The sequence below is a fragment of the Lysinibacillus sp. NPDC093216 genome (assembly GCF_050280325.1).
Lineage (GTDB): Bacteria > Bacillota > Bacilli > Bacillales_A > Planococcaceae > Lysinibacillus.
On sequence record NZ_JBNNVB010000008.1, the window covers coordinates 57,672 to 111,751 of the forward strand.

General features: G+C 36.5%; 82 protein-coding genes and 1 riboswitch (2 of these 83 cut by a window edge). Of the genes, 72 read left to right on the forward strand and 10 right to left on the reverse strand.

Features of this window, described 5'->3' with window-relative positions:
* From ACQKOG_RS11290 to ACQKOG_RS11425, 28 genes are all read left to right on the forward strand, one after another.
* Positions 1-543, forward strand: partial view of a hypothetical protein gene (locus ACQKOG_RS11290; protein ID WP_427446444.1) — the final stretch only. It extends 1,488 nt beyond the left edge of the window; 543 of the gene's 2,031 nt are visible here — the last part of the coding sequence; the start codon falls outside the window, past its left edge; it ends in the stop codon at positions 541-543.
* Between the two features lie 2 nt (positions 544-545).
* On the forward strand, positions 546-773 hold the full coding sequence (locus ACQKOG_RS11295; protein WP_427446446.1) for a hypothetical protein: 228 nt from the start codon (positions 546-548) through the stop codon (positions 771-773).
* 2 nt (positions 774-775) lie between these two features.
* Complete coding sequence (locus ACQKOG_RS11300) at positions 776-1,732, forward strand: recombinase RecT (RefSeq protein WP_427446448.1); 957 nt, start codon at positions 776-778, stop codon at positions 1,730-1,732.
* Positions 1,732-2,433 (forward strand): MBL fold metallo-hydrolase, encoded by a 702-nt coding sequence (locus tag ACQKOG_RS11305; protein ID WP_427446450.1) that lies wholly within the window; start codon positions 1,732-1,734, stop codon positions 2,431-2,433. Before ACQKOG_RS11300 ends, ACQKOG_RS11305 begins: the two co-directional genes overlap by 1 nt.
* 20 nt (positions 2,434-2,453) lie before the next feature.
* A complete protein-coding gene (locus ACQKOG_RS11310) occupies positions 2,454-2,810 on the forward strand; it encodes a hypothetical protein (RefSeq protein WP_427446452.1) in 357 nt (118 codons plus the stop codon).
* A gap of 239 nt (positions 2,811-3,049) precedes the next feature.
* Positions 3,050-3,910, forward strand: coding sequence for a phage replisome organizer N-terminal domain-containing protein (locus ACQKOG_RS11315; protein WP_427446454.1), 861 nt, complete (start codon positions 3,050-3,052; stop codon positions 3,908-3,910).
* Positions 3,852-4,703, forward strand: a complete 852-nt coding sequence (locus ACQKOG_RS11320) for an ATP-binding protein (protein WP_427446456.1) — start codon at positions 3,852-3,854, stop codon at positions 4,701-4,703. The genes ACQKOG_RS11315 and ACQKOG_RS11320 overlap by 59 nt, the downstream gene beginning before the upstream one ends.
* Positions 4,704-4,744: 41 nt before the next feature.
* A complete protein-coding gene (locus ACQKOG_RS11325) occupies positions 4,745-4,960 on the forward strand; it encodes a hypothetical protein (RefSeq protein WP_427446458.1) in 216 nt (71 codons plus the stop codon).
* Positions 4,957-5,163, forward strand: a complete 207-nt coding sequence (locus ACQKOG_RS11330) for a hypothetical protein (RefSeq protein WP_427446460.1) — start codon at positions 4,957-4,959, stop codon at positions 5,161-5,163. Before ACQKOG_RS11325 ends, ACQKOG_RS11330 begins: the two co-directional genes overlap by 4 nt.
* A complete protein-coding gene (locus ACQKOG_RS11335; RefSeq protein ID WP_427446462.1) occupies positions 5,156-5,530 on the forward strand; it encodes a hypothetical protein in 375 nt (124 codons plus the stop codon). The genes ACQKOG_RS11330 and ACQKOG_RS11335 overlap by 8 nt, the downstream gene beginning before the upstream one ends.
* On the forward strand, positions 5,527-5,976 hold the full coding sequence (locus ACQKOG_RS11340; protein ID WP_427446464.1) for a hypothetical protein: 450 nt from the start codon (positions 5,527-5,529) through the stop codon (positions 5,974-5,976). Before ACQKOG_RS11335 ends, ACQKOG_RS11340 begins: the two co-directional genes overlap by 4 nt.
* Positions 5,969-6,430 (forward strand): hypothetical protein, encoded by a 462-nt coding sequence (locus ACQKOG_RS11345; RefSeq protein ID WP_427446466.1) that lies wholly within the window; start codon positions 5,969-5,971, stop codon positions 6,428-6,430. The genes ACQKOG_RS11340 and ACQKOG_RS11345 overlap by 8 nt, the downstream gene beginning before the upstream one ends.
* Positions 6,423-6,611 (forward strand): hypothetical protein, encoded by a 189-nt coding sequence (locus ACQKOG_RS11350; RefSeq protein ID WP_427446468.1) that lies wholly within the window; start codon positions 6,423-6,425, stop codon positions 6,609-6,611. Before ACQKOG_RS11345 ends, ACQKOG_RS11350 begins: the two co-directional genes overlap by 8 nt.
* Complete coding sequence (locus ACQKOG_RS11355; protein WP_427446469.1) at positions 6,608-6,847, forward strand: hypothetical protein; 240 nt, start codon at positions 6,608-6,610, stop codon at positions 6,845-6,847. Before ACQKOG_RS11350 ends, ACQKOG_RS11355 begins: the two co-directional genes overlap by 4 nt.
* Complete coding sequence (locus ACQKOG_RS11360; protein ID WP_427446471.1) at positions 6,844-7,275, forward strand: YopX family protein; 432 nt, start codon at positions 6,844-6,846, stop codon at positions 7,273-7,275. The genes ACQKOG_RS11355 and ACQKOG_RS11360 overlap by 4 nt, the downstream gene beginning before the upstream one ends.
* On the forward strand, positions 7,272-7,547 hold the full coding sequence (locus ACQKOG_RS11365) for a hypothetical protein (protein ID WP_427446473.1): 276 nt from the start codon (positions 7,272-7,274) through the stop codon (positions 7,545-7,547). Before ACQKOG_RS11360 ends, ACQKOG_RS11365 begins: the two co-directional genes overlap by 4 nt.
* Entirely contained in the window at positions 7,544-8,038 is a 495-nt protein-coding gene (gene ssb / locus ACQKOG_RS11370) for a single-stranded DNA-binding protein (RefSeq protein WP_427446475.1), read from the forward strand. The genes ACQKOG_RS11365 and ssb overlap by 4 nt, the downstream gene beginning before the upstream one ends.
* 235 nt (positions 8,039-8,273) lie before the next feature.
* Entirely contained in the window at positions 8,274-8,531 is a 258-nt protein-coding gene (locus tag ACQKOG_RS11375) for a hypothetical protein (protein ID WP_427446477.1), read from the forward strand.
* Complete coding sequence (locus ACQKOG_RS11380) at positions 8,531-8,695, forward strand: DUF6011 domain-containing protein (RefSeq protein WP_427446479.1); 165 nt, start codon at positions 8,531-8,533, stop codon at positions 8,693-8,695. The genes ACQKOG_RS11375 and ACQKOG_RS11380 overlap by 1 nt, the downstream gene beginning before the upstream one ends.
* 75 nt (positions 8,696-8,770) lie before the next feature.
* Positions 8,771-9,322: a hypothetical protein gene (locus tag ACQKOG_RS11385; RefSeq protein WP_427446481.1), complete on the forward strand. Its 552-nt coding sequence runs from the start codon at positions 8,771-8,773 to the stop codon at positions 9,320-9,322.
* A 10-nt stretch (positions 9,323-9,332) separates the two neighbouring features.
* The gene (locus tag ACQKOG_RS11390; protein ID WP_427446483.1) at positions 9,333-9,740 is read left to right on the forward strand and encodes a RusA family crossover junction endodeoxyribonuclease; all 408 of its coding nucleotides are present in this window, start codon (positions 9,333-9,335) and stop codon (positions 9,738-9,740) included.
* A 433-nt stretch (positions 9,741-10,173) separates the two neighbouring features.
* Positions 10,174-10,569: a hypothetical protein gene (locus tag ACQKOG_RS11395; protein WP_427446485.1), complete on the forward strand. Its 396-nt coding sequence runs from the start codon at positions 10,174-10,176 to the stop codon at positions 10,567-10,569.
* Positions 10,570-10,645: 76 nt separating this feature from the next.
* Positions 10,646-10,870: a hypothetical protein gene (locus ACQKOG_RS11400; RefSeq protein ID WP_427446487.1), complete on the forward strand. Its 225-nt coding sequence runs from the start codon at positions 10,646-10,648 to the stop codon at positions 10,868-10,870.
* A 36-nt stretch (positions 10,871-10,906) separates the two neighbouring features.
* Positions 10,907-11,302 carry a hypothetical protein gene (locus tag ACQKOG_RS11405; protein ID WP_427446489.1) on the forward strand — a complete coding sequence of 132 codons (396 nt, stop codon included), beginning with the start codon at positions 10,907-10,909 and terminating at the stop codon, positions 11,300-11,302.
* A 33-nt stretch (positions 11,303-11,335) separates the two neighbouring features.
* A complete protein-coding gene (locus ACQKOG_RS11410) occupies positions 11,336-11,647 on the forward strand; it encodes a hypothetical protein (protein ID WP_427446491.1) in 312 nt (103 codons plus the stop codon).
* A gap of 30 nt (positions 11,648-11,677) precedes the next feature.
* A complete protein-coding gene (locus tag ACQKOG_RS11415) occupies positions 11,678-11,803 on the forward strand; it encodes a hypothetical protein (RefSeq protein ID WP_427446493.1) in 126 nt (41 codons plus the stop codon).
* A gap of 56 nt (positions 11,804-11,859) precedes the next feature.
* Positions 11,860-12,045, forward strand: coding sequence for a hypothetical protein (locus ACQKOG_RS11420; RefSeq protein WP_427446495.1), 186 nt, complete (start codon positions 11,860-11,862; stop codon positions 12,043-12,045).
* 37 nt (positions 12,046-12,082) lie between these two features.
* Positions 12,083-12,274, forward strand: a complete 192-nt coding sequence (locus ACQKOG_RS11425; RefSeq protein WP_427446497.1) for a hypothetical protein — start codon at positions 12,083-12,085, stop codon at positions 12,272-12,274.
* A gap of 21 nt (positions 12,275-12,295) precedes the next feature.
* Here the strand turns inward: ACQKOG_RS11425 and ACQKOG_RS11430 are convergent, their stop codons facing one another.
* Positions 12,296-12,583: a transposase gene (locus tag ACQKOG_RS11430; RefSeq protein ID WP_427446499.1), complete on the reverse strand. Its 288-nt coding sequence runs from the start codon at positions 12,581-12,583 to the stop codon at positions 12,296-12,298.
* 152 nt (positions 12,584-12,735) lie between these two features.
* On the opposite strand from ACQKOG_RS11430, the gene ACQKOG_RS11435 reads away from it, so the two are divergent.
* The 32 genes from ACQKOG_RS11435 (at position 12,736) to ACQKOG_RS11590 (ending at position 36,217) form a co-directional block, all read left to right on the forward strand.
* Positions 12,736-13,188: a hypothetical protein gene (locus tag ACQKOG_RS11435; protein WP_427446501.1), complete on the forward strand. Its 453-nt coding sequence runs from the start codon at positions 12,736-12,738 to the stop codon at positions 13,186-13,188.
* A gap of 470 nt (positions 13,189-13,658) precedes the next feature.
* Entirely contained in the window at positions 13,659-13,931 is a 273-nt protein-coding gene (locus ACQKOG_RS11440) for a DUF2829 domain-containing protein (protein ID WP_427446503.1), read from the forward strand.
* A gap of 237 nt (positions 13,932-14,168) precedes the next feature.
* A complete protein-coding gene (locus tag ACQKOG_RS11445) occupies positions 14,169-14,657 on the forward strand; it encodes a hypothetical protein (RefSeq protein WP_427446505.1) in 489 nt (162 codons plus the stop codon).
* Between the two features lie 126 nt (positions 14,658-14,783).
* Positions 14,784-15,590 carry a phage terminase small subunit gene (terS, locus tag ACQKOG_RS11450; protein ID WP_427446507.1) on the forward strand — a complete coding sequence of 269 codons (807 nt, stop codon included), beginning with the start codon at positions 14,784-14,786 and terminating at the stop codon, positions 15,588-15,590.
* On the forward strand, positions 15,583-16,905 hold the full coding sequence (locus ACQKOG_RS11455; protein ID WP_427446509.1) for a PBSX family phage terminase large subunit: 1,323 nt from the start codon (positions 15,583-15,585) through the stop codon (positions 16,903-16,905). The genes terS and ACQKOG_RS11455 overlap by 8 nt, the downstream gene beginning before the upstream one ends.
* A gap of 12 nt (positions 16,906-16,917) precedes the next feature.
* Positions 16,918-18,414: a phage portal protein gene (locus ACQKOG_RS11460; protein WP_427446511.1), complete on the forward strand. Its 1,497-nt coding sequence runs from the start codon at positions 16,918-16,920 to the stop codon at positions 18,412-18,414.
* Positions 18,415-18,420: 6 nt separating this feature from the next.
* Positions 18,421-18,588, forward strand: a complete 168-nt coding sequence (locus ACQKOG_RS11465) for a hypothetical protein (RefSeq protein ID WP_427446513.1) — start codon at positions 18,421-18,423, stop codon at positions 18,586-18,588.
* 10 nt (positions 18,589-18,598) lie between these two features.
* Positions 18,599-19,723, forward strand: a complete 1,125-nt coding sequence (locus ACQKOG_RS11470; RefSeq protein WP_427446515.1) for a phage minor capsid protein — start codon at positions 18,599-18,601, stop codon at positions 19,721-19,723.
* Complete coding sequence (locus ACQKOG_RS11475; protein ID WP_427446517.1) at positions 19,720-19,998, forward strand: hypothetical protein; 279 nt, start codon at positions 19,720-19,722, stop codon at positions 19,996-19,998. The genes ACQKOG_RS11470 and ACQKOG_RS11475 overlap by 4 nt, the downstream gene beginning before the upstream one ends.
* A complete protein-coding gene (locus tag ACQKOG_RS11480) occupies positions 19,995-20,462 on the forward strand; it encodes a hypothetical protein (protein ID WP_427446519.1) in 468 nt (155 codons plus the stop codon). Before ACQKOG_RS11475 ends, ACQKOG_RS11480 begins: the two co-directional genes overlap by 4 nt.
* 71 nt (positions 20,463-20,533) lie before the next feature.
* A complete protein-coding gene (locus ACQKOG_RS11485; RefSeq protein ID WP_427446521.1) occupies positions 20,534-20,764 on the forward strand; it encodes a hypothetical protein in 231 nt (76 codons plus the stop codon).
* A gap of 186 nt (positions 20,765-20,950) precedes the next feature.
* Positions 20,951-21,610, forward strand: a complete 660-nt coding sequence (locus ACQKOG_RS11490) for a hypothetical protein (RefSeq protein ID WP_427446523.1) — start codon at positions 20,951-20,953, stop codon at positions 21,608-21,610.
* 98 nt (positions 21,611-21,708) lie between these two features.
* Entirely contained in the window at positions 21,709-22,608 is a 900-nt protein-coding gene (locus ACQKOG_RS11495; protein ID WP_427446600.1) for a capsid protein, read from the forward strand.
* Between the two features lie 59 nt (positions 22,609-22,667).
* Positions 22,668-22,991, forward strand: a complete 324-nt coding sequence (locus ACQKOG_RS11500; protein WP_427446525.1) for a hypothetical protein — start codon at positions 22,668-22,670, stop codon at positions 22,989-22,991.
* 8 nt (positions 22,992-22,999) lie between these two features.
* Positions 23,000-23,395: a hypothetical protein gene (locus tag ACQKOG_RS11505; RefSeq protein ID WP_427446527.1), complete on the forward strand. Its 396-nt coding sequence runs from the start codon at positions 23,000-23,002 to the stop codon at positions 23,393-23,395.
* Complete coding sequence (locus ACQKOG_RS11510) at positions 23,395-23,739, forward strand: putative minor capsid protein (protein ID WP_427446529.1); 345 nt, start codon at positions 23,395-23,397, stop codon at positions 23,737-23,739. The genes ACQKOG_RS11505 and ACQKOG_RS11510 overlap by 1 nt, the downstream gene beginning before the upstream one ends.
* Positions 23,739-24,062: a minor capsid protein gene (locus ACQKOG_RS11515; RefSeq protein ID WP_427446531.1), complete on the forward strand. Its 324-nt coding sequence runs from the start codon at positions 23,739-23,741 to the stop codon at positions 24,060-24,062. Before ACQKOG_RS11510 ends, ACQKOG_RS11515 begins: the two co-directional genes overlap by 1 nt.
* Entirely contained in the window at positions 24,059-24,463 is a 405-nt protein-coding gene (locus ACQKOG_RS11520; RefSeq protein WP_427446533.1) for a phage tail terminator protein, read from the forward strand. The genes ACQKOG_RS11515 and ACQKOG_RS11520 overlap by 4 nt, the downstream gene beginning before the upstream one ends.
* Complete coding sequence (locus ACQKOG_RS11525; protein ID WP_427446535.1) at positions 24,464-24,898, forward strand: phage tail tube protein; 435 nt, start codon at positions 24,464-24,466, stop codon at positions 24,896-24,898. It abuts the gene before it with no gap.
* Positions 24,899-25,003: 105 nt separating this feature from the next.
* On the forward strand, positions 25,004-25,393 hold the full coding sequence (locus ACQKOG_RS11530) for a hypothetical protein (RefSeq protein ID WP_427446537.1): 390 nt from the start codon (positions 25,004-25,006) through the stop codon (positions 25,391-25,393).
* A 9-nt stretch (positions 25,394-25,402) separates the two neighbouring features.
* The gene (locus tag ACQKOG_RS11535) at positions 25,403-25,972 is read left to right on the forward strand and encodes a Gp15 family bacteriophage protein (RefSeq protein ID WP_427446539.1); all 570 of its coding nucleotides are present in this window, start codon (positions 25,403-25,405) and stop codon (positions 25,970-25,972) included.
* Between the two features lie 45 nt (positions 25,973-26,017).
* Complete coding sequence (locus tag ACQKOG_RS11540) at positions 26,018-26,116, forward strand: zinc finger domain-containing protein (protein WP_427446602.1); 99 nt, start codon at positions 26,018-26,020, stop codon at positions 26,114-26,116.
* Positions 26,117-26,173: 57 nt separating this feature from the next.
* On the forward strand, positions 26,174-30,934 hold the full coding sequence (locus tag ACQKOG_RS11545; RefSeq protein WP_427446541.1) for a tape measure protein: 4,761 nt from the start codon (positions 26,174-26,176) through the stop codon (positions 30,932-30,934).
* 5 nt (positions 30,935-30,939) lie between these two features.
* Positions 30,940-31,827 (forward strand): phage tail family protein, encoded by an 888-nt coding sequence (locus ACQKOG_RS11550; RefSeq protein ID WP_427446543.1) that lies wholly within the window; start codon positions 30,940-30,942, stop codon positions 31,825-31,827.
* Between the two features lie 2 nt (positions 31,828-31,829).
* On the forward strand, positions 31,830-32,942 hold the full coding sequence (locus tag ACQKOG_RS11555) for a siphovirus ReqiPepy6 Gp37-like family protein (protein WP_427446545.1): 1,113 nt from the start codon (positions 31,830-31,832) through the stop codon (positions 32,940-32,942).
* Entirely contained in the window at positions 32,942-33,808 is an 867-nt protein-coding gene (locus ACQKOG_RS11560; RefSeq protein ID WP_427446547.1) for a hypothetical protein, read from the forward strand. Before ACQKOG_RS11555 ends, ACQKOG_RS11560 begins: the two co-directional genes overlap by 1 nt.
* Positions 33,808-34,362 carry a hypothetical protein gene (locus tag ACQKOG_RS11565; protein ID WP_427446548.1) on the forward strand — a complete coding sequence of 185 codons (555 nt, stop codon included), beginning with the start codon at positions 33,808-33,810 and terminating at the stop codon, positions 34,360-34,362. Before ACQKOG_RS11560 ends, ACQKOG_RS11565 begins: the two co-directional genes overlap by 1 nt.
* Positions 34,363-34,380: 18 nt before the next feature.
* Entirely contained in the window at positions 34,381-34,566 is a 186-nt protein-coding gene (locus ACQKOG_RS11570; protein WP_427446550.1) for a hypothetical protein, read from the forward strand.
* 53 nt (positions 34,567-34,619) lie between these two features.
* Positions 34,620-34,808 carry a hypothetical protein gene (locus tag ACQKOG_RS11575; protein WP_427446552.1) on the forward strand — a complete coding sequence of 63 codons (189 nt, stop codon included), beginning with the start codon at positions 34,620-34,622 and terminating at the stop codon, positions 34,806-34,808.
* 121 nt (positions 34,809-34,929) lie between these two features.
* On the forward strand, positions 34,930-35,238 hold the full coding sequence (locus ACQKOG_RS11580) for a hypothetical protein (protein WP_427446554.1): 309 nt from the start codon (positions 34,930-34,932) through the stop codon (positions 35,236-35,238).
* A 2-nt stretch (positions 35,239-35,240) separates the two neighbouring features.
* On the forward strand, positions 35,241-35,498 hold the full coding sequence (locus tag ACQKOG_RS11585; RefSeq protein WP_427446556.1) for a phage holin: 258 nt from the start codon (positions 35,241-35,243) through the stop codon (positions 35,496-35,498).
* Complete coding sequence (locus tag ACQKOG_RS11590) at positions 35,498-36,217, forward strand: peptidoglycan recognition protein family protein (protein WP_427446558.1); 720 nt, start codon at positions 35,498-35,500, stop codon at positions 36,215-36,217. The genes ACQKOG_RS11585 and ACQKOG_RS11590 overlap by 1 nt, the downstream gene beginning before the upstream one ends.
* A 46-nt stretch (positions 36,218-36,263) precedes the next feature.
* Here the strand turns inward: ACQKOG_RS11590 and ACQKOG_RS11595 are convergent, their stop codons facing one another.
* Together ACQKOG_RS11595 and ACQKOG_RS11600 are read right to left on the reverse strand one after the other, a co-directional pair.
* Entirely contained in the window at positions 36,264-36,920 is a 657-nt protein-coding gene (locus ACQKOG_RS11595) for a hypothetical protein (RefSeq protein ID WP_427446560.1), read from the reverse strand.
* Between the two features lie 5 nt (positions 36,921-36,925).
* The gene (locus ACQKOG_RS11600; RefSeq protein WP_427446562.1) at positions 36,926-37,324 is read right to left on the reverse strand and encodes a hypothetical protein; all 399 of its coding nucleotides are present in this window, start codon (positions 37,322-37,324) and stop codon (positions 36,926-36,928) included.
* A 225-nt stretch (positions 37,325-37,549) separates the two neighbouring features.
* On the opposite strand from ACQKOG_RS11600, the gene ACQKOG_RS11605 reads away from it, so the two are divergent.
* The 4 genes from ACQKOG_RS11605 to ACQKOG_RS11620 are packed head-to-tail and all read left to right on the forward strand — an operon-like array spanning position 37,550 to position 38,827.
* A complete protein-coding gene (locus ACQKOG_RS11605) occupies positions 37,550-37,825 on the forward strand; it encodes a YolD-like family protein (RefSeq protein ID WP_427446564.1) in 276 nt (91 codons plus the stop codon).
* 15 nt (positions 37,826-37,840) lie between these two features.
* Complete coding sequence (locus tag ACQKOG_RS11610) at positions 37,841-38,179, forward strand: YolD-like family protein (protein WP_427446566.1); 339 nt, start codon at positions 37,841-37,843, stop codon at positions 38,177-38,179.
* Positions 38,166-38,519, forward strand: a complete 354-nt coding sequence (locus ACQKOG_RS11615) for an aconitate hydratase (protein ID WP_427446568.1) — start codon at positions 38,166-38,168, stop codon at positions 38,517-38,519. Before ACQKOG_RS11610 ends, ACQKOG_RS11615 begins: the two co-directional genes overlap by 14 nt.
* Positions 38,519-38,827, forward strand: a complete 309-nt coding sequence (locus ACQKOG_RS11620; RefSeq protein WP_427446570.1) for a hypothetical protein — start codon at positions 38,519-38,521, stop codon at positions 38,825-38,827. Before ACQKOG_RS11615 ends, ACQKOG_RS11620 begins: the two co-directional genes overlap by 1 nt.
* A 55-nt stretch (positions 38,828-38,882) precedes the next feature.
* Here the strand turns inward: ACQKOG_RS11620 and ACQKOG_RS11625 are convergent, their stop codons facing one another.
* On the reverse strand, positions 38,883-39,443 hold the full coding sequence (locus tag ACQKOG_RS11625; RefSeq protein ID WP_427446572.1) for a DUF5067 domain-containing protein: 561 nt from the start codon (positions 39,441-39,443) through the stop codon (positions 38,883-38,885).
* Positions 39,444-39,994: 551 nt separating this feature from the next.
* On the opposite strand from ACQKOG_RS11625, the gene ACQKOG_RS11630 reads away from it, so the two are divergent.
* Positions 39,995-40,246 carry a hypothetical protein gene (locus ACQKOG_RS11630; protein ID WP_427446574.1) on the forward strand — a complete coding sequence of 84 codons (252 nt, stop codon included), beginning with the start codon at positions 39,995-39,997 and terminating at the stop codon, positions 40,244-40,246.
* Positions 40,247-40,511: 265 nt separating this feature from the next.
* Here ACQKOG_RS11630 and rpsD read toward each other — a convergent pair whose 3' ends face one another.
* Entirely contained in the window at positions 40,512-41,114 is a 603-nt protein-coding gene (gene rpsD / locus ACQKOG_RS11635; protein WP_370075739.1) for a 30S ribosomal protein S4, read from the reverse strand.
* A gap of 462 nt (positions 41,115-41,576) precedes the next feature.
* Here rpsD and ACQKOG_RS11640 point away from each other — a divergent pair, with 462 nt between their 5' ends.
* Positions 41,577-43,457, forward strand: a complete 1,881-nt coding sequence (locus ACQKOG_RS11640) for a sensor domain-containing diguanylate cyclase (RefSeq protein WP_402868350.1) — start codon at positions 41,577-41,579, stop codon at positions 43,455-43,457.
* A gap of 90 nt (positions 43,458-43,547) precedes the next feature.
* On the opposite strand, the gene ACQKOG_RS11645 is transcribed toward ACQKOG_RS11640, so the two are convergent.
* Both ACQKOG_RS11645 and hisJ read right to left on the reverse strand, forming a co-directional pair.
* Entirely contained in the window at positions 43,548-44,027 is a 480-nt protein-coding gene (locus ACQKOG_RS11645) for a GAF domain-containing protein (protein WP_427446577.1), read from the reverse strand.
* A 24-nt stretch (positions 44,028-44,051) separates the two neighbouring features.
* Positions 44,052-44,846 (reverse strand): histidinol-phosphatase HisJ, encoded by a 795-nt coding sequence (hisJ, locus tag ACQKOG_RS11650; protein WP_370075733.1) that lies wholly within the window; start codon positions 44,844-44,846, stop codon positions 44,052-44,054.
* A 190-nt stretch (positions 44,847-45,036) separates the two neighbouring features.
* On the opposite strand from hisJ, the gene ezrA reads away from it, so the two are divergent.
* From ezrA to ACQKOG_RS11675, 5 genes are all read left to right on the forward strand, one after another.
* Entirely contained in the window at positions 45,037-46,728 is a 1,692-nt protein-coding gene (gene ezrA / locus ACQKOG_RS11655; RefSeq protein WP_370075731.1) for a septation ring formation regulator EzrA, read from the forward strand.
* 226 nt (positions 46,729-46,954) lie between these two features.
* A complete protein-coding gene (locus ACQKOG_RS11660) occupies positions 46,955-47,419 on the forward strand; it encodes a GNAT family N-acetyltransferase (RefSeq protein ID WP_370075729.1) in 465 nt (154 codons plus the stop codon).
* A gap of 671 nt (positions 47,420-48,090) precedes the next feature.
* Positions 48,091-49,245 (forward strand): cysteine desulfurase family protein, encoded by a 1,155-nt coding sequence (locus ACQKOG_RS11665; RefSeq protein WP_370075727.1) that lies wholly within the window; start codon positions 48,091-48,093, stop codon positions 49,243-49,245.
* Between the two features lie 2 nt (positions 49,246-49,247).
* Complete coding sequence (thiI, locus tag ACQKOG_RS11670; protein ID WP_370075725.1) at positions 49,248-50,456, forward strand: tRNA uracil 4-sulfurtransferase ThiI; 1,209 nt, start codon at positions 49,248-49,250, stop codon at positions 50,454-50,456.
* 155 nt (positions 50,457-50,611) lie between these two features.
* Complete coding sequence (locus ACQKOG_RS11675) at positions 50,612-50,824, forward strand: alpha/beta-type small acid-soluble spore protein (RefSeq protein WP_049667479.1); 213 nt, start codon at positions 50,612-50,614, stop codon at positions 50,822-50,824.
* A 232-nt stretch (positions 50,825-51,056) separates the two neighbouring features.
* Here the strand turns inward: ACQKOG_RS11675 and thiE are convergent, their stop codons facing one another.
* The 3 genes from thiE to thiM are packed head-to-tail and all read right to left on the reverse strand — an operon-like array spanning position 51,057 to position 53,258.
* Positions 51,057-51,689 (reverse strand): thiamine phosphate synthase, encoded by a 633-nt coding sequence (gene thiE, locus ACQKOG_RS11680; protein ID WP_402868356.1) that lies wholly within the window; start codon positions 51,687-51,689, stop codon positions 51,057-51,059.
* Positions 51,679-52,503 (reverse strand): bifunctional hydroxymethylpyrimidine kinase/phosphomethylpyrimidine kinase, encoded by an 825-nt coding sequence (thiD, locus tag ACQKOG_RS11685; RefSeq protein ID WP_427446581.1) that lies wholly within the window; start codon positions 52,501-52,503, stop codon positions 51,679-51,681. Before thiD ends, thiE begins: the two co-directional genes overlap by 11 nt.
* Positions 52,503-53,258 carry a hydroxyethylthiazole kinase gene (gene thiM / locus ACQKOG_RS11690; RefSeq protein ID WP_370075719.1) on the reverse strand — a complete coding sequence of 252 codons (756 nt, stop codon included), beginning with the start codon at positions 53,256-53,258 and terminating at the stop codon, positions 52,503-52,505. The genes thiD and thiM overlap by 1 nt, the downstream gene beginning before the upstream one ends.
* Before the next feature lie 89 nt (positions 53,259-53,347).
* Positions 53,348-53,446: riboswitch (TPP riboswitch) on the reverse strand.
* A 229-nt stretch (positions 53,447-53,675) separates the two neighbouring features.
* Here thiM and mbcS point away from each other — a divergent pair.
* Positions 53,676-54,080: the 5' portion of an acyl-CoA synthetase MbcS gene (gene mbcS, locus ACQKOG_RS11695; protein WP_402868360.1), read on the forward strand. The gene runs 1,185 nt beyond the window's last position; the window shows 405 of its 1,590 coding nt (coding positions 1-405); the start codon lies at positions 53,676-53,678; its stop codon lies beyond the right edge, outside the window.

The window sequence follows — 54,080 nt, forward strand, 5'->3', positions numbered from 1 at the left end:
GGCATCGATGAAGAAATCACAAAGTTTAATATTGAGCGTAAAGAGTGCAATAACGATATTGCACAACATGCAAACATTGAAGCAAGTAAGGAAAGAATTATTGAACTTGAAGATCAACAAGAGAAACTTGCTCAAGAGTACGAAAAGCTAGAGCAAACAACGTTTTTAATTGAAGAATTTATCCGAACAAAGGTAAACATGCTCACAGATCGCATTAACGGCAAGTTCAAATATGCTCGATTTAAGCTATTTGACACTCAAGTAAATGGTGGACTTAACGAAGTATGTGAAACAACATTCAAAGGCGTACCATACGGCACAGGCCTTAACAATGCGGCAAAAATCAATGTTGGCTTAGACATCATCAATACACTATCTGCTCATTATGGCATCCAGGCACCTATTTTCGTGGACAATGCCGAGGCTGTAACCAAGTTTATTGATGTGGATACTCAACTTGTTAGCTTAGTAGTTTCTGAGAAAGACAAGCAGTTACGTGTAGAGGTAGAAGGTCAACAACCAATGCTTAAGGAGGCGATTTAACAATGGCTAAGTATCGAAAAACTGAAATTGGTGGTTTTATAGAAAACTTTTTGGATGATAACGCTGACGATTTATCACAAAACCTTCATGACAAACTAGAAGATTTAGGTGATGAAATTGAAGAATATTTCAATACTTTATCAGATGAAAAGGAAGATAAGATTCAAGATTTAGAATCAGAAATTGAATCGTTAAAAGAGCAAATTAATGAATTAGAGGAGGAAATTTAACAATGACAAATCAAGTAGCGCAACAACAGCAACAAGTAGCTGTAAAACAAAAAAGTATCGCTGATTCTGTACAAGCGAAAGTAAAACAATTTCAAGATGCTGGGGAGCTCCACTTCCCGGCAGGATATAGCCCGGATAATGCTGTTAAATCTGCGTGGTTAATCCTTCAAAGTACTAAAACGGGCAAGGATAGTGGTTATAAACCGGCTTTGGAAGTGTGTACAAAAGATAGTGTAGCCAATGCACTCCTAGACATGGTAGTCCAAGGTCTTAACCCTATGAAAAAACAGGGATACTTCATTGTTTATGGCAAGCAACTAACTTTCCAACGCTCTTACTTCGGCACGATGGCAGTTACGAAACGTGTGACAGGTGCTAAAAATATCGATGCTGCTGTTATTTACGAAGGTGATGAAGTGGACTATGAGATGAAGAATGGTCGTATCACCAACCTTAATCACAAACAAAAATTCGGAAATATAAAAAAAGAAAATCTGATTGGTGCTTATTGCATCATTGAATTACCAAATAACGAAATTTATACAGAACTTATGACAATTGACGAACTACGAAAAGCGTGGTCAAAAGCTCAATTCTGGGGCAAAGGTGAAGAAAAAGAAAAGGCTGGTTCAACACATGATGAGTTCAAACAAGAAATGGCGAAGAAAACAGTCATTAATCGTGCATGTAAGAAATTCTTAAATTCCTCAGATGATAGCAGTTTAATTATGGATCACTTCCATGGTTCTGATAATCGAAATGAAGATGCAGCATTACAAGCTGAGATTTACGAAAATGCTAATAGTGAACCTATCGATATTACACCTGAGACAGGGTTAATCGAGGAGCAAGCGAGCTCACAAGTTACAACAGTCCAAGAAGCTGATTATGTAGAAGTACCACAACAATCAGCACAAGAACAACAGCAAGCATCATTTGCAGAGGGTCCTAATTTCTGATGATCCAAATCAAAACGCTAGCAACTGGAAGTAAGGGGAATTGCTATCACATTACAGATGGTAGCACTCCTTTACTCCTGGAGTGTGGTATCAGCTTCAAACAGATACAGCAGGGCGTCAATTTCGAGACTTCTAGTCTTGGTGGTGTACTTGTTACCCATGAGCACAAAGACCACTGCAAAGGCGTGGAATCGACGTTAAATCGAGGGCTTGATGTTTTCATGTCAAAGGGCACTCAGGAAGCGTTACAGCTTGATCATCATCGAATTAAAACAGTTGAAAGTAAGAAGCAATTTAAAGTCGGTACATGGACCATATTGCCGTTTGATGTACAGCACGATGTTAATGAGCCGTTAGGGTTTCTATTACAAAGCGACAACGGTGGAAAGCTGTTATTCGCTACAGACACCTACTATGTCAAATATCGATTTAAAGGCCTATCACACATCATGATTGAGTGTAATTACGACCAACAAACATTGGATGAAAACGTAGAGAGTGGTCGTGTGCATCCAGCAATGCGGAAAAGGGTTATGCGATCGCATTTCAGCTTAGAAAACCTATTAGAGTTCTTTAAAGCAAACGACCTAAGCAAGGTTGAAGAAATACATTTACTGCATTTATCAGATGGCAACAGCAACATGGAGCGTATCTTCAAAGCAGTAGCAAGGGCAACAGGCAAGATGATTTTTATACCGTAAATGAAAAGGGGACATTAACAATGGATAAAATATTAAGATTCGAAAAAGCACCTACTCTTAAGGATTTAGAAGGATTAAGTGTTAATGGCGGAACTTTTGAAATTGGAGACGGATTTATTCAAAAAAATACAATTGTAATGAATGTACCCGATACTTTTAGGTTTACTACAAAAATCGAAGTATATAGCTATGAAAATGGCATTTGTGATTTAATCATGTCGCAGTTTTTAACAAGAGGACCTGAATTGTGGGAAATGGGTGATGCTTTTTATCGCATTGGCTTCAATGATGAAGGAAACACAGAACAACAATTACGATACTTATGTAACGAATTAATAAATCGCGGCTTAGTGGATTGGGTTGAAAATGATGCTTGAACAACTACAACAAGCATACGAAACGGCACTGAAAAATCTAGTTTTTGTGGATTTTGTGAATAAATCCGTGATTAAAAAAATGAATATTGCGAATATGGAGGTTGGGAATGAACAATGAATTTTGGAGAGGTGTTCATCGTTGGATGAAAGAACTACCTCCAGCACCAAAATGGACAGCGTGGCATCATAAAACGTTTAATCGACCACGTAGAAAGCGTAAGTAGGAGGGGCGAGGGCAAATGGCTGAAATCACTTGGATTAAGCTACGTACTGACATGTTCGACAACACAAAAATCCGTTTGATTGAGAAGTTACCAGAGGGCGACACGATCTTAGTCATTTGGGTGAAGTTGTTGGCAGCCGCGGGCAAGGCGAATTGTAACGGATACATCATGTTAAGCGAAAATATTCCAATGAATGTAGAAGAAATGGCAGTTATTTTCGACAGGCCACTAAACACTGTCAGATTGGCTATAGAAGCGTTTAAACGGTACGGGATGATTGAGTTAGATGATAGCGAAATCGTTCGTATTAAGAACTGGGAAACACATCAAAACATTGACGGTATGGAACGTATCCGGGAACAGAATAGAATACGCAAACAAAAACAACGTGAACGGGAAAAAAATAAGGAATTACCAGCACCAAAGCAGGACAATCACGTGACAAAAAACGATGGTCACACAATGTCACGTGACAGTCACGCAACAGAGACAGACTTAGACTTAGATAAAGACTTAGATATAGATAAAGACAAAGACATACAACAGACAGTTAGTCAGTCGTCCGTTTCATCTCAAAAATTATTTACTTTCTTTACAACAAGATTGAACCGTTTCCCAAGTGAGCAATTAAGAGAGGACATTAATTTCTACTTGGATACCTATAACGATGGTGATTTAATTATCGAAGCATTTAACAGATCACTTGCAGATGGTCGTGTGAAAGCTAAAGAAAAGTACGCTTTAGGTACATTACGAAACTGGAAACATGAAGGCGTAACATCTATCCAACTATTAGAACAAAAGGAGGCGCAGAAACTTGCAGGCGATCAAGGAAACAATACAGGCAATGGGTACACGGTTGAACTGGGCTTCTGATAAGTATTGCTTTAAACATGACGAAGAGAAATTTCCTACAGGAATCAGGATGCTTGAAATGTTGAAAGGCTCTGGGAAATTTGAGTGTCCTATGTGTTTCAGAGAAGGCAACAACGCTGTTCTTGAAAAAGAGTATTCAGAAATCAAAAACGAACAAGAGCGAATGGCTAAGTTCAACACTCTTATAAAACGTAGCATCGTTCCTGATAAAACAATTCTTGATGCACGATTTAACACGTATCAGCTCAAAGAAGATGAACACGAGGCTAGAAAAAATGCTCGTCTAATGACGCAATATGCAGATGAAATCATTAGTGGACAAGTCTTTAATATCTTCCTGAATGGTACACCAGGTGTCGGTAAATCACATTTGAGTTACAGCTTATTGCACCGTGTAAATAACAACAGCGATAAAGAGAAGTCGTGCTTGTTCATCGACTTTGACCAGATGTTACGTGAAATACGAGGATCATTTAAAAATCCGGATAGCGTTTACACCGAGTTTTACTTTACGGACTTACTAAGCAAGGTTGATGTACTCGTTTTAGATGACCTTGGTGCAGAGGTTGGTAATGAGGATACAGATAAGAAAGCATCAGATTTCATAGGACGTATGCTGAGAGCTATTTCAAATGCTAGGCAGGATAAAGTAACCATCGTTACTACTAACCTATCAGGTAACAAGCTAAACGCTATTTACGACAGCAAAACTCTATCAAGGTTAAACAAGAATGCTAAGGTTGTGCTCTTTAAAGAGACTAAAGATAAACGTCGAGTGGACTTAGGATTTTAGATTATGAGGGGCGCACAGCCCCTTGATTGGAGGGTGAAGGGATGGCTAAGTGGGTGGAATTGCAATTTGTGGTTAAAAATCCTTATTGGCATATTACGAAAGACACTGTAGTTAAGGTCGAGGGAGAGCGATTTATCGTGAAACGAATCGATGGCATCGTGTTATTGGATGACGCGGTAGGGGAACCTAACTCGGTTAAAGTTTTTGCTAGAGGTGTTCGTAGCGAAGTGGCAAGTGAAGGACGGTGTACTCAATGACCAATCCTAATCCATTCTCGGGAGTCGTTGATTTCTTAGCAAAGATGGGTGAAGCCTACCGTGAGTTTGAACTGAACGAACTCATGACCGAGCTTGAGGACTTCAACAATCGAAATTACAAAGATGCTGCTATTGATGTCGCTTTAGCTACTGGCGACCGTGAGGCCTTTAACAAATTAGTGGGGAGTGAATTGAATGGCTGAAAAAGTGAAGGTTAGTCGTGAGGTTAAAGAAGCGAGAGAATCCGTGTTGAAAAAATGGACTTTAACAGAAGTCTTTAACATGTGTACTGCTGATTTTGACGTTTTTCATGAAAACATGAAGGCATTGAGAAAATGGCATTACGAAAACAACGATGAGGGCGAAGGCTTGATGAATCTGCTTTTAGGTAATTACAAAGTTGAACTTTCACCAAAAGAACAAGTCTCGGATTACTACAGTGAAATCAAAAGTCATGTAGATTTTTCGGAATCTAAAGGTGAACTAAATAAGACTGGTGAGGATGCTCTTAAGATAATCAGGGACATTACAACGATATTAGGTCACAAAATCAAAGGAGTGAATGAGTGATGAACCCAGAACAGTTGAATGCCATTAAAGAACGGGTGGCGAATGCTACACCGGGACCGTGGGAATCAGGGCAAATTGAAGGTGAAAAAAGTTATTGTGTAATAGACAACGATAGTTTTATAGGTAAAGGCATGTTGCGTAAGGACTCAGAGTTCATAGCACACGCTCAAGAAGATGTGCCAGCGCTTGTTACTGAGGTTGAACGATTAAAAGCCGATAGAGAACGATGGTTTAAACGTGAGTCTAGTTTACAAAAAGAAATTGAACGTTTACAGGCGATTGAAATTGAATCTGATAGTAAATTATGCGAACAGAAAAAGGGGATTGAGCTTCTACGTAAAGCACTAGAAAAAGTCATGGAAGTTGAAGCACCGATCATGGAAGGTTGGGAAACGTCTGTTTACGAAATTGCTCGTAAGGCATTAGGTGGTGAAGTTCATGACTAAACGTAATTTCAATGGCTTAATTGTACGTCATAGAAAATCAGCAGTGTTTTTCGAGAGAGAAACAGATTTAAATATTGAAGGTTATGTATCTCCTTACTGGAAAGATAAAACACCTGTAATTCAGCCAAGTGAGCTGGAATGCGAGTACACATTTTCCCAAGATGAATTTAAAGAGTTTTTAGCTTACATGGAGAGAATTGCAAATGAGGCTTGGAAGAACTTCACGCCGAAAGAAGCAGATAGCATGGGTGCTGATTACTACGAATATTACGACAGGGATTTTGATAACAACGGATATTTAAATATTGGTAAATACTATATCAGCGTCGACGGTCCAGCAAATCAACCGAAAACAAACAATCCAATTGTTCGATTATACAAATTCAACAAGCGTAAATTTGAATCTTTTGTTTATGACTTACACAAAGCATTGGAGGATGGAGCTCATGAATGAACAATTTCTAATCGATCAAATCATTTTGCATTCACAGCTGTATAAGAAATACCAGTACAAAGAAAACGAAATAGGGTTTTATCAAAATCTAGAGGCTTTACGAGTGCTGAAAGGTCTTGGTACTCAAGATGATGCATTGGATTATGCAATTGCATTAACAGAAGGGGTGAAGGCTGCATGAGAAAACGTAACGGCATTCCAATCGACATACCTAGTGCTCGTAAGAAGGTTTCGATTGTTAAAACTAAGCAACCTGCGGAGTACAACAAATATAAGACGTTCGCAACGATGTTCAAGAAAGAAAATGGTCAGAGAATATGGGCTACGGTACCAGTCGCACATCCGGATTTTAAATCACTGAAAAAAGAGGGATTCCAAATAGTCGAGGTGTGGAATAAGGGGGAGGCTACGGCATGATGGAGAAAAAATTTCGATATACATTCGAACATGTTCTGACAGGAAATATTGAACAGAAGATTTATACATTAAGCCAATTAGAAGAACGAACTGTAAAGGAATTATCACCATGCTTTAATGCGGAGTTTGGCTACAAATTGATTGGTAGAGATGATTTCACAGGCTTAAAGGACAAGAACGGCAAGGAGATTTATGAGGGGGATGTAGTTAAGAATAGTAGATGTGGAAGTAATCAATTGTTGCATGTTAAATGGACAGATGCTATAGAAGTAGTTTCGTCAGATGGTGTTGAATGGACGAGACAAAAGCCCGGATTTGTCTTTGAAAAAATCGGCAAGGGTATGACTTATGTATTTATAGCCAGCAAAGACTTAGAGGTCATTGGCAACATTTACGAAAACCCTGAATTATTGGAGGAAACAGCATGAGTGAGAATAAATTTCGCAAAGGCGACATCATACACAATCGTTATGCTGGCCATCCATCAGTCAAATATTTTATCTACTTAGGTGTTTCAGGTAGATACGTAAACGGTCTTGAACTACGAGAAGGTAAAGGTATCAAAAAGTGTCAGTATTACAAAAGTTCCATGAACGAAATGTTAGATGGTGAGCCAGCCTTTCAAGTTGTTGGACATACAAATGCTTTTGATGTGATGAAACAAGATTTACTGAAATTTATTGAGGAGGAAATAGCTTGAATCAAACTCAACTAATCGGGCGATTAACAAAGGATCCAGAGCTCAAGTATAGCCAGTCAGGTGTATCAGTTGCACGTTTTACCTTGGCAGTCAATCGAGAGATGAAAAGGGATGAAGCAGATTTCATTAATTGCATCGCTTTTAATAAAGTTGCTGAAAGTCTAGCGAATTATCAAAAGAAGGGCAGCAGAATAGGTGTTGTTGGACGCATTCAAACAGGTAGCTATGAAAATCAACAAGGGCAAAGAATTTTCACTACTGATGTTATAGCCAATAGCATCGAGTTCTTGGACACTCGTTCTGAAAGCACAGGAGGCGCACAGAGCACTTCAAACTACGAATCTAGTACAAATTATCATGGAGCAAATCAAAACGGTTCACAAGGGCAGAATTACGGTAATAATCAACCGAATTATTCTAGGGTTAATGAAGATCCATTTGCAAATAGTAAGGGGCCGATTGAGGTTAGCAGTGATGATCTACCATTTTGAGAAGCTTAAAGGGGTGAGGGTATGGGATACAGCTACCAACGCGGCGATAATGTACCAAAATCAACGCCATTCATGTTGCAAGTAGCGACACGAAAAAGCCGGGAATATTACAAAGGCCGGACAATTTTTATCGATAATGTCGAGCATGTGATCGCGAGCATTTCGAGGGTTGAAGTAGGCGACGACATAGTGAAAATAATCGGAAAATGTAAACCGAGAGGGAAAAGGTGAGTTTATGAGCGTAACAAAGACACCACAAGCTTTTGATATAGATGGTAAACAATTAGAACGTGGCGATGTTGTAGAAATCGCGAAACCTGAAAGCGACCATCGTTGGTTAAAGGTCGGTAATACTTTACGCGTATCCTATTGGGAAAATAGATCGTTCGGAAAAGGCGAATATATAGTCGTGTTTTTAGAGTCAAAAAAGGACGGTCGTTTGTGCCAACGTGGAGTACATGAAAAAAGTTTAAGAAAGGTAAGTGGAAATTAATGAAACAATGTGAACGTTGTAACCGCGAGCTAAAGTCACAGAAATCAATTGATGTTGGTATGGGTCCGACATGTAAGAAAAGACATGATGCTGAAATAGCTGAGGCTGAGTTCAAAAAGAATCAAATCACTATGGATGAAGTAGTGGAAAGTAAAACGGCTTAAATATACACGCTGCTGGTAGAACGGCATTAGGTTGTTTTATCAGCAGACTTCTAAGAGTGCTATTAAGGAGGAACTATGGCAAAGACTGAGATAACAGAGAAATTAGAAAAAGCTATTTCTGTAGCTACAAATAAAATAGGGGTTTTCTCGTGTTTTGAGGTCACTATAGGATTCGGCGGAAATGAACGAGTAGATTATCTAACGCTGGATACAAAAAATATTTGGCGGTGCTATGAAGTGAAGGCTTCTGTAGCTGATTTCAGAAGCAAGGCTAAGAAATCGTTTGTTGGCCACTATAACTACTTTGTAATGACACGGGAACTTTTTGAATCAGTGAAAAATGAAATCCCGAAACATATAGGAGTGTACGTCTATGGTACATGTGTAAAAAGAGCGCAAAAACAAGAACTTTTAATCGAGGATGACATATTAAAACTATCGTTGATTAGGTCTTTATCAAGAGATGCAACAAAACTCTATCAAAGTGAGAATCCGAGAGTTATAGAAAACTTCAAAAGAAACATCTCGCGATTAGAGAGCGAACGTGATCAATATAGAAACCAAGTTAGAGAGTTAATCGCGGCTGGTAGTGAACAACTAGGGCATAGATGGCATTTAAACGTTTAGGAGGGCAAACATGAACGTACTCACATTTGAAATACCAGGAGATGTGCAGGCACAACAAAGACCACGAGTAACACGAAATGGCACATTCGATCCAAAAGAATCCAAAGACTATAAATCATTCGTGAGATTGGTAGCTTCACAAATAGCACCTGATGAACTTATTACCGAGGAGATAAGACTAAGCATCGATGTCTATCGCAAGATACCGAAATCATACAGCAAGAAAAAGCATCAGCAAGCTGTAGATGGCGTTTTAAGACCAACAACTAAACCAGACATCGACAATTTAGTGAAGGGCATTAAAGATGGTTTGAGCAAGGTTTTATGGCATGACGATAGCCAAGTGACAGAGTTGGTTGCTCGTAAGTTGTATTCGGATAATCCAAGGGCTGTAGTAACGCTTGAATGGGGTGCCTGAATGAACACAGTACGCAAGGAAATCAAACAGCGTAGAGCAAGGCTAATCAATCAACAGGACCACATAGCTTTTCTTCAGTGTCGTGGATGTCCGAAACGTGGAGCTTATGATCCATCCAAAAAATGCAGAAGATGCAAGACTTATAGGCAACTACGGAGCATCGGGAAAGAGCTTGAGCAGATTAGTCGTTTGCGTAGGTGGAATAAGTAATAAATAAAAATCCTCGAGAAATGGAGTCCCGACCAGACCTTCTCGAGGAAAAAATAAATACTATTAAGGATATAAATAGTATAACTTTTCTGAAAACTTTTGTAAAGGTTATTTGTGTTAAGTAACAATAAAGATGTTTAATTAATAAGGCTAGAAGTGGCATTCTTACGTTGCAAAATGGCAGCTAACTAAAAATAAAGTTGTTTAAAAAGAAGGTTTGTTGATGAAATGTTCAATATGGCTTAAAAATTTGGAAGGGAAATTATTTGAAGTAGATAACACTTTAAATTCAGAACTTTTTATTGCTGAAAAGAAAAGTGAAACCCTATTAAATTGCAATAAAAACGATTTAATTATGTACTCTACACCTTCAAGATTATTTCAAAGTTGTTATGAAGTTATTTATAAGAGTGATAACAAAGCAGTTACCGAAGCGATTATCGATGAAATCACACGAACATTAAAAGAGAAATCACAATTACTTAAACAACGACAAGCTCTGAAGAAAATGAATGATGTTACTGTTTATAAATTCATTGAAGATATTAACAGTCAGTTAAGAAATGAGTACTTTGAGTTGGACATTGAGGATTTAATGAAAAGAATGGAGTTGAATTAAACAACTTTATTGTAAATGTAACAACTTTATTTGTAATCAACAATTTGAAAGAAATTGTGAATTGGGTGGATCTAACATGGCAAGATACCTTGTTTATCAAAGTTATATAAAACCTTCGAAAGTGAAGGGAAAATTACCAGATGTCATATACGAATATATCGCTAATGATTCTACCGTCGGATGGCATTATACATTTACGAAGAATATTGAAAACGCCTATTTCTTCGATGAATTTGAACTTGAATTAGCTAAAGAAATTGTTGAGCTTTGGAACTTAAAATTGAAAAAGTTAGATGTGTAATTGAAAGATTTTGTTCAGAGAGGAATGGGAATTTTTATGTGGAAAATTGTACTTTATGACATAAATATTTATTGGAATGATAAAAGCAAACTTGCGGTTTTGAAAGAAGTACCTAATGAGCCAAGTAAAGAATCTTTATTGGATATCGAAGGTAACAAGTTTAAATGGTGTGCAATTGACCATGAAACTAAATTATTTGCTGTAAAGCCAGTTAGCATAACTGACGAAGACGATCTTGATGAAATATATGAAACAGATGAAGAAGATTGGACATGTCCATTCTGCGGTTATGTTGACCATGATGCTTTTGAATGTCCAGATAATGAAGAAAGGAACTGTCCTGGGTGCCAGTCAGTCGTTGAACACGAAAGAGTAGTTACTTATTCATATGTCGTCACACCAGTAAAGAAGGCCAAAGTACAACAATATTAGAAAGATTTTGTGCAGATGAAAGGGGAAATGACGTTGATTATTTACAAGGCAGTTCAAACGGATATGATGGGTTTCACTGTCAAAGAAGCATTCTTTGATAGCAAAAATAAAGCTAAAAAAGCACTTCGCAAAATGATTAAGGCAATTAAACATGAACTAGTCCAAGAGGGTGAAACAACGCATTTATCTGTTCCTATTGAACATTGTAAGATACCTATTCTTTTTGATGAAAAGACTACAACTTATCAGGTAATGGCAGAGGTTTGGGTTGAATACGGTGGTGAGGAACCAGAGTGGGATCAAACTGTTTTACATTTTGGAATCGAAAAAATTATGGTTAGTTGAAAGAAAATGTATAGAAAGGTGGTAACTAAAATGAATCCAGAACACAAATACAGCACGTATTCAACGGATTACTTAAACCGAGACGACAGACGTAAAAAAGGTCAGCGTAGTGGTTTTAAAATCCCAGCTACATTACCTAAGAAGAACAAAAAATAATCTACAATCTGAAGATCAATCGAAAGAAATTGTTCAGTAAGGAGAGAAGGATTAATATGTCTGAAAATGAACTATATGATTTTATAAAAGAGCTACAAGGTAGTAGTGTAGAACTTTATAGTTTTGTAGCAGAAAACTGTGATAAAAATTTAACAGAGGATGAAATTGACGACTTGGTATCTGACCTAGAATCAGACAGTTTAAGTTTAAGAGAATTTGTAATTAGAGCATTAGAAGATTAAATTTACTGCACATTATGAGCAAATTGGAGGTGAAATTATGAGCAATCAAACTTTATGCTGTGATTATTGCGAGAGCACACACCGAGAAGTGCATATTATCGAAAAACCAAAACGATTTGCCTTGAATGCTAAAGTTTATGATTTAACACAAGCCAATACGGATGGACGAGAAGTGGATAACATTTGCTTAGAATGTTTGAAAGAGCAAATCGAAAATTATGTTATCTAATTACACAATGTGAGGAAAAGGTTATCTTTCTTCCAATGCCATAATCATTAATCTGTAAATGATGAATACCCCGAGGTAAGCGCCAGTCACCAAGAAAAAGGGATTTAAAAAGATTGCATGAATTGTAGTCATAAGCACAGCATCATCGACAATGATTTGGTAAATGGTTGTGGACGCAATACTACCGAAAATTATTGTTGATATAACAGCGACTATATTAAAAATCATTTTGAATTTATCGCTTTTATGTTGTAGATAAACCATAACCGAAGGGACAACTATGCTAGAGGTAACTAATAAGATTTTCAAAATGTCACTCCTTTTTACACATTATACCCTTAGGGATTTGCAGATAAACAGAAAAGCCGCAGCGTGTTCAGACGCTACAGCTAAGAATTGGTTTATGCCCTTTGACGGTGCTTAACAACTCTAGTATATCACACCGTAGGAGGGCAAACCTAATGGGTAAAATTGGGCAAAAACATTACAACGCTACAGAGGTATTAGAAATTATCGATCGCTACAGTCACATGAAAAGAGCTTTGGGATTTGATTTTGAGAGTCCGTATGCAAATGATATTATGGTCGCTGATTACGATAACGTTGGAATGCCAAGAGGCAAGTATAGAATCAGTGATCCGACGCCTAAGCAGGCATTCATGAACAAATGCATACTGCCAGAACGATTAGTAAATGAGTACAACGAAAAGATTGATTTTATCGACGAATACTCTACGCATTTAAGAAAAGAACGTGAGATAACTGTACTTCACTGGAAACTATCAGGTATGAAAACAAAACACATTGCTAAATTAGAAGGAATTACAGATAGACATGTACGCCGCATTCTTAATGATGTAGCACAAAAAATGTCCGAAATGTCCGTTATGTCCGAAATGTCTAATGTTTCGTGAGAGCTAAGTAAAAATTGTATACTGAAGGGGAGGTCGGACAGGTAAATGTTTCTTCCCTTGGTATTTATCAAATCCTAAATATTAGGGAAAGACAGACCGACGACCGACCTGCGCTCCACAAACTTATTCGGAGCATGACAAACTTGGCCGGCCCATATTTTTTAAGAGATTAGGTATCTTAATTAATATAAAAGGCTAAAAATTGCTGAAGGAGTGGTTTTTATGTGAACTTCGTCCACTTTCCATGATTCAGTCAAACTTACTAAAACAAACTTACTGAGCAACAAAGTGCACGGAAATGCACTATAAACAAAAACGCAATTCGCTTTACAATTATAACGTGGTGTAGCTCTACCACGGTTTCAAAAGTGAGCTAACTCGACAATTACAATTAAATATTACACCGCAGTAGACGAGCCTTACACCTAGCACGGTAAGGCTTTTTATTATGCTTTAAAGGAGGAATTAAGATGAATTTCGGTCAAGCGATTGAAGCTTTAAAATCTGGCGATAAAGTAGCTAGAGAAGGTTGGAATGGCAAAGGAATGTTCGTTGTCTATCAAAAAGGTTATCCAAACGGTATTCCTTGCAATAAACAAACTGCCGAAGCATGGGGACTTAATGAGGGAGATTTATTCAAGGTTAGACCATACCTACAATTAAGAACAGCTCAAGGCGATCATGCAATGTGGGCCCCTAGTACAAGTGATGCATTAGCAGATGATTGGGAAATCGTTAAATAAGCCTTCTAACGAGGGCTTTTTCTTTTGCTTTGAAAACTGCATCAAACAGCCAAACAAATAATAATGGACTAGTTTACGGGTGACCAAGTATCGCAGGAACATTAGATACCAAAGAGCACTGGGCATGCACTAGTAACCGATAGGGCGGAGTTTGGTGTAGTTTTGAGAGCAAAATTTGTAGAAAATTGTTCCAATTTATTACCTCTAGATTTAATATTGTTTTAGGGGGGATTGAAATTGATATATAACTTAGGTGTTGCGGAATGGGGCATAGTGATTAATTCTATACTAGCAGTACTAACTTTTTGTGCAGTGTTAGTTAGTATGTGGACAGTGATTATTAACAGTTACCCTAAAGGTAAAATGTTTTTAATAGAGGATGAAACACAAGTATTTCCTACATATGCTTTAAAACTTTATAACAAAAGAGTTGTACCAATTAACATAATACAAAGAGGTTTTTATCTAAAAAAGAAAAATTCTATTTCTATAATTCGCCAAAATGATAAGAGAGTTAAAATAGAAATGTCTGATGCATTATATTTTAAAGTTCAAATTGCTGAATTAAACCAAATTTTAATTGAAATGGATTACAAACCAGGTGACGAGTTAGTTTTATACGGTTTCTTTCAATGTGCTAATGGCAAGAGATATGAAAAACATACAAAACACGTTGTCGTAACCCCTGGAATTAAAATATCAACGAAATTACAAACATCTCGATAGAGGTGTTTTTATTTTGCCCTGAAAAGTGAGTATCGAGCAGTTTTCCCCTTTAACTGCTAGGGTAACGGTACTTACTTTTGAGAGTGAAATACATAACTGAATTGTTGGAGGTGGTGTTTATGAGATATGGCTAATTGGGATGAAATTAAACATGAGTGGGAAACCACAAAGATTACTCTTGCTGATCTTGCTGAAAAGCATGAGATAAAACTTGGCACATTGAAGAGCCGAAAGAGCCGCGAGAAATGGTCGAGGGATGCAACTAAAAAGGATGCAACCAAAACAGTGAAGGTTGCAACCAAAGAGAAACAGGTAGGAGCTCCTATAGGCAATGAGAATGCTAAGGGGAATAGAGGTAATCCTAATCCGACACCTAAGTTCGCAAAACGCAACTCAATCGCAGAGAAGCATGGTTTCTTTTCAAAGTTCCTACCAGAGGAAACACGCGAAATTATGGAAGCGATGAATGAGCGTTCCCCAGCTGATTTAATTTGGGATCAAATACAAATTCAATATGCTGCAATCATCAGGGCTCAACGAATCATGCATGTTGAATCAAAAGAGGAAATGATTAAGGAAATCAAAAAAGAGAAGTACGGCTATTCCGAAGTTGAGACAACTGACGAAGACGGTAAAACTTCATCAAAATACGAGCGTACATTGGACGAAGTAGAATACAATTTCCAATTCGCTTGGGAACGACAGGCGCAACTACTCACTGCTCAATCGAGAGCCATCGGGGAGTTGCGTTCTTCTATTCGTCAGTTTGTTGAGATGGCCGATGCTGATGATGAGCGTCGATTAAAACTAAAGAAGATGCAACTAGATGTAGACAAAACAACTGCCGAAATTGCTGTAATAAACAAATCCAACGGAACCCAAAAACGCGTTATCAATATCAATGACCCGTGGCGAGGTGATGATATTGGCTAATGAGGTTGAAATAGTTGAGTTCGATGTTACAAAAGAGGTCAATCCTCACTTTAAGGAAGTATGGGCAACTAAAAAACCGTATAACATTCTTAGGGGTGGTCGTAACTCGTTCAAATCATCCGTCATAGCGTTATTACTTGTTTATTTGATGGTGCGTATTATTGACCATGGTGAAAAAGGAAATATTGTTGTTATTCGTAAAGTCGGCAAAACGATTCGAGATTCAGTGTATTTAAAAATTCAATGGGCCATTAATAAGTTTGGTATGATGGACGAATTTGACGCAACTGTTTCCCCATTTAAAATCGTCCACAGGGATACAGGCTCCACATTTTATTTTTACGGTTCAGATGATTTTCAAAAACTCAAATCAAATGACATCGGCAATATATTGGCAGTTTGGTATGAGGAAGCCGCTGAATTTAAAGACGCTGAGGAATTTGACCAAACTAATACAACGTTTATGCGACAGAAACACGAGCTATTTAAAGCCGTGTTATTTTTTTGGTCTTATAACCCACCACGTAATCCATATCACTGGATAAATGAATGGTCATCAGCAATGGAAAATTCACCTAATCATTTGGTTCACCATTCGAGCTATTTGAATGACGAGCTCGGCTTTGTTACAGAGCAGATGTTAGAGGAAATCAACCGTATTAAAGAAAATGACCTTGATTATTATTTGTATTTGTACGAGGGCTTACCAGTAGGTCTAGGAACGAACATTTACAACATCAATCTATTTAAGCTTATCGACGATATCCCAGAAGATGAGCACATTATTTTAATTGATGTAGCAACCGATACTGGTCACCAAGTTTCAGCTACAACTCATGGTGCCTTTGCATTTACCAATAAGCATAATGTTATTTTGCTAGACACTTATTATTACAGTCCTGCAGGTAAGGTGAATAAAAAAGCGCCGAGTGAACTATCGAAGGATTATAAAGAGTGGATGGATAGCGTTAAGAAAGATTACAACAGTAATTTCGATGTACAAACTATCGATTCAGCAGAGGGTGCTTTACGTAATCAGATATATAAAGATTACGGCATTCGATTGCATCCAGTCGCTAAAGGTAAAAAGGTCGATATGATTGATTACACATACGATTTATTGGCACAAGGGCGCATGTATGTATTGCGTACTAAACGTAACGAGGTCTTCATTGATGAACATAAAAAATATCAGTGGGATCCAGATACATTAGAAAGCGCCGACCCAAAAGTAATTAAAGAGGATGATCATACTTGTGACATGTTCCAATATTACGTTAAGGACAATCTCCGTAAACTCGGACTGAAATATTAAGGTGGTGATCCAATGTTTAACAAGGCTGTCGGATGGATGAAAGGGGTGATGGTTAAATTGGGGTTAGTGCAAAAAATAAAAGATGTTTCGGATATTAAAAAGATACCTATCTCAGACCAAACATACAAAGAAATTGAAAAGTGGCAGCAAATATACAAGGGATACTTTAGTGAATGGCATGACGTGTTTTATCACACGGTTGCCAGTGGTCAACAAAAGCGCCGCAGAGCATCGTTAAATATGGCCAAAGTACTTAGTGAAGAGATGGCCAAGATAATCTTCAATGAGAAATGCGAAATCAACATATCCGATGATGCTACATCTACATTCATCCATGATGTGCTTGAGGACAATAATTTCTATAAGCAATTCCAACGTTACTTAGAGTATAGCTTTGCCACGGGTGGCATGGTCGTAAAACCTTATGTTGATGATGACAAAATTAAATTGTCATACGTAAAAGCAGACTCTTTTATACCTATCTCTTGGAATAGCAGAGGCATTTACGAAGGTGTGTTTACTAATGTCACTGTCGAAGGTAAGAAAACATACACACTACTTGAATGGCACCTTTGGGAAAATGATGTATACGTCATTAAAAACGATCTTTATGTAAGTGAAAACGTGAATGAACTCGGTAAGAGGATACCGTTATCAACTCTATACGATGATTTAAAAGACGAGGTACCAATCGAAAATGTACGTAGAAGCTTATTTGTTTATATCCATCCGAACGTTGCAAATAACATTGATTTAACAAGTCCTCTTGGTGTACCAATTTATGCAAACGCACTAGACACATTAAAGAGCCTTGATATCGCTTTTGATAGTTTCCAACGAGAATTTGTGCTTGGTAAACGTAGAATCATCGTACCTGAAAATATGGTGAACACAGTTTTGGATAGAAGAAACAACACAATGCGACGTTTCTTTGATGAAAATGATGAAGTTTACGAAGCTATGGGCGGTAACATGGATGACAACAAAATCCATGATAGCACTGTAAGTTTGCGAGTAACCGAGCATGTTGATGGCATTAATGCTTTGTTAAATCTGTTATCTATGCAAACTGGATTTTCTTCTGGTACCTTCACATTCAACGGTCAATCAGTAAAAACGGCCACGGAAGTAATTAGCCAGGATAGTAAGACATTCCGTACTAAACAGACTCATGAGGTCGTAGTTGGCGAGGCTTTAAAACAATTGGTTGAAATCATCATCGATTTAGGTGAGTTGTACGAATTATTCGAGCGTCCAGTAGGTGGATACGAAACGACGATTGGCTTTGATGATAGCATTGCTGAAGATGCAACAAGTGAGATGAATCGCCAAATCCAATTAGTTGGTGCTGAATTAACATCAAAAGTAAGAGCGATTGCGAAGGTGCATAAAGTACCTAAAGAAGAAGCTATTAAGATATTGCAAGAAATTAGAGAGGAGAATAATAGATCTTCTCCTGAACATGATGAAATTGCGAAAGAAGTTAGTCTCTTTGGACAAAAGGAGTGATTTTAGATGGATGAACAAGAGAAACAAGAGAAAATAAGAGCACTTTTCGAAAATTGGAGTGAGCTATCGAAACATAGCCTTGTGCACCAAAGAGAAATGGATAATCGTAAAATAGGTGCATTACTTGTTTTAAATGAGTTAGATATCAATATTAAAGGAATCAATGTAACTTAGGAGTGAGTAAATGCCAAGACCAGTCATTACTCCATATCAATTTAATCTGTACACATCACAGATTACAGACATCTATGTGGCTTTAGAGGATGAATTATTCAGGCAGATAGTAAACCGCCTTAAAACGAACCCTGAGCATGATAAAGACTATGTTCTACAGTGGCAAGTCGAAAAAATGCAGCAGTTACGTATGTTCAATCTTGAGACTATCAAAGAGTTGTCAATTGCTACAAGTATTGCAGCTGAAACAATCAGAGAAATGATTGGAGATGTAGGATACAAGACAATTCAAAGCGTAGATGATGAGGTAAGTGGCAAGTATAAGCAGTTACCACCACCAACTCAAATGGATATGATACTTGAAGGATTTGTAAAACAAGCATTTTTGGAACTGGACAACTACGTTAACCAAACACTTATCACAACGACTTTTGGTCAAGGTACTGTTGCTATTATGTATCGCAAAATCGTCGAGCAGACTACAGCGCAGGTTTTAGCTGGCAATATGACCATAAATCAAGCTGTTGCCGATACGGTCATTAAATGGGCCGATAAAGGCATTAATACAGGGTTTGTTGATAAAGGTGGTCGAGTCTGGCAGTTAGAACAATATGCTGACACAGTAATCCGAAATACCGTTAACAACACATACAATGAATTAAGATTATCTCGTATGGATGAATACGGCATTGATTTAGTGCTCGTTAACAGCTATTCAGACCCAAGACCAGCATGCGCAAAGATACAGGGTAATGTTTGTTCAATGAGTAATCCTTCGAGTGACCCTAAGTATCCGTCAATCTATGAATTCGGATATGGTGAGCCATGGGGGATAAGAGGCGTTAACTGTCGTCACATCTTATATCCGTTTATCGATGGCTTAAATACTAATAATCAGATTCAATATGATGAAGATGAAATGAGAGAACAGTACAAGCTATCACAACAGCAACGGTATTATGAGCGCCAAGTACGAAAGGCAAAGCGTTCTCTTAATCTCGCTGAGGAAATCGGCGATGAAAATGCAATTCAAAAATATAAGCAGCTAGTCCGTAATCGACAAACTAAAGTACGTGAGTTTGTAAATGAACATGATCTTGCTCGACGATATGACAAAGAGAGGGTGATTAAATGAAAAAATATCGTAAAAAGTCCGTAATAATAGATGCTTGGCAATTCACTAAGAAGAATTTCTCTAAAGGAGTTCCCAGATTTATTAGACACGCGAAGGGAAAACCTGTAACTCTATATAGTCAATATGCAGGAAAAGTCATTTATGGAGAAATCGAAACGCTTGAAGGCGTTATGCACGTATCAGAAAATGACTTCATCATAAAAGGCGTAGCTGGTGAATTTTACACATGTAAACCTGATATTTTTGAAGCAATCTACGAAGAGGTGACTAAATGAAGAGGTCAATTATAGAGGCTCATTTTTATGTGAATGAAAAGCCTATGGTCTTTTTGAAATGGATTGAACATGCTGGACACGGTAAGTTTGAGAGAACTTTAAGGGCGCCAATAAATAATCTTGCTCCAATGGCTAATCATGAGTTAATTGCATTTGCAGAAAAGCTAATTAAGCGACATGAGAACATAAATGTTCAAGGAAAATTTTCAACTGAAGAACCAGATGAGTTCTTGCGATGGGTAAAAGAACTAACAACTCTTTCTGAACGAGATGTAGACGCTGCAATACTTGATGAATTTATCAATGTTGGAATTAAAAGCTTACCAGAACTGATTGCTTTGAATAGCTTATCAAATAAAAAACTTGCTAAGTATAATTCGTTATTTCAAAAAAAGCGCAAATTGGAAATTACTCAACGGATTGAAATGTGTTTTGGTAAGGTTCGAGAAATGGTGATTGAGTGAAAAGGTCAACGCTACAAGGTCACATCTAACAAGGTGTGGCTTTTTATTATGCCTAAAAGGTGGTGAATAACTTGATAGAGTTTATCGGTTTTATCATTTTAATATGTTTCATCGGTGTTGTAGCGCTAATTACTAACGCAATTATAGTAACGTGCCGAAGGAATGCATTACCTTCTGAATTTTCAAATCAACAAATGTTTATAGATAGTGATCCTATTGTTTCAGATGTTCCTAAACGGCCAATAGCTGATTCAAATTGGTTTGTAAAAACGTTTATGCGACCAAGACGAAAGAAGGTGTGAATATGGTTGAAGCGTTAGAAATCATCTACGGTCATCCATGGTGGACCACGTTATGGTTATGGATTGTGTTGCTTATATTTGCTGCTGTTTGTTCAAGTTTTAAAAAATCTTAGTTGTTATACATGTCTTTATCCGCAGACGCCATAAAGAACGGAAGGAAAACTATCCATATTGGAGGGCTTTATTATGACGAAAGAAATGCAGAAAACAGTATACCAGCTACCGACACCAGATGCTGGGTGGAGAACTTTAGATATTCAAATGTTTGGAGGAGAAGGTGATTCACCACCAGTTGACCAAACACCTCCAACAGATCCACAGCCTGCAGATAAGGGCGGAGGTAAGGATTTAACACCTCCAGAAAAAACATTTACACAAGATGATGTCAACAACCTCGTTAAGCGTGAATCAAGTAAGCAACAAGAAAAAATGTTGAAAGAGCTAGGCATTAGCGATTTTAAAGATGCTAAAGAAGGCCTAACTAAATTCAAAGAGTGGCAAGATTCACAGAAAACAGAGCAAGAAAAGCAAGCTGAACGTTTAAAGGAGCTAGAAACAAATCATGGTACTTTAACGGATGAAAACTCAGTACTCAAAGCAGAAATCAGTGCAATGAAAGCTGGTGTTAATGCTGATTATGTCACTGATGTTGTGACGCTTGCTAAAACGATGGTGAGTGAGGATGTGGATATGGATACAGCTATTTCAAAGGTTGTTGAAAAGTATCCTCATTTCGCACAGGTTGAAGTTGAAAAAGAAGAAACACCTAAACCTAAATTTTCAACAGGACAGCATCAAAAACAATCTACTACCGAAGCAGAAGCTTGGGCAGCTGCATTTAAATAACAAATAAGATATTCCAGGAGGAAATGAATATGAAAAATGTAATTGCATCAATACCAAATTATAATGGCATGAAAATGCTAATGAATTTAAACATTCAAATGTTTGCTCAAGCAAACTATGCAACTCTCTATTCACAAGCACTTCAACAAAAATTTTCCGAAGGATTGTATTTCGCAGAGCTTTTTAACACGCCAAATAACCAAAATTTAAAATGGACGAGTGCTAAAACAATCCAAATCCCACGTATCACAGTAGGTGGTTTTGTTGACGTTGACCGTGATGTTGTAGGTTCGTTCACTCGACGAGCAGACAACGATTGGGAACCAAAAACAATCGAACACGACCGCGAATTCCGTACATTAGTTGATCCGATGGATATTGATGAAACAAACATCGCATTATCAATCGCGAACATCACTCGTGTGTTTAACGATGAGCAAAAGATTCCTGAAATGGATAAGTACATGGCTTCTAAATTATTAACAGAATACCAATCTTATGGTGGTGCTCTGGACCATAAAGTATTGACTACAGAAAACATTCTGTCGGTATTCGATGATTTTATGGCTGAGATGGATGACGCAGAAGTACCGCAAATGGGCCGTATCTTATATGTGACAGCAACGGTTAACAAGTTGCTTAAGGCAGCACAGGGGTTACAACGTTCATTGGATGTTATTGCTAATAATGGTGCTGTAAAACGTAGTATTTATTCTTTAGATGACGTGACAATTAAGGTTGTACCATCATCACGTATGAAAACTGCTTACAACTTTACAGACGGTGCAGTTGTTGACCCAACAGCAAAACAAATTAATATGATTTTGGTTCATCCTTTATCAGTAATCTCGCCACAGAAATATGAGTTCGTATCACTAGATCAACCAACTGCTGCTACTGGCGGTAAATATCTGTACTTTGAAAGAAAATATTGGGACGTATTTGCGATTGAAAAGAAAGTACCTGGTATTAAATTTAATACAGAAACGCTTAACTAAGAGGGCTTAAACAGTCCTCTTTTCTTAAATTATATTTATAGAATTGGAGGTTTTCATACATGAGTAATGTAGTGAAAATTCGAAAAGGAAACCGAATTTTAAACGTAGAAGAAAGTCGTCTATCATCATTTTTAAACCAAGGCTATGATCAAATCGATGATAACGGCACTATCGTTAAACGTGCTACTGGTGGTCGTAATGTAACTGTAGCTGAGTTAAACGAAGTGATTGAAGCAAAAGAGCTGTTAGAAGAACAATTAGCGAACTCAGATTCTGCAGAATTACTTAAGGAAAACAAAGCGCTAAAAACAAAGGTAACAAAGCTTGAAAGAGAGCTAGAAGAATTAAAAAAGCCAACTGATTCAAACGCAAGTGGTAAGTAGGTGTTAACATGCCTTATCTAACTTACGAGGAATACCAAGAGATTGGCTTTTCTGATGTTACTGTAGATGATTTTCCAAAGTTAGAGCGAAAAGCGAGTGATGTGTTAGATAGCATCACTCGTGATTTTTATCAGCTGAATGATCTAGATTCAGACTTTCCATTACGTCGAGATAAATTCAAAAAGGCAGTCGTTGCTCAAATAGACTACTTTTATGATATGGGTGCTACAAGCTCACACGGAATCCAAGAGCCAGCAACAGTACAAATTGGGCGTACAACGTTATCGAGTAGTGCAAAAGGCTCTTCATCGACACAAAGTGCAGAAAATAGCTTAGTTTCCAAAGATGCTTTGATGTATTTAAGGAATACAGGGTTATTGTATCGAGGAATCGAGGTGGTTTGATGATAGTTAAACCGTTACCTAAGAGTTGGCTTATACACACCATCACTTATAAAGAAATACTCGATGAAAAAGATGATTACGGTAATCCGATGCACAAGGAGCCTTTCGATATTGAATTTGTACGTTATGATCCTACGACGGTGTTTAGTCGTGATAACACACAATCTAAAATAGTAGCTGAGGGTGTAATCTTTGTAGATGCAGTTAACAGCTCGCCAGTACCTGAATTTAAAGAGGAATCTATCATTATTTTTGAGGGTAGAGAGTTAACTTTAAAGAAAATTGTGCCTTGCTATCATCCAAACAAAAATAAAATCCGTCACTACGAATTGGAAGTGATATAGTGCGAATACGTGTTAAACAAGAGCTTGATGGTATACCAGTAAAGTTAAATAGTATGACGAAGCAAGGACAAATAGCATTGGTCAATCAAGTTCACTCAGACTCAAATATCTATGCCCCTAAACTGTCCAGTGACTTACGTAATCAATCGACAATCGCTGTCGATGGTAAGTCTATAATTTGGCATGGTCCTTACGCTAGAAGACAGTATTATAATGTCGGTGCCAAATTTACGACTCCTGGTACTGGTCCTAAGTGGGATCAAAAAGCTAAGTCGATACATGGCGACAGTTGGGTGAAAATCGTTAAGGCGGCGATGAAATGAAAGAATTAGATTTTTTAGTACAACTCAATCGATATATAAATAAACAAAATTTCTTCGCTAAAAGCGTAATTGGTGTCCTTGGGAAAGAAGAAAGCTTATCCATCATGGCAATGCCAGGTGGTGCCGAGAAAGTATTTTTCGATGGCACCAGAGATAAAGATTATCAAGTGCAAATCAATGCAAAAAGTAGGAAACAGGATGACTGTATAAACACCTTAAGTACATTATTTCAAAAACTAGAGAGTCTTACAGAGTTACCATCAGACAACAACTCTTATGATTTTCAACAAATAGTCGTTACTTCTTTACCATCGTTAGTGATGATTGAAGAAAGTGGCGGCTATTTTATTTACGAATTATCAATCAGTGCAACAATAACGATCCATAAAGGAGTGGTATAAATGGCACGTCAAAAGAATGCCTTAACTAAATATTTCGTCGGTCCTTTGACAGATGAAAAAAGCACAGCAACACTACAATTAGCTAAATGGATTAAATCTGTATCAGATGACTCAGATGAATCAACTGAGGATACAGCTTTTTATGATGGCGACGGCACACCAGAGAGTGATGTTGTTTCTGTTAAAAAATCTTATTCATTTGAAGGAATGTTTGATGAAACAGACGAAGCGATGAAATTCATTGCATCTTTGGAGCTTGAAGTAGGAGAAGGCCGTAAAATTGCCTTTAAACAAGAGCGTACTAATGGTGATATTTTAGAAGGTCGCGCTACTGTGACTGAAATTAAAGTTACTGGCGGAGAAGCATCTGAGTACGCCACATTTAGTTGCAAAATTGGTTGGGATACTAAACCAAAAGTGACTCCTAAACCCTAGTGATCCCCCGGTGGATGGGGGAGAACCTGAAACAGAAGAAAAAGTTGATCCAATAGAAACAGAGGGCGAGTAATCGTCCTCTTTAATTTAAAAGGAGTGGGATAAATGGTTATTAAAATTCAAACACGTGAAGTTGGTATTCCGGTAGAGCTTGGAGAACTTAAATTCACTTTCGATACATCTGACGAATCAATTAAATCTTTTTATGAGGTTGGACAGAAAACCTTAAATGAAATGAATAATGTGAAAGATGACGATATGGATGCTGCTAAAGAAATTCTTGAAAAAGGCTACGACCTTATGTTGGGTAAAGGTGCCTTTAAAAAAGTATACAAACAAACGCCGTCGTTAATTGAAGTAACGAGTTATTTCGTACAAATTGCGGAAGGTATTCAAGAGGAATTATCAAGTTTAGGTAAAGGGCTATCCCAACAGGACAAAGCACAACAATATCTCCGTAGTAAAAACAAACCTAAAAACAAAAATAAAAAGTAGGTTGTTGCTATGTTTAAGTTGACCGACACTTTGGTTAATGAGGTTGAAATAAACGGCCGTATGTACAGTTTAAACATGTCGTTTGATAATATCTTGAGCCTTATCGATATGTTAAGTGATAAAGAGCTTGACGATGTAACACAGATACTTATAGGTATTGAGATGCTAATAACTGAACCTTTAGAATGTTCAATTGAGGAAAAGGCTGAGATCTTTTTTGAACTATATGAAACCTTGATTGATGTAGCTAAAGAGGATGATGTTGAGTACGACATCGAAGGGAATCCGATGCCTTCACAACCAAAGGAAAAGGAAGTGGACATATACGATATTGCACAAGATGCAGAGTATATTTACGCTTCTTTTTTACAAGATTACAGCATGGATTTATTTGAGCAACAAGGTATTTTACATTGGGATAAATTTAGAGCTCTTTTAGCTGGGTTACGAGAGGATACTAAATTTAAAAAGGTGCTTGAAATACGTCAGATGCCATTACCGACAGGGAAAGGCTCTGGTGATCAACGTAAACAGGTTGAAGAATTGAAGAAAGCGTATGCGTTGAAGCCTAATGATTAGGCTTCTTTTTTATGCGAGGTGATTAAATTGAAAGATTTGAAAGTAGTGCGTTGTAAAAAATGCAATAGGCTACTAGGGAAAGTAAAGGGTGAAGCAGAGATTAAATGTAGTCGCTGTCACACCACTAATGCCTTTAAACAATAAGAGAGCCACTGAGCCCCGAATATGTTTGGAAATTTAAAAACATAAAGGGGTGGTGCAATGGCTAGTGATGGTCGCGTAGTAATAGACGTCATACTGGAAGATGGCAAGGTAGCCAAAGGCGTAGCAGATGTTAAAGGACAATTAGGCGGTATAGGTCAGGCTAGTGAAACTAGTACTTTAAGTATCGGTAAAATGGTAACGGCTCTAGGGTTAGTAGCAGCAACAAGAAAAGGCATCGAGATGGTTAAAACAGGTATCCAAGGAGCATTTGCTCGTATAGACACCATGGAATCATTTACTGCTGTAATGACCGCGATGACAGGAAGTACAGAAAATGCTAAAGCAGCTCTAGAGGGTGCCAGATTAACCGTTAAAGGTACAGCATACGGACTTGATACAGCAGCGAAGTCAATCCAAAACTTTGTAACTCGTGGCATGGAAGTAGATAAGGCTACAAATACATTCGAAACATGGGCAGATGCGGTAAGTTTTTACGGTGATGGTTCAAATGCACAATTATTAAACGTTACTGATGCACTTGCAAAAATGATAACTAGTGGCAAAGTCGGCATGGACCAATTAAACCGAGTATTTGATGCTGGTATTGATGCTGTTGGTATGTATGCAAAAGCTACAGGCATGGATGCGGAAGTCGTTCAAAAGAATTTATCCAAAGGCAAAATCTCAGCTGAAGAATTTATTAGTACAGTGACCAAAGCAATGGCAGAAGGTACCAACGGTGTAATGAAAATAGCTGGAACTGCTAAAGAATCCGGTGCTTCTTGGATGGGTACCTTTGACAACATGCAAGCTGCAGTTAACCGTGGTGTAGTTAATATAATTCAAGCTATCGATAAAATGTTAACTGATAACGGATTGCCGGATATGCGTAAAATGGTAGCTCAATTTGGTTCAGCATTTGAAGAAGTACTGAATAAAACAGCGGAAGGGATTCCGAATTTTGTGAATTCAATAAAAGAAGTATATCAAAATTTAGAATCGTGGATGCCATTGATCCAAAGTGTCTCTCTCGCGCTTGGTACTTTTGTGGTCTCCATCGCAACGATGAATACTGCTGTAATGGTAGCAACTAAGGTTTGGTCTGCTTTGAACATAGTACTGGCAATGAATCCATGGACAGCTTTGGCTGCGGCTATAGTAGCTGCAGTGGTACTTATATATGTTTATTGGGGGCCTATAACCCAATTCTTTTCAGATTTATGGGCAAAAACATTAGCTGTTTTCAATAACGCATTAACCGCTATTCAATCATTCGCGACGGCGATGTCCGAAACAGTATCGAAAATAGCAACAACACTTAGTACTAGTTTGGGCGCTGCGTGGTCAAGTGTATCCAGTGGGTTTACTACAGCAATAAACGGGTTGCTAACTGGGTTATCTAGCCTTAAAGAAAAACTAAGTATTGTCACAGATATTATAAATGTTGAACAAGCTCTAAACTTACTTAAAACGGCCGCAATAGCAGTTTTATCGTCTGTATTAATGTTGATGGGACCGTGGGGCATATTTGCTAGTATTCTATTAAAAGTTTTTACTCACACAACTTTACTACAAGATACTTTTAAGATGCTCAAAGGCGAGATGACATTCGATGAAGTCGCTAGTAATTTCTCTGAATCTATAAGTGGAATTATAGAGAATATAACAGAACTAACATCGCGTTTTGTTAAGATAGGAGCCGAGTTAGTTGTCGGATTAATCAATGGGGTAAGCAGTAATATCGGGAATATAGCTGCTACATTTGCGGAGATATTGCCAATTATTATTAACACATTAGTTATGATAGTACCTCAAATTATTCTATTAGCAGCAGATATTGTAACAAAATTGGCGGAAGGTATTACAACTAACTTACCTATGATGGTAGAGGCAATAGTTAGTTTAATAGAATTAGTTACAACAACTATAGGAACACTTCTACCACAACTTGTTGAAGTCGGAATATCTTTGCTAACAACGATTATTAACGGCATCGTTACAGCTTTACCGATGTTAATTGAAGTCGTTGTGCAATTGCTAGATACAATAATAAATAATCTGACAACAATGTTGCCTATGTTGATAGATACTGGATTAACAATCGTTGAAACATTGTTAAACGGTATATTAACTGCATTGCCATTAGTTATTGAAAGTGCTCTAAACATCGTTATGTCACTTGTGGATGCCTTAATTACAGCATTACCTCAATTAATTCAAGTGGGTTTATTAGTACTCAATACATTGATTGAAGGTATTGTTGGAGCGTTACCAACGATAATTGAGGCGGCGCTAACTATTATAATCGCGTTGGTAGGAGCGTTAATTTTACTCTTACCTCAAATTATCGAGGCTGGTATTAAAATTATCATGGCCTTAGTTCAAGGATTAATAAAAGCTATACCAGCACTTATAGAAGCAGCATTAACTTTAATTATGTCGTTAGTAGAAGCACTTATTAAGTTACTACCTCAATTAATTGATGCTGGAATAAAAATCGTTGAAGCTCTTGTAAAAGGACTTATACAAGTTTTGCCACAACTTATTGAAGCTGGTATTACTCTCATTACAGAATTATCAAAAGCTATGCTTAAATTGCAACCACAGTTATTAGCAGCAGGCGTCCAACTGATTGTAGCTCTTACCAAAGGGGTCTTATCCATCCTAGGTCAACTGCTATCGGCAGGTGGTCAATTAATAACTGGGTTGTTAGGCAAAATCCTTAGTTTTGTAGGTCAGTTGCTTGCTGCTGGTGTAACTCTAATTAGTAATCTTATATCCGGAATATTATCTTTGCTTGGCAATATTTTAAGCGCAGGAGCAAATCTTATCACAGGTCTTATTGATAAGATTTTGAGCTTTGTAGGTAATATTTTAACTGCTGGTAAAGATTTGGTTGGCTCGTTAATAGACGGCGTACTTAGTAAAGTCACTGATATGATTAATGTCGGTAAAGACCTGGTAAACGGTTTGATAGACGGTATATTAGGCATGGCTGGTAATGCTATAGAGGCAATTACTGGTGTTGTAGATGGCGTCGTTAATAAGGCTAAATCACTGCTTGGTATTCATTCTCCTTCTCGTGTATTTAAACAGATTGGTATCTGGACAATTGAAGGTATGGAAATCGGTATGGAAGAACGTGAAGCAAGTATAAAGCAAGTCATGACCGACATAACGAATAGCTTACTCAACGTTACGAAAAATTTCCAAAGCGAAAACAAGAATATCACTCAAAAAGCAAATGCTGAAATTGCTCAAATTGAAAAGCGATCTAAGGATGACATCGATAAGATTTACCGTAATGCATATGCCAAAAAGCGTAAAACTACTCAGGACGAGAATTTAAAGATTAAACGAATTCAGGAAGATGCTGCTAAAAAGATTGCTGAAATCGAGAAAAAGTCTAAAAAAGAATCGTCTGATTTACTTAGTAAAGAGCAGCAAGAAAAGCTAAAAGAAATCAAGTTATTTATCGATGATAAAAAGTCCTTAAATGAACTATCGTTAGTTGAAGAAATTAAGATTTGGCAACAATCATTAGATCACTTTGATTTGTATTCTAAAGAACGAGTTGAGGCACAAAAGGCTCTTAAAAAAGCTACAGAGGAACTCAATAAAGAAAATCTTGAAAAAATCAAACAATATATATCGGATAAAAAGTCCTTAGATCAATTATCGTTAATTGAAGAAGCGAAAATTTGGGAAGAATCCATAAATCTCTTTGAAGAAGGTAGCAAGGAGCGTATCGAAGCTCAAAGAGCACACCAAAAAGCTGTCGAGGCTGTAAATAAAGAGATTACATCAATCAATAAAGAATATCTAGACCAAATGAAGAAAATTGATGACGACTACATCAAAGAAGCTCAAAGACTCAATAAAGAGTATGATGATGTCTATAACAAGCGCGTATCAACTCTAATGGGATTTGCAAATACTTTTGATGCCTTTAAGGTTGAATTAGATCGCACTGGTTCCGAGTTAATGGAGAATCTACAATCACAAGTTGATGGATTTAAAAGTTGGCAGGAACAATTTGCAAAGTTGTCCGAGCGTGGCATTGATGCAGATTTATTAAATGAGTTATCTAATTTAGGTGTTAAAGCCTTACCAGAGCTTGCGGCATTAAACAGCATGACTGACGATCAACTATCTAGGTACAGTGATTTATATAAAGAAAAATCGCAACTAGCTAGAGAACAAGCTGAAAAAGAATTATCAGGCATGAGAAAAGATACTGATCAAAAACTTTTGGAATTGCGACAAACTGCTGATACTCAATTGAGTAAATTGCAGACTGAATGGGACTTAAAAATTAAAAATCTAGTACGTGCAACTGATTCAGAGCTATCTACTTTAAAACAAGTTGGTATTAACGCTGGTCAAGGCCTTTTGGATGGACTAGCAAGTATGGAAAGTGATTTAATCAACAAAGCTCAAGATATTGCAAATGCAATAAAAGACACTATGCAGTCAGCGTTGGATATTCACAGCCCATCACGTTGGATGAGAGATTTTGTGGCTGGTAATTTGGCTAAAGGATTTGATGTTGGTGTAGATAAGCACAAAAACATTATCACGAAAGCTTCAGGTCGTTTAGGTGAAATGATTAAGCCGGATATAGTCAATAAGTTAAGGGGTGTAAAAGCTAATTTAGGAACGTTAGGAACATCATTACAAAGTGTCGCAAACACAAATAACACAACATCTTATGACCATTCACGTAAGATGTACAATACAATCACTACACAGCAAACTGGTAACGATCGGGCTGATTTAGAACGTCTATTACGTAGACTAGAATTCGAAATGGGTTGATTGGAATGATAACAAAATTAAAAATAACTAATAGTAGAGGCGGCGAATTTGAATTCGGCCGTCTTTTTCGTTTGACAAATGGTCTTGATCTAAGTGGTTTGGTGGCGAAGGTAAACTTTTCGACTAATTCAAAGGCTGGATCTAAATATCAAAATACAAAGTTGGAAAACAGAGAATTTGATATTGAATTTAAAATGATGCGTCAGAGCGCTGATGAAGTACAAATGGATAGTAAACGTGCAAATATGTACAGAGTCTTTAATCCAGAATTGAACCCGATGCGTGTAGATTTGGAGCTAAGTGACGGCAAAGAATACTACTTAATGGTTAACCTACAAAGTACGCCAGTAATGCCGCCTGACCATGCTAACAACAACGCAGCGTGGCAAAAAGCATTATTACAGTTCATAGCCACTGACCCTTATATCTATGAAAAAGACTCACGTCGAGTAGATATAGCAAAATGGGTTGGGGCCTTTAAATTTCCTTTAAAAATACCACAAGGCGTTGGTATTAAAATGGGTAAACGGTCAAATAGTTTTATTGTAAATGTGTTTAATGAAGGGCAAAACAGAACAGGTATGGTAATACAATTTAAAGCATCAGCAACTGTAGTAAGACCAGCAATTATTAATGTAGACACTTATGAAGAATTGAGACTTAACTATACAATGACCAAAGGTGATTTTATTGAAGTTACAACTTTCGATGGCAACAAAACTATCACTTTAATAAAAGATAATGTAAAAACCAATATATTTAATGCTATTGATTTAAATAGTCACTTCTTGCAAATCGAACCAGGCGACAACCTATTCAGATATGAGGCAGACAGTGGAGTAGACAATTTGGAAATATCGCTTGAATATCGAGCTAAATCAGTGGGGGTGTAATGGTGTATTTAAATATTTTCGATGTGAATTTTAATCGGTTAGGTATCATCGATGAAGATAATGATATAGATTTTACACTGAAATATCATGATCATAGCATCTTAATAGCGACCATAGATGCAAACAAAGATAATGTAGCTCACTTTTTTACAGATGAAATCAGGATTCTTACGAAATCAACAGATTTAAGACGTGGCTATATTATCGAAAACGCAGAGTTTAAAGATGAAAATAAAACTGAAATATTAATCATGGCAAAGTCTTTAAGTATCATGATGGGTTGGAGAATTATTGAGTGGCAACAAATTTATAAAGGTAACATCGAGGATGTTTTAAAGAGCTTTGTTAACGCCAATGCTATCAATCCAACGCTCGCAAACAGAAAAATACCAAACCTTGTTCTAGGTCCTAACACCGGTATCGACATAATCACAGAAGAAGCATACAACAACAAAATGCTCGACGAGTCCTTGTGGGAAATGTGCATTAAACATGACGTATCATTCGAGATATTAATGAATCATACGACTAAAAATTTTGAATTTATTGTTTATCAAGGTGCGGACCGTTCAACTGAACAAACAGTTAACCCTCATATTATTTTTTCAAAGGCGTTTGATAACGTTAATACACAGTCTTATATCGATGATATGAGTAATTACAAAAGCACTGCTTATGTAGCTGGTGAAGGTGAAGGTGACGATCGTACTGTTTTAAGGCTAAATGATAATTTTACAGGCTTTGAGCGTAGAGAAATATTTTTTGATGCTCGTGATCTACAGTCCAATTATAAAAATGAAAATGATGAGGAAGTAACCTTAACACCTAAGGAATATGAAAAGGTTTTAACAGAGCGTGGGCTAAATAGGTTGTCTGAGTATCCACGTATACAGACTTTTAAAAGTGATAATGATTCAGATTCACAATTCGTTTTTGGCAAAGACTATTTCTTGGGTGATAAAACGACATCTCGTAACGATGAAGTAGGTTTAGTAATGCATTCACGAGTAGTAGTTGTAAAAGAAAACTACAATGAAAATGGCTGCTCATCGCAAACAGAATTCGGTACAGCTGTACCAACGATTATAGATAAAATCAAGAAGGTGATTAAGTAATGGCTGTACGTAGTGGTTTTTTTAATGATGTAAACGATGATCGAGTTTATGATGCAAATGACTTCGCTGAGTACTTCGCAACATTTATCGGAAATGGCGTTTTTCCTAACCCTTCAAATGGTTTACAAGTGTATGCAAATAACAATATGACCACAGTTGTTAAGGCTGGTAAAGGGTGGATTAACGGTTACTTCGTAGTAAATAACAGTGACTTTATTATCGCTCACGATAGAGCTGACGGTGCCTTGAAACGCATCGACAGAATTGTATTACGAAAGAGTGTTGCTGATCGTGACATTCAAATTGTAATCAAAAAAGGTACTTTTGCTACCAATCCTGTTGCACCGACAGTTGTACGAGATGCAGATTTTTACGAGTTAGTGTTAGCTGATGTACTAATCGGCGCTGGCGCTACTCAAATTATTCAAGGGAATGTTACAGACCAACGGCTTAATAAAAGCTTATGTGGCATTGTACATGCTGTTGTAGATCAAGTAGACACAACTACAATCTTTAATCAGTATCAGTCATGGTTTAATAGCTATAGTGTCACAAAATCTAACGAGTTCCAAGTGTGGCAAGATAGTATTCAGTCCGCTATGGAACAGTGGATAAACTTAGAACAACAGGACTTTTTAGATTGGAAAGCTTCTGAGAAATCAGCATTCGTAATTTGGTTTGAATCTGTTAGAGGTATATTGAATGAAGATGTTGCCGGAAATTTATACAATCTAATTGACGATCATAAGAAAGCCGCAATGCCTCATCAATTTCTCGACACAACAGACAACAAAATATATAAATACGGATTTAAGACCAATCAAGCTAAGGATGGTCTTATTTTTGTTTATGAGGAGGTTTTATAATGCCTGAAATAAATTTACCTACAAAGGCAACACAAGATACTATAAAAACAAATGTAGATAACGTAAATACGAATGTCACAAGTGTTAAAACTGATGTTGCTACAGTTAAAAATAATGTAGCAACAGTAGATACTAATGTGAAAACGGTTAATACAAATCTAGGTACGCCTACAAGTTCAGCAAGTAGTTCAACTAGTGGCAATGCTCATGCCAAACTAAACTGGTTAATGAATAACGGAAGTACAAAATCAGTATTGAAAGTATCTGGACTTGATGCGAACTATGCTAGTCAATCGCTAACTAATCAACTAGGTACTATAGTGCCATATAGTGGGGATGCTAATCTGTATTTAAATGTATATGGTAGTGGACGTTTATTATATTTAATAAATGGTACAAATCATTATGCTCTCTATGTCAAAATAGATGGTAAATCGTTTTCGTTAGGCTACGAAGGAATATTTGATATACCCTTTTCTTCTAGTTTAAGAATCGAACATGGTGGCAGTCCAGATAATGCACCTAGATTAATATATTACGAACTAAACCAATAATTGAGAAGAGGTGATATTGTGACTATCTTACGCGAATATGAAGAGAATGGATTTAAAATAACCGAATACACAAATGATGGCGAAACGGTATCTGCTAGGGTTGAAGAAAAGATTTTGACGGATGATGATATTTCCCCATCAGAACCAGTTGAAATACAACCAAAGCCTACTTTAGAAGAAATGCAAGCACACAAACGTTATTGAATACAGAAGTATTAATTGCAATAAAAAATATCGGAGTGTAGGGAGGAACGTATATGAATATTGTTTATCGTGCTGCTGAGTTATTAATCACTAGTCCAGGATGTAATTACGATGTGATGGCAACAAATTTAAGTTTACTTATGTTAAATAAGCAAGTTAGCCAAGATGAATATTCGAAGTTATGTACCTTAATGAACGTACAGCAAAATAAAGTATCGAATGAAACGCAAGCAGAAGCTTAGCGTTATTTTTTATGAATTTTTTAGCGCTGTGAGAGCAATCGAGATGGGCAACAGTACATGTTACTGATTATCGATGCTTCTGACAGCTTTTTATTTTAGGGCAAAGGATTGGTGATGGCAATTGACAGTGGAATTAGGAATTGTTTTAACAATTTTATCGCTAATTGTAGCGATACAAGGGTATCAACTCAATAAAACTAAAAGTATTAAAGATGATGGGAAGCAATCAGCAGAGGTAAGTGCTCAGTTGCAGTATATCAGTAAAGGTGTTAATGATATTCAAATTGATATGAAGGATATTCGTTTGGATATGAAAGCGAGTGAGCAAAAAGTACAGGGGCAGATTCAAGATGTTGTTGAACGTGTTACTCGTAACGAAGAATCAGCAAAACAAGCACATAAACGAATCGATAAATTGGAGGAAAAATAATCATGAAAATTAACTGGAAAGTACGTCTACAACACAAACAATTTTGGGTGTCATTAATCGCATTACTCATTGTGCTCGCAAATCAAATTGCTGGCATTTTTAATGTTGATATTACGATTTATAACGACCAGGTAACTGCTGTCTCAGAGACTATTTTAAGCATCTTGGCTCTACTTGGTATCGTTATTGATCCAACAACTATTGGCACTTCTGATAGTGAACAAGCATTAACATATTCAAAACTAAAGGATGATGAATAATGGCATATACATTAAAACAAAACTCACTACTTTCAAGTAAATATCCTATTAAGTCACCTTATACTATGGTGCCTCAATACATCACAGTACACAACACAGCTAATGATGCGCCTGCTTCAAACGAAATTAAATACATGTTCTCTAACAGCAACGAGGTATCTTATCATGTTGCTGTCGACGATAAAGAGGTTATTCAAGCTATCCCATTCAATCGCAACGCTTGGCATTGTGGTGATGGTGGTGGTAGTAAAGATCCTAACGCATTAAAGAAAGGTAACCGTATTTCTATTGGTGTTGAAATCTGCTATAGCAAAAGTGGTGGTGCTCGTTATGCTGCAGCCGAAGAAAATGCAGTACAATACATTGCTAAACTTTTAAAGCAGTATGGTTGGGGCATTGATCGTGTGAAAAAACACCAGGATTGGAGTGGAAAATACTGTCCGCATCGTATCTTAAGTGAAAATCGTTGGAATAGCTTTTTAAAACGAATTGAACAGGCTATGAAGCCAACAACTCAAATAATTACACCAACACAACCAAAGGAGGAAGCAAATATGGAAAATTCACTAACATCAACAGCAAAAGAGGATTTAAAATCATTGTTAAAAACGACATATCAAAAAGGAATTTTAAAGGTTGACCATAGCGAAAAAGTAGGTTCAATGACAGATGGTGAAGCTTTGGGATTACTGATTTCGGTAGTGAAACGTACTTTATAAGATACAAAGAGACCAAGACAGCTTAATTGCCGTCTTGGTCTTTGTTTTATTTAACTGCTACAATTATTAATGTAACAACTATAGCCAACATCCCAACAAACATAGCTATATTTCCCCAGAAATTTTGGGTTTTCATAGTTTCCATGCTTTTTACATGTTCATGTATACGTGTTTCAAATGTGGATAAACTATCGTTTATTCTTGTTTCAATTTGAGACATTGATTCAGTTGTTCTTGCCTCCACTTTTTCGAGAGAGGAAGCAATTCTTGACTCAGTATCAGATAATTTATCGTTAATACGGTCTTCTCTTTCTTTCAAAGTGGCTTGAATGTTTGATTCAATACTTTGAATAGAACTGAGTATACGATCTTCACGTTTTTCACCATCTGATGAAACTCTTTCAAGTTGCTTTTCAAAACGTTCTTCGCGTTCTGAAATTTCTCTTCGAGTGCGATCTTCACGTTCACGCATATCAGTTTTCAGTTCTTGAAATAATGTATGGAAAGAATCGTTACTCATATCGCTCACCTCTTTATCAACAGACTTGGCACTTTTAATGGTACCATTTTTATCTGTGAAAATCACTTCATTATCATTAGTATGCTCTAAGATTCTATCTATGTATGCAGCTGGAACGGCGACTTTAGGGAATTCTGGATCAAATACGAATTTTTCATTTGTATCTTCGTTCGCAACACCCAATTACTTCACTTCCTTTGACGTTGTAAAATCGGTACTGATAAAGTTTTTTCGTCTCCTTCAATAATTGCTTTAATAGTGTATATCCCATTTTGTTGAATTAAGACTTCTTTAAAACCAACATTAAGGACAGCGGAATACGCTAAATTTGGTGAATAATCTTCTGGGTTTGGATGCGAAAGTTCTCTTTCTCTTCTGGATATTAAGTCACCATCAGGGTTAAGCATTTCCACAGCAACAGGGAAAGGATTTTTTTGTATACCATAAATCCCTATAGAGACAACAAAGTCTATATTAGATTTTAAATTATCCACGAAGAACATAACTTTAGGATTAATTATAAATTTTCTATCTTGTTCGTCACTACCGAAACTCTCACAAATCACAATGTGACCTATCTTAACCATTAAATTGCACCCTCTTTCTAAATTAACTATAAAGGAAATGATAGGTAATTGTACATATGAAAAAGTAACTAACCTAAATTTCTTTTCTTTTTACCCTTCTTATAATTTCTTATCTAAAACGGTTTATTGAATAAAATGAGTCTAAAAATATTTTTTATTGCCAAAAACAGAACGCTAGCTAGTTCTATAATAAAACAAACAAATGTTCTATTGAGGAGAGATAACATGGCAACTAAGACCAAAACACCAACAAAGAAAAGAGAAGCTAAACATTTAGATCGTGATGAGTTTGAATTAGAGGAGATTGCATACTCATTAACCGAAGCTATGCAAGAATCAAAGAACAAAGTATTTTCAGTATATAAACAAGATGAACAATTAACAGGTATGGTCACTAAAATGGATGCAAACACTAAATTAATACATATTAAAGATAAATACATGGATATTCATAAAGTGCATTTTTTAGATATCCTGAGTATTTCTGAATGTGATTATTAATGGAGAGTGATTGCGATGAATAAAGACCGCGGATCAATGAAATGGACAGCCATGATGCTGCCAGAACATCTAGTTGAGATTAAAAAGTGGAAAGAAGAGCAATTTCATGAAAAGAAACGTGATTTGACTGAATGGGAACTAGAAGAGATTGAACAAACAATACAACGGGCCTCAAAATTACGAAAACTAATTACATTAACGCTGTGGCAAAATCACAATCTGCGTGATGAAACAGGTTTAGTCACTGGAATGGATCCGTATAAAAAGGAACTGCTACTGGATGCAGATATATCAGTAAAACGTATTGCATTTAGTGATATCCAAGACGCCAGGTTGGTAGATGCCGATGATTAAACATGAGGATCGTGGCGCTGTATATGAGTATATAAAATTAGACATGGCAATCAGGTCATTACAACATGACTATGCATCACTAGAGAAGCTTAAAATGTCTAAGGTCTACATGAATATTGTAGATGGTTTATTAAAAAGTCTAAGAAATGATTTCTACAATAAGAAGCGTATGCTAGCCAAGAAAAATATTGAGATAATAAAGTGGGTAAATGTAAGTGAGTATTTTAGTGATGTAATTATAAAAACTGGTGGAGAAGATGAAGTGCTAAACTTTGCTAAACAAGCACTTAAAACTCATACAGAAGAACTGATACGACGTTATTTAAAGGAGAAAATATAATGCCAATACTAAACCATAGTTCTGTTCAAATATTATTCGGAAAAGGAGATGTAGGAGTTAGCGTTGGTTGTAATAAGGAAAGAAATTCAGGAGCTATTCAAATTACTAAAATAAATCCAGTACCTGTTGGGACTAAATTAGAAGGTACTAAAATGTTAGATTTAAATGATGCTCCTGTTACACTTGGTTTTACTAATGTAGAGAGTTTAGATGTAGTAATTAATCAATTTTTAAAATTACGACATATAATGTCTGGTGAAGATGAGTACGAATGGACTGCGAACGGAAGAATTATAGAAAAAGAATAATACATAAAAAAAGCCACTCATTTGAAATGATAATGAGTGGCTTTCTTCTATATTATTATTTTATAGCGAATTCTTTTTTTCCTAATTCTTTACCTTCGTAACCTTGTATAGCTACTAATATTACAGGTGTTTCCAAATCTTTGAGATCATATGCAATGACGTTTTCTACAGTTTCATCTTTTTTGATATTTTCGAACTCTGTTTCTTTGAATCTGTCATCAGGTGAAAAACCAACTCCTAATTTGTTATCAGCGTTTGGATCACCTTGAATTGCAGTAAATGTAGATTGCCATGCCAACCCTGGACTTACCTCTTTGTCGCTTTGGTTTGTTACACTATACCAGATTGCAAATACTGGTGTTTCGCCACGTTCGTTACCTTTTTCACCCACAGGAATTACTTTTGTTTCAGTGATGGTTATTTTTAAATCTCCTCTTTTTACTTCGTTGTCTTTAAAATAAACGTCACCACTTTTAGTTTCTTTATCTGCTGTTTTATCAGTAGATGCAGTTTTTGTTTCCTCTTTAGGCTTTTCGTCTTTAGATGAATCTGCTCCACATCCAGCTAATCCTAGACTTAATACTAGTGCTGCACTAAAAATTAGTTTTTTCTTCATTGTAAAATAGTCTCCTTTGTATATGTTGGTTCTATTAAATTATATCAATATTGGTAAGTGTTGTCAGTATGTAATTGGAATAGGTAGATATAAATACAGAAATACTAAAGTATGGACATCGAGACATTACACATTATTGCTATCTTCTATTTCAAAAAAATCAAAACTAATTGTGATTTCGTGAAAATTATAGATTATAGAGAAGAGAAAGGGAATTATGCGTTTTATGCGCTTTATAAATGTAAAAAAGGGATTGTGTTAAAGAAAGTAGTCTTAACTATAGATGGAGATTTATTCGACATTATCTCGCTATAATTGATGAACTTTGTCGTAAAATGTAGATACCTCGACAAAATTTTTCAATTGGGCTTGTAAGCCATTCCATTCTTATGATTCCAGTGCTACCATAAAAATAACAAAAAACCACATCTCAAGGTGCAACTTGAAATGTGGTAGTAATCCGAGTGACATTCACCCAATTAAACTAAATTGTATTGTACCATTTAATTATGGTAATTAGAAGTGGATGTTACTCCCAATTTTGAGGGGGCATGAGCATGGAAATGACAACAAAAGAAATACTAAACACACTAAAGATTTTTTCGGATACCTTTAATATACCACCACCTAATTCAAACGATATCGGAAGTTGGTGGGACCAAGTTGTAAATGATATGGACATAGAGTTACTTTATCTATTGCATGACAATAATGTATTAGGTCGTTTTGATGACGATGTCTTAGTATTCATGAACAGTCTACTTGCAAATCGAATTAATGATTTAGAGATAGTGGCTAATTAAAAATTACATAAATTTAAAAAGAAGTCACTCGAAAAAAATTCTGAGCGACTTCTTTTGTATTTGAACGTTTTTTATGAATACACCTGTCCGTATGTTATTTTTTAAAATTGATTAAGGTGAAAAAATGCTCCCCCAGGCGCTCCCCCAAATCCCCCGAATAAAAACGTAAATTTCCGATTATCTAATTATATACAAAAACCTCGCAAACACTTGTATAAACAAGGTTGCGAGGTTTAAGAACCGTAAGTAATCTAACGCTAAAAAATTAACGAGAGTAGTACTCTACGATGAATGCTTCGTTGATTTCAGCTGATAATTCAGAACGCTCTGGAAGGCGAGTGAATGTACCTTCTTTTTTGTCAGCGTCAAATGTTAAGTAGTCAGGTACGAAGTTGTTTACTTCGATTGCTTCTGCTACTACAGCAAGGTTTTGAGATTTTTCACGAAGAGAAATCGTTTGACCTGGTTTTACGCTGTATGAAGGAATATCAACGCGTTTGCCATCTACTAAGATGTGGCCGTGGTTTACTAATTGACGAGATCCACGACGAGTACGAGATAAACCTAAACGGTAAACTAGGTTGTCAAGGCGAGTTTCAAGAAGAACCATGAAGTTTTCACCGTGAACACCTTTCATTTTACCAGCGCGGTCGAATAGAGTACGGAATTGACGTTCGTTCATGCCGTACATGTGACGAAGTTTTTGTTTTTCTTGAAGTTGTAAACCGTATTCTGATAATTTTTTACGTTGGTTTGGACCGTGTTGACCTGGTGCGTAAGGGCGTTTTTCGATTTCTTTACCTGTACCGCTTAGTGAGATACCAAGACGACGTGATAATTTCCAAGATGGACCTGTATAACGAGACATATTGTTGTCTCCTCCTTTAAATTTGGTTTTTTTGTTGTAAAACAAAAACCAGTAGTACCCATTCTTATACGTATTTTATTTTCATGTATTTTCGCCTATGCAGCCGTTAGGTTACGCAATACACCGTCTATTTGTTTAGAATCTGTTTAGTTATTCTAAATAAAATAGAGGAATAAAATACAGTAATAAGCTCATACCACTGCTGCGTTTATTTTACACAAACTCCATTGTAACGGCTTATTACATAGACGTCAATTATTAGACTAACTATTTTCGTAAAAGTGTAATAGTATAAATTTCCTCTTTATACATATTTCGATATATAAGAGTAGTTAATGGTACAGTGTGGAATGTAAAATGTAAAAGTAAAATAGAATAACATAGTCAAAATGACACAAATTATGTATACTATACTATAAGTTAATAGTATTGATTTGGACGTTATATAGAAAAGGTGATTTCATGACAGACCATTTACAAACGCTAAAATATATAAAATCAGATGTTTTGAGCATTTGGGTGAGTTCTAAGGAACAAGCCGGTTTTAATGGGTATTTTCACCCATTAGAACGGTGTCTAAAGAAGCACTTTGGAATTGTAAATGTGGCGTTTCTCGGTTTAGAAGGTAATTCTTTAATACCTGTTGAAGAAATGGCTACTGTAACAATTGAAACAAAACTAAATGCTGTGTCATGGTTAATGATTGAAGCTAGCTTTTATCAACAGAAGTTGGTAAAAGTCCCTTATATATTAAAAGAAAAAGAAGCATATACGATGATGACAGATATGGTGCTTTTACAAGCAGAAGGCAAAAATCCAATTGGTGTGCTACTCGTTGAGGCAACCGATGCTTGGACAGACTTTATGACTTCGGATTACGGAGAAAATTTTGTCGAAACGCTCACGAAGGCTTTTCAGATCATTAGAGAAAATTTCGAAGTAAAAGTGAATGAAGACCAATATAGAAAATTGTACAATATGACAGATTTATTTCATTCCACTATGGATATTGATTTAATTTTAGAAAATGTCTTGAAAAATATTAAGGATAATTTCCCGGAGTTTAATGTGGAGCTTATACTATCGAATGATCAAGACCGCCATACGACTATCGATATTAAGCTATTTGATTACTTATCTGAAAGACCTGCGACAATTGAGGCTTTTGTCTCAGGAGAGCTGACGACGGAGCTTGCAAGCGATTTGAATTGTCGATTATTAAACGCCCCTATAAAAGGGAGACAAGCTATTTATGGTATTTTACAAGTAAGTGCACCTACAACATATCTTTTTTCAACGACTGAAAAAGATTTTGTACGAATGCTAGCACAAGCATCTGGAAATGCACTAGAAAATGCAAAATTATATCATCAATCACATCGCCTTGTAAGTGATTTACAACTCATCAATGAAACATCGCATCGTTTAAATATGAGGATTGACATAAATGAAATGTTACTTTTCCTCCAAAAACAGTTAATGAAATCTTTTCAACCAATGGAAGTTTGTTTCGCTTTTAAACATAATGACACCTTTAAAGTGACGGATGCGAGTACAGCCTTTTTCAATGCAGAGAAGGGTCAAACATATATAAAACATGTTGAACATCATTTTGAACATTCCAACGATCCACTATTTATTGCCGATTTCAGTCGATTAACCCCTAATCAAATTGAATATCGTTCAATTATGGCAATCCCGATTTTAATGGAAGAAAAAATTAATGGCTTTAGTATTGTGTTACACAAGGAGCCATATTTCTTTTCATTTGATAGCTTTAAATTAATGCAATCATTAATCCATCACTCTTCTTTAGCAATTGCAAACTCAATACTACGTAATCAACTTCAAGAAATGGTAGATTTGGACCATTTAACGAAATTATATGCAAGAAGTTATTTAGACCAATATGTAGAAAAGTCTCTTAAAAATGATCAATCAGGGATGTTCTTACTCATTGATATTGATAATTTTAAACGCATTAATGATACGTATGGTCACCAAATTGGTGATAAGATTCTTAAGCAAATTGCGGTACAGTTAAAAGAAATGATTGGAGTTCGTGGTATTTGTGCACGCTGGGGTGGAGAAGAAATGTCTGTGTATATCCCAAATATTGATGAGAAAGAAGCAATCGAATTAGCAGCAACAATCGTTGCAATAATTCCAAATACAACAGATCCTCAGGTGACTATTTCAGCAGGTCTCATAACATGGGACGAACAGTACCATCCAGCGTTTCAATCTGTTTTCCTACATGCAGATACAGCGCTTTATGAAGCGAAAAACAGTGGTAAAAATCGATTTTGTATTCATGATCGATCTTATCAAAACAATTTATAATGTAATAAAAAAAGTTGGTTTTGAAAATAAAACATCAGCCTTATGCGCTGAAATACCCTGAAATGACAATAAATCATTTCAGGGTATTTTTTATAAATGGAGAAGTAAGGTTTTTACGAATACCTCTAACCCCTCTTGATCTTCCTTTGAAAAGCGGTTTGTGATTGGACTGTCGATATCAAGTACACCGATGACCTGTCTTTCTTTTATTAAGGGAATAACAATTTCGGATTGGGATGCGGCATCACAAGCAATATGCCCTGGGAAGTCATGTACGTCTTTTACCACTATAGTTTCTGCTTTGCCTACAGCTGTTCCACAAACTCCGCGTCCAATTGGTATTCTGACGCAGGCAGGTAAGCCTTGGAATGGCCCTAATACAAGTTCATCCCCCTGTAATACATAAAAACCAACCCAGTTAATGTTCGGTAGGAATTGATTTAGTAAAGCAGAGGCGTTGCTTAAATTAGCAATGCGATCGCTTTCTCCAGTAAGTAGGGCATCTAACTGTTTTGCTAATGTATTATATTGCTCGACAATTGGCCCTTCATAATTAATTTGTGTAAACATAATAGCACCTCGTTTGAAAGATATTTATTTTGGATATATAACATTATAGTGTTGATGTAAATCATCAACACTATGAGCATCTGAACCAAAAACAATTGGTAGCCCAATAGATTTACTATAATCGATAAAGGTAAATGGTGGATAAGGTTCCTGACAATATGTTTTACTTAAACCAGCGCTATTTAAATCTAGCTCATAGCCTTCTGCTTTCATTAAATCTAATACTTCTCGAATCCGCGTAGAATCATCAATTTTCATTTTATGTGCTAATTGAAATTTGTGAATAAGTGAAGGATGCCCAATGCGTTTAGGCTTGTATTGCCCTAAATCTGCTTTAATGGATTGTAGGACGGTATCGTAATATAAATTATACACTTGTTCAATAGAGCCCACTTTTTTTGAAAAAGCCATAAAGCTTTCTGGAGAAAAGTCTATGCATTCAAAGATATTTTGCCATTGTAAAAAATGGACTGATAAAATAGAGTCATCTAAAAAGTGTCCATATGTATCAAGAAATTGACGAGTTTCTTGTTCAAAGCCTTGAATATAGTCAACCTCAAGACCGATATGAATGCGAATGTCTTGTGCGTACTCCTTTTGAAGGCACTGTAAATCTTCAAAATAAGGCATTAAAAATTCTGGATTCATACCACTATCTTGCTGAGGTGTAGGGTCAGTAAAATTCAAAGGTAATGGTGCGTGTTCTGTGAAGGTAATATCTGTAAAGTTGTGAGAAATTGCTTTTTCAATATATTGCTTAAATGAATCAGAAGTACCATGTGGACAATACGGACTATGAACATGGCCGTCACATTTCATAAAATTACCACTCCTTTAGCTTTTGGATCAAACACTTTTATTTGCGCAAATTGTTCAGAATTTAAGTAGGTGTTATTCTTGAAAGGCGTAAATACATAAAAAACACTCAAATTTTAGTACAAAAGGCGATAACATAGTATATAATAAATACAACTAGCCAATTCGTTTATTGTAGAATAGGAGGCTTACGATGGAGTATATCATCATTCCGGTTATCCTACTATTAATTTTAGCGATAGTAGGATTTATGATGCGACGAAAACATACAACAATCATTGCTAAACTTGAAAATGAAAAATCACAAATACAAAACAATCCCATAAATGAGGAAATTTCAAAAGTTAAATCTTTGAACATGAACGGTGAAACGGAAGAGATGTTTGAACGATGGCGAAATAGCTGGGATGAAGTCATCGATGTACATATGACAAAAATTGATTCACTTTTATTTGATGCAGAGGATCAAATCAATAGACTTCGTTTTAAGAAAGCAACGTTAATTGAACGTGAGATAGAAGATTACATTCAAAAATGTGAACAAGATAAAGATAAAATCTTAGAAGAACTAAATGAATTAATTGGCAGCGAAGAAAAAAATCGTATTGAAATTGAACAATTAAAAGAATACTATCGCTCTGCACGTAAAACATTGTTAGCTCACCAACATTCATTTGGTGTAGCATTACCGGCTCTGGAGAAAAAGCTGGAGATGTTTGTTCAAAAGTTTGAGGAATTCGATGTGCTTACTAGCGAAGGGAATTATTTGCAGGCTCGAGAAATTGTTATTGGCTTGAATCAAGAATCACAACAGACATTTGAATATATTAATGATGTCCCAGCAATTTTGACTGAATTGCAAGTAAAACTACCAGGCGCGGTACAGGAATTACGTAGTGGCCAGCGTGAAATGGAGGAGCAATCCTACTATTTACAGCATTTAGAGCTAACTAAGGGGTTCGATAAATTTGATGAAGAATTTGCGACATTAAAAAATGAATTAGCAGAGCTTAATTTAACCGTTGTTAAACCACGTGTAGCTGAAATAAATGAAGAGATTGATCACTTTTACGATCTACTTGAAAAAGAAGTTATTGCTAAAAATTATGTTGACCAAAATTGTGATCGTTTATTAAGCTCAATTACTAATGTTATTAGTTCAACAAGATTAGTAAGTGATGAAGCAACTTTTGTGCAGCAAAGCTACCGTTTAAATGAAAAAGATGCAGAAATTCCAAAAGCTGCGTTAAAGCAATTAGAGGCTTTACAACGTCGCTATGATTTATTAGCGATGCGTGTTAGAGAGGAAAAATCCGCATACTCAAGTTTGCAGGAAGAATTGATTGAAATTAACGAGGAACTTGAACATATTCATGAGGAGCAAGGCCATTTATCAAATACGATGAAGAAGCTCCGAATTGATGAAAACAAGGCTCGTGCACAAGTAGAAAGCTTAAAGAAAACGTTACAAGAAACAGATCGGCTATTGAATAAGGCTAATATTCCAGGTATTCCTGAAGAGATGGATGCCCGTCTAGATGAGGCAGCAGAGCATATTTATGTAGTTATGCAAAGCCTTCAAGAGGTACCACTCAATATGGGAACAGTCCATAACAATTTAAATGCTGCAACACTTTGCGTAGAGGATGTAAAAGCGAAGGCGAATGAATTGATTGAAAATGTAATGCTGATTGAACGTATTATTCAGTATGGTAATCGTCATCGTGCAACAAATCCAAAATTGCATACTCGTTTAAGAGAAGCAGAAAAATCCTTTAATCAATTCCGCTATTCCAAGGCATTAGAAGAGGCTGGAACGGCAGTTGAAGAAATGGAGCCAGGTGCTTTAAAGCGAATTCAAGAACTTGTAGCAGAGAAACAATAACTAAATAGTCAAGTATAATAAAAAAATACATCAGCTGTCTAAAAGGTATAGTTATTACTTTTTAGACAGTTTTGTTATTAAGATGCAAAATTTCTCTAAACCTACGATTTTAGCGCCTTGAAATGTTTGAGGAAGCTACGCATTCGTGATAAAAGGGAAATGGAGCGGGAAGCTTCACATGATGTCTCACTACGATTTTGATTAAAAACTAATAGAGGTGGTCATAATGCAATTTTATATTCGGGAAATGAATGAAATTTTTGCGACTGATATTTTGAATTGGAAATATGAAGAACCATATGATTTTTATAACAATGATCTATGCGATGAATCTCTAAAAGAAATTCTTGAAAGTCCGTATTATTCAATTGTCAATGATCAAGAAGAGCTAGTTGGTTTTTTCTGTACAGGAACATCAGCACAAGTACCTAAAGGACGTGATTATGGTGCGTATTTAGACGAGTGCATTGATGTGGGGATAGGGATGAAGCCTGAGCTAACAGGAAAAGGTTGCGGTTCAGAATTTTTTTCATTTATTTTAAATCAGCTACAACAAGAAAATCATAGTCCTATTCGTTTAACAGTAGCTACATTTAATACAAGAGCCATTCATCTTTATGAAAAATTAGGTTTTACAAAAGTCATGGAATTTACAGCTTCAACAGAATTTATAACAATGAAAAAAGGTTAAAAATAAGCGTGTTGACTAAGGTATATTGTGGTGAAGTCCGCCTTCAATATGGTGGTAAAATATAGTATAAATATGGCTGCTGAAAGTTGAGGATGGCATTTATTTAAAGCATATGTCATGTATATAAGTTGATTGGAGTGGAGGTTGGGCGACTCCTTGGGGATCAGCAATAGAGGAACGAAGGCTAAAAGCATCACGTCCTGTGATAACGCCTTCGTGACCAACATCCTGCTGCTGACGCTACGTTAGCACTACGCTTTCGCGCAAAAAACATCCTGTTGCCCCAAGCGGCTCATCGGACGCCCCCAGGAAGCTCTGCTCTGAGCGAAAGCGAAGCGTCAGTAACAAATGTTTTCTGTAGCGAAAGCGAAGCGACAGCAACAAATGTTTTCTGTAGCGAAAGCGAAGCGACAGCTACAAAGCGCCCAGCCGGAACGGAAATCAACTTCACGTTATAGTAATAAGCCTAACAATGCAAAACCCAAATTTTTATACTCAGGAAACGTTCATAGTAAATTTTAATATGCCACTCTTAATGGGTGGTTTTTCACATTAAAAGCAAACAAATAAGTGATTAAATTAGGATAATTGTTAAAGTTAGTAGTCAATTGCTGAAGATTGCGTTATGATAAATACCGTTAAATCAACGTTTTGAAAGTGTGTGAATATTAATGGAAGTTAATACAATCTATTTAGACAACAGTGCAACAACAAAACCTTTAAAAGAGGTTATGCAAGCATTTATGGCAGTGAATGAGCAGTATTATGCCAATCCTGCTTCCATTCATGCAATGGGTGTTGAATCAAACGAATTGTTAATGCGTGCACGTGAGCAAGTAGCAGATATTTTGCAGACAGAAGCAAAAAATGTGCTATTTACATCAGGTGGTACTGAATCCAATAACACGGCTATATTTGGTTTAGCACGTAGCAATACACATAAAGGAAATCATATTTTAACAACTGAAGTTGAACATCCATCTGTTCTAGAAGCTGTTAAGCAACTTGAGCAAGAGGGTTTTGATGTTGAATACTTACAAGCCGATAAAAATGGAGTTATTTCTTTAGAGGAGCTTCGTACAAAAGTGCGCAAGGATACCATTTTAGTAAGTATGATGCATGTAAATAATGAAATGGGTGCTATCCAACCAATTTTTGAAGCTGCAAAAATTATTCATGAATCAAGTCGCGCAGCTTTTCACGTGGATGCTGTACAAAGCTTTGGAAAGTTACCGATATCATTTAACGATGATGATGGACCAGACTGTATTTCAATTTCTGGCCATAAAATTCATGGCTTTAAAGGTTCAGGTGTACTAGCATTTCGTAAAAAAATGAAATGGCAACCATATGCACTTGGCGGAGGGCAGGAGTTTGGTTTGCGTAGTGGAACAGTAGCTGTACCGCAAGCAGTAGCCTTATCTAAAGCAGCCCGAATAGCAGTAGAGACGATGAATGATCGTGCAAAAAAATATCGTCAATGGAATGAAGAAATATGCACGCAACTACGTGGCTATGGAGATGCAGCGCATATTTTATCAACCCCACAAGGTGCGGCACATATTTTATCTTTTAGTATTCGCGACTTAAAAGGTGAAGTCATTATTAATGCATTGCAAAAACGCAATGTAATTGTATCGACATCGAGTGCGTGCTCATCGAAACAGACAAAAACAAGCCATGTTGTTGAAGCTTTAAATATTGATGAGCACTTTAAAAAGGGTGTTATTCGTATAAGTTTTGGCGCACATGTAACAAATGAAGATATAGTAAAGTTTAAACAAGTGTTAGATGAAGTATTGATGGAACTTAAAGGAGAATTTTAAAAATGATTTGGAAAGAAATTTTAATTCGATATGGAGAGCTTTCTACAAAAGGTCGCAACAAGATGGATTTTATTCGTCGTTTACGTGAGAACATTCGTCATGCATTTGCAGATTTAGGGCATTTACACATTCGTACAGAGCGCGACCGTATGTTTATCGCCATTCAAGATGAAACACAAATGGACGTTCTATTAAAAGGATTACCTAAAATTTTTGGTATCCAATCATTTAGTCCAGTGGCAGCATGTGAAAAAGACATGGAGGCCATGAAAAAACTTGCTATAACAATTATGGATACATTTAAAAATGAGCAGCTTACTTTTAAAGTAGAAGTAAAGCGTACTGATAAAACATTTCCATTAGAATCACATGCCATTCAACGCGAAATCGGTGGTTATGTATTACCACAATATCAAAATTTATCAGTAAAGGTGAAAAAGCCTGATATCGAACTTCGTGTAGAAGTGCGTCATGACGCAACATATATGATGGCACAAGTTATTCCAGGTGCAGGTGGAATGCCTGTAGGTTCGAATGGTAAATCTTTATTAATGCTTTCTGGTGGAATAGATAGTCCTGTTGCTGGTTATTTAATGATGAAACGAGGAGTGCGCTTAGAAGCGATTCACTTCTTTAGTCCACCTTATACAAGCCAAAATTCATTGGAAAAAGTAAAGGTGCTTGCTAATGAATTAACGAAATTTGGCGCTAGTATTCGTTTACATGTTATTCCTTTCACTGAAATCCAAGTTCTTATTAAAGAAAAAGTACCTTCTAATGTATCGATGACAACAACTCGTCGAATGATGCTAAAAGTTGCTGACAAAGTACGTGAAGAAATTGGTGCGCTAGCAATTGTTACAGGTGAAAGTCTTGGACAAGTAGCGAGTCAAACCCTTGAAAGTCTAACAGCTATTAATGCCGTAACTAACACACCAATTTTACGTCCATTAATCTCATCAGATAAATTAGAAATTATCGATATTGCAGAGAAAATAGGCACATACGAAACGTCTATCCAGCCATTTGAAGACTGTTGTACAATTTTTACTCCAGCAAGTCCAAAAACAAAGCCAAAGCTTGAAAAGGTTGAGCATTATGAAAGCTTCTCGGATTTTGATGAACTAATCGAACGAGCAGTGAAAAACCGTGAAGTTTATATTTTCCCGAAAAAAGAGCAAGAAGCCGATAAATTTGCAGATCTTCTATAGAAGAAACTTGCGATTTCGTAAGCTAATGAGCCGACTCAAAGTCTTGAGTTGGCTTTTTTTTGTTCATTTCCTTCGGAGGTACAATTTACCTTTAAAATTTTTGTATTAAAAATCTAATATCGCACATTCTATATTCACAAGGAGGTGAGAGACACATGACTTCAACAAATCGCAGTTCAAACAAACTTGCAGTACCTGGTGTAGAGTACGCTCTAGATCAAATGAAATACGAAATTGCACAAGAATTTGGTGTTCAATTAGGAGCTGACGCTTCAGCTCGTGCTAACGGTTCCGTTGGCGGTGAAATCACTAAACGTCTTGTACAAATGGCTGAATCACAATTAAAAGGTATGCCAAACAACCAATAATTGCTTAATCAGCAAAAAATTAAAACCAGTGACCGTAAAAGGCACTGGTTTTAGTTTGTTTAAATTTTTTAATTTTTATCCCGTATTAACGGGCAGTAATTTATCTATATCAAAAGAGAAACGTTAGGTCCTCCCATTTCAATTCAATGAGAGCAAAGAAATAGGTGAGGCTAACTGCCCGTAAAAATCCGATTGGTGAAGACTAATAATCAGTGGGGTAAAAACGTTCACTTTATCCTACAAATGATTTAAATGTAGAGACTGTATTTGAAATATCCTCACTTTGGCAAATGGCAGAAATAACTGCTATTCCATCCGCACCTGCTTTAAATACCGTAGGAGCATTCGAGCAGTTTATGCCTCCAATTGCAACGATAGGGAGTTCAGGATATTGTATCCTAACTTGCTGTAAAAAATCAGTCCCACTAGGAGGATTGGCGTCACTTTTAGAAGTGGTTGAAAAAATCGGACCAATTCCTACATAATCAGCACCATATTGTAGAGCAGTTTGTAATTCAGCATGTGAATGAACAGAAACACCTAAAATCATATTGCCAATTTTATTACGCACCGTCGACACAGGAAAATCCTCTTGCCCAATATGAATACCGTCCGCTCTAAGTTTTATAGCTAGCTCGACATCATCGTTGACGATAAACGGAACATCATACTGTTGACAGAGCTTTTGACATTTGCGAGCAAAATCTTCATATGCTTGCCCAGTTAATGTATTTGGTCCTTTTTCACGATATTGAAACATAGTAATTCCAGATTGCAGAGCTTTCTCTAAAACGTTTAATGGCTCTTGTTTGAAAACATTACCTGTACCCATTATAAAATATAGCTGTAGATCGTCACGTTTCATGAATAATCACCTCGCAGGAATCCTTCAAGTTTTGATAAGCAAAATGATTTGTAGGACCATGTCCATTACCAATAGATAAATCATGAGTTATTGCTAATTGAATAAATTTTTTAGCTTCCTCAATCGCTTCTTCTAAAGGTAGTCCCTGACCAATAAAAGCAGTTAATGCAGCGGAAAACGTACAGCCTGTACCATGCGTATTTTTTGTTGCAATACGAGTGGACTGCATGGAAAATGATCGACCATCTTGGAAAAATACATAATCAGTAGCATAACATTTATCCTCTAAATGACCGCCTTTAATAATGACGCATTGAACGCCCATTAGTAATAAGACCTTAGCTGCTTCTTTAATATCTGTTAAAGAATTGATTGTCCTTCCAGAAAGGGTTTCTGCCTCAGGAATGTTCGGTGTTACGACTGTTGCTAAAGGAAGCAAACAACTGCGTAATACCTCAATTGCTTCTTGCTGTAATAAACTTTCACCGCCTTTTGCAATCATGACAGGATCTACTATAAGCGGAATATTTCTTTCAGCTAAAATCTGTGCAATTGATTGAATTATTTCAGAGGAAAACAGCATTCCGGTTTTAACGGCACTTATTGAAAAATCCTCGACTAGCGCTTGGAGTTGTTTCTCAACAAAACTAACTTCAATTGGTAAGACATCCGATACACCAAGTGTATTCTGAGCGGTTAAAGCTGTAATAACAGACGTTCCAAACACCTTTAATTCCTGAAATGTTTTTAAATCAGCCTGTATGCCTGCACCGCCACCACTATCAGAACCAGCAATTGTTGTTACAATATGCATTATTGTTCACCACCCTTGGAAAGGCGATGTAGTTCGTTCAATACTGCAATTTGAAAATCGCCAATGTATGAAGTAGAAGAAGCGGCTTGTTCAGCCACTTTTTTATAAAGCGATAATGTTTCTACCAATTGGTCGAATGGTTTATTTCCTGCGACGTAGGATGCACAACAAATGGCGCTCAATAAGCAACCTGTTCCAGTAACTTCTGTCATTTGAAAATTTCCACCTGTAACCCATTGCTGATGTTCGCCATCAGTAATAAAATCCTTTTCACCGGTCACAATAACAATACAATCGTAGAGTTGAGCTACTTTTTGTGCCTCAACTTCTAAAGAAATTGAACCACTCCCACTATCTACGCCTTTTTGTTGCCATTCTACATCGGCTATAGCTGCAAGCTCTCCGATATTACAACGAATAGCCGCAAAATTTATTTCCTCAAGTAATTGTTGTACCGTTTGTTTCCGGTAAGTTGTTGCACCTGCAGCAACAGGATCTAAAATGACGGGAATACCAAGGGCATTTGCTTTTTTTCCAGCAAGTAACATTGATTCTTTCATTCGCTCGTTAAGGGTACCGATATTTATCAATAAGCCTGAGGAAATTGCGACCATTTCTTCAACCTCATGACTGTCATCTGCCATAACTGGTGAAGCGCCTATTGCTAATAAGCCATTTGCTTGAAAATTAGCCACAACATAATTAGTAATGCAATGAATAAGTGGATTTTGTTTACGGATAGTATGAAATACCATTTTAAGTCCTCCTTGTTGGATGGACGTAAGCGTGCAAAAAAGGCTCTTTTTCGTGTAGAAAAAAACACGCAAAAGAGCCTTTCATCAGTAAATAGATGTGAGTTGCTCCCTACGTCAGTATTAACTAACAGGTTCAAAGGGTCAGGTTTTACCTTCTCAACTCTAAATGAGTCCCCCTGCAATCTTGCTTTTAGTTGACCAAAATGTACCATATTATTCACTCGTGTTCAATAGGGAGTTTTTTTCTTCATTGCGAAAACGGCACTAAAGCTAAGTCGAAATTGATAGTACTAATACGTGACTGATGCCATATAGCAGAACATGATAGTTGTCACGACTTTAATGAATTGGAGTGAATTCCATTGAAAATGATAAAAATTGAGTTTTATAATGAGCGTACAAAAGGGGGCATTTGCCATGAAAAGAGAAGATTTAATCGCACCAGAATGGTATAACATTTCAGAGGAAATTGAAAAATATGCACAGGATTCTACTAAAAATGCATTATTAGTTTATAACGAAGATGAGGAAATTCAGTACTTAACATATCGAGCTTTACTTGAAAAGGCGAACCAGGCAGCACATGTATTTACATCTCAAGGTTTAAAAAAAGGTGATGTTATTTTGGTCATGGTGCCCAGATCAGTTGAAGCATATATCGTCTATATTGCTGCCTTAAAGGCAGGCTTAATCATTATACCTAGCTCAGAAATGCTGAGAACTAAGGATATTGAATATCGAATCAATCATGCCGATGCAAAAGGCGTTGTAGCATTTGAGCCTTATATTGAACAATTCGATAATGTGGGGAAATTACAAGAA

Bases quoted from the DNA above. Each gene is read 5' to 3' on its own strand.
- thiE (WP_402868356.1), bottom strand. From the start codon at position 51,689: ATGAAACGTGACGATCTACAGCTATATTTTATAATGGGTACAGGTAAT.
- ACQKOG_RS11315 (WP_427446454.1), top strand. From the start codon at position 3,050: ATGGCTGAAATCACTTGGATTAAGCTACGTACTGACATGTTCGACAAC.
- terS (WP_427446507.1), top strand. From the start codon at position 14,784: ATGGCTAATTGGGATGAAATTAAACATGAGTGGGAAACCACAAAGATT.
- ACQKOG_RS11380 (WP_427446479.1), top strand. From the start codon at position 8,531: ATGAAACAATGTGAACGTTGTAACCGCGAGCTAAAGTCACAGAAATCA.
- rpsD (WP_370075739.1), bottom strand. From the start codon at position 41,114: ATGTCTCGTTATACAGGTCCATCTTGGAAATTATCACGTCGTCTTGGT.
- ACQKOG_RS11375 (WP_427446477.1), top strand. From the start codon at position 8,274: ATGAGCGTAACAAAGACACCACAAGCTTTTGATATAGATGGTAAACAA.
- ACQKOG_RS11365 (WP_427446473.1), top strand. From the start codon at position 7,272: ATGAGTGAGAATAAATTTCGCAAAGGCGACATCATACACAATCGTTAT.
- ACQKOG_RS11440 (WP_427446503.1), top strand. From the start codon at position 13,659: ATGAATTTCGGTCAAGCGATTGAAGCTTTAAAATCTGGCGATAAAGTA.
- ACQKOG_RS11625 (WP_427446572.1), bottom strand. From the start codon at position 39,443: ATGAAGAAAAAACTAATTTTTAGTGCAGCACTAGTATTAAGTCTAGGA.
- ACQKOG_RS11545 (WP_427446541.1), top strand. From the start codon at position 26,174: ATGGCTAGTGATGGTCGCGTAGTAATAGACGTCATACTGGAAGATGGC.
- ACQKOG_RS11355 (WP_427446469.1), top strand. From the start codon at position 6,608: ATGAGAAAACGTAACGGCATTCCAATCGACATACCTAGTGCTCGTAAG.
- ACQKOG_RS11420 (WP_427446495.1), top strand. From the start codon at position 11,860: ATGTCTGAAAATGAACTATATGATTTTATAAAAGAGCTACAAGGTAGT.
- ACQKOG_RS11350 (WP_427446468.1), top strand. From the start codon at position 6,423: ATGAATGAACAATTTCTAATCGATCAAATCATTTTGCATTCACAGCTG.
- ACQKOG_RS11590 (WP_427446558.1), top strand. From the start codon at position 35,498: ATGGCATATACATTAAAACAAAACTCACTACTTTCAAGTAAATATCCT.
- ACQKOG_RS11495 (WP_427446600.1), top strand. From the start codon at position 21,709: ATGTTTGCTCAAGCAAACTATGCAACTCTCTATTCACAAGCACTTCAA.
- ACQKOG_RS11475 (WP_427446517.1), top strand. From the start codon at position 19,720: ATGAAAAAATATCGTAAAAAGTCCGTAATAATAGATGCTTGGCAATTC.
- ACQKOG_RS11390 (WP_427446483.1), top strand. From the start codon at position 9,333: ATGAACGTACTCACATTTGAAATACCAGGAGATGTGCAGGCACAACAA.
- ACQKOG_RS11305 (WP_427446450.1), top strand. From the start codon at position 1,732: ATGATCCAAATCAAAACGCTAGCAACTGGAAGTAAGGGGAATTGCTAT.
- ACQKOG_RS11665 (WP_370075727.1), top strand. From the start codon at position 48,091: ATGGAAGTTAATACAATCTATTTAGACAACAGTGCAACAACAAAACCT.
- ACQKOG_RS11435 (WP_427446501.1), top strand. From the start codon at position 12,736: ATGGGTAAAATTGGGCAAAAACATTACAACGCTACAGAGGTATTAGAA.
- ACQKOG_RS11535 (WP_427446539.1), top strand. From the start codon at position 25,403: ATGTTTAAGTTGACCGACACTTTGGTTAATGAGGTTGAAATAAACGGC.
- ACQKOG_RS11585 (WP_427446556.1), top strand. From the start codon at position 35,241: ATGAAAATTAACTGGAAAGTACGTCTACAACACAAACAATTTTGGGTG.
- hisJ (WP_370075733.1), bottom strand. From the start codon at position 44,846: ATGAAATGTGACGGCCATGTTCATAGTCCGTATTGTCCACATGGTACT.
- ACQKOG_RS11620 (WP_427446570.1), top strand. From the start codon at position 38,519: ATGCCAATACTAAACCATAGTTCTGTTCAAATATTATTCGGAAAAGGA.
- ACQKOG_RS11600 (WP_427446562.1), bottom strand. From the start codon at position 37,324: ATGGTTAAGATAGGTCACATTGTGATTTGTGAGAGTTTCGGTAGTGAC.
- ACQKOG_RS11310 (WP_427446452.1), top strand. From the start codon at position 2,454: ATGGATAAAATATTAAGATTCGAAAAAGCACCTACTCTTAAGGATTTA.
- ACQKOG_RS11520 (WP_427446533.1), top strand. From the start codon at position 24,059: ATGAAAGAATTAGATTTTTTAGTACAACTCAATCGATATATAAATAAA.
- ACQKOG_RS11525 (WP_427446535.1), top strand. From the start codon at position 24,464: ATGGCACGTCAAAAGAATGCCTTAACTAAATATTTCGTCGGTCCTTTG.
- ACQKOG_RS11510 (WP_427446529.1), top strand. From the start codon at position 23,395: ATGATAGTTAAACCGTTACCTAAGAGTTGGCTTATACACACCATCACT.
- ACQKOG_RS11395 (WP_427446485.1), top strand. From the start codon at position 10,174: ATGAAATGTTCAATATGGCTTAAAAATTTGGAAGGGAAATTATTTGAA.
- ACQKOG_RS11560 (WP_427446547.1), top strand. From the start codon at position 32,942: ATGGCTGTACGTAGTGGTTTTTTTAATGATGTAAACGATGATCGAGTT.
- ACQKOG_RS11505 (WP_427446527.1), top strand. From the start codon at position 23,000: ATGCCTTATCTAACTTACGAGGAATACCAAGAGATTGGCTTTTCTGAT.
- thiI (WP_370075725.1), top strand. From the start codon at position 49,248: ATGATTTGGAAAGAAATTTTAATTCGATATGGAGAGCTTTCTACAAAA.
- ACQKOG_RS11300 (WP_427446448.1), top strand. From the start codon at position 776: ATGACAAATCAAGTAGCGCAACAACAGCAACAAGTAGCTGTAAAACAA.
- ACQKOG_RS11530 (WP_427446537.1), top strand. From the start codon at position 25,004: ATGGTTATTAAAATTCAAACACGTGAAGTTGGTATTCCGGTAGAGCTT.
- ACQKOG_RS11335 (WP_427446462.1), top strand. From the start codon at position 5,156: ATGGCTGAAAAAGTGAAGGTTAGTCGTGAGGTTAAAGAAGCGAGAGAA.
- ACQKOG_RS11610 (WP_427446566.1), top strand. From the start codon at position 37,841: ATGAATAAAGACCGCGGATCAATGAAATGGACAGCCATGATGCTGCCA.
- ACQKOG_RS11330 (WP_427446460.1), top strand. From the start codon at position 4,957: ATGACCAATCCTAATCCATTCTCGGGAGTCGTTGATTTCTTAGCAAAG.
- ACQKOG_RS11575 (WP_427446552.1), top strand. From the start codon at position 34,620: ATGAATATTGTTTATCGTGCTGCTGAGTTATTAATCACTAGTCCAGGA.
- ACQKOG_RS11345 (WP_427446466.1), top strand. From the start codon at position 5,969: ATGACTAAACGTAATTTCAATGGCTTAATTGTACGTCATAGAAAATCA.
- ACQKOG_RS11660 (WP_370075729.1), top strand. From the start codon at position 46,955: ATGCAATTTTATATTCGGGAAATGAATGAAATTTTTGCGACTGATATT.
- ACQKOG_RS11630 (WP_427446574.1), top strand. From the start codon at position 39,995: ATGAGCATGGAAATGACAACAAAAGAAATACTAAACACACTAAAGATT.
- ACQKOG_RS11470 (WP_427446515.1), top strand. From the start codon at position 18,599: ATGCCAAGACCAGTCATTACTCCATATCAATTTAATCTGTACACATCA.
- ACQKOG_RS11640 (WP_402868350.1), top strand. From the start codon at position 41,577: ATGACAGACCATTTACAAACGCTAAAATATATAAAATCAGATGTTTTG.
- ACQKOG_RS11645 (WP_427446577.1), bottom strand. From the start codon at position 44,027: ATGTTTACACAAATTAATTATGAAGGGCCAATTGTCGAGCAATATAAT.
- ACQKOG_RS11500 (WP_427446525.1), top strand. From the start codon at position 22,668: ATGAGTAATGTAGTGAAAATTCGAAAAGGAAACCGAATTTTAAACGTA.
- ACQKOG_RS11565 (WP_427446548.1), top strand. From the start codon at position 33,808: ATGCCTGAAATAAATTTACCTACAAAGGCAACACAAGATACTATAAAA.
- ACQKOG_RS11465 (WP_427446513.1), top strand. From the start codon at position 18,421: ATGGATGAACAAGAGAAACAAGAGAAAATAAGAGCACTTTTCGAAAAT.
- thiD (WP_427446581.1), bottom strand. From the start codon at position 52,503: ATGCATATTGTAACAACAATTGCTGGTTCTGATAGTGGTGGCGGTGCA.
- ACQKOG_RS11405 (WP_427446489.1), top strand. From the start codon at position 10,907: ATGTGGAAAATTGTACTTTATGACATAAATATTTATTGGAATGATAAA.
- ACQKOG_RS11325 (WP_427446458.1), top strand. From the start codon at position 4,745: ATGGCTAAGTGGGTGGAATTGCAATTTGTGGTTAAAAATCCTTATTGG.
- ACQKOG_RS11400 (WP_427446487.1), top strand. From the start codon at position 10,646: ATGGCAAGATACCTTGTTTATCAAAGTTATATAAAACCTTCGAAAGTG.
- ACQKOG_RS11480 (WP_427446519.1), top strand. From the start codon at position 19,995: ATGAAGAGGTCAATTATAGAGGCTCATTTTTATGTGAATGAAAAGCCT.
- ACQKOG_RS11675 (WP_049667479.1), top strand. From the start codon at position 50,612: ATGACTTCAACAAATCGCAGTTCAAACAAACTTGCAGTACCTGGTGTA.
- ACQKOG_RS11615 (WP_427446568.1), top strand. From the start codon at position 38,166: ATGCCGATGATTAAACATGAGGATCGTGGCGCTGTATATGAGTATATA.
- ACQKOG_RS11550 (WP_427446543.1), top strand. From the start codon at position 30,940: ATGATAACAAAATTAAAAATAACTAATAGTAGAGGCGGCGAATTTGAA.
- thiM (WP_370075719.1), bottom strand. From the start codon at position 53,258: ATGGTATTTCATACTATCCGTAAACAAAATCCACTTATTCATTGCATT.
- ACQKOG_RS11490 (WP_427446523.1), top strand. From the start codon at position 20,951: ATGACGAAAGAAATGCAGAAAACAGTATACCAGCTACCGACACCAGAT.
- ACQKOG_RS11295 (WP_427446446.1), top strand. From the start codon at position 546: ATGGCTAAGTATCGAAAAACTGAAATTGGTGGTTTTATAGAAAACTTT.
- ACQKOG_RS11360 (WP_427446471.1), top strand. From the start codon at position 6,844: ATGATGGAGAAAAAATTTCGATATACATTCGAACATGTTCTGACAGGA.
- ezrA (WP_370075731.1), top strand. From the start codon at position 45,037: ATGGAGTATATCATCATTCCGGTTATCCTACTATTAATTTTAGCGATA.
- ACQKOG_RS11385 (WP_427446481.1), top strand. From the start codon at position 8,771: ATGGCAAAGACTGAGATAACAGAGAAATTAGAAAAAGCTATTTCTGTA.
- ACQKOG_RS11460 (WP_427446511.1), top strand. From the start codon at position 16,918: ATGTTTAACAAGGCTGTCGGATGGATGAAAGGGGTGATGGTTAAATTG.
- ACQKOG_RS11425 (WP_427446497.1), top strand. From the start codon at position 12,083: ATGAGCAATCAAACTTTATGCTGTGATTATTGCGAGAGCACACACCGA.
- ACQKOG_RS11415 (WP_427446493.1), top strand. From the start codon at position 11,678: ATGAATCCAGAACACAAATACAGCACGTATTCAACGGATTACTTAAAC.
- ACQKOG_RS11605 (WP_427446564.1), top strand. From the start codon at position 37,550: ATGGCAACTAAGACCAAAACACCAACAAAGAAAAGAGAAGCTAAACAT.